Source organism: Pseudomonas sp. NPDC087346, assembly GCF_044744235.1.
Taxonomy (GTDB): domain Bacteria; phylum Pseudomonadota; class Gammaproteobacteria; order Pseudomonadales; family Pseudomonadaceae; genus Aquipseudomonas.
This window is the reverse complement of the sequence record NZ_JBIUXX010000042.1, coordinates 1-56,585: the sequence shown is the minus strand read 5'-3', so window position 1 is coordinate 56,585 and position 56,585 is coordinate 1. Positions and strand designations below refer to the sequence as shown.

48 protein-coding genes and 1 pseudogene are annotated in these 56,585 nt (G+C 59.0%); 25 read left to right on the top strand and 24 right to left on the bottom strand.

Going from position 1 to position 56,585, the window contains the following annotated elements:
* Positions 1 to 430: 430 nt before the first annotated feature.
* The 4 genes from ACIOZM_RS22245 to ACIOZM_RS22230 all read left to right on the top strand — a co-directional run bounded on the left by ACIOZM_RS22245 (position 431) and on the right by ACIOZM_RS22230 (position 9,871).
* On the top strand, positions 431 to 2,224 hold the full coding sequence (locus ACIOZM_RS22245; RefSeq protein WP_401217258.1) for a DUF1302 domain-containing protein: 1,794 nt from the start codon (positions 431 to 433) through the stop codon (positions 2,222 to 2,224).
* Positions 2,225 to 2,247: 23 nt separating this feature from the next.
* Entirely contained in the window at positions 2,248 to 3,615 is a 1,368-nt protein-coding gene (locus ACIOZM_RS22240) for a DUF1329 domain-containing protein (protein WP_401217255.1), read from the top strand.
* A 138-nt stretch (positions 3,616 to 3,753) separates the two neighbouring features.
* Positions 3,754 to 6,306: a LuxR C-terminal-related transcriptional regulator gene (locus tag ACIOZM_RS22235; protein WP_401217252.1), complete on the top strand. Its 2,553-nt coding sequence runs from the start codon at positions 3,754 to 3,756 to the stop codon at positions 6,304 to 6,306.
* Between the two features lie 139 nt (positions 6,307 to 6,445).
* Positions 6,446 to 9,871 (top strand): hypothetical protein, encoded by a 3,426-nt coding sequence (locus tag ACIOZM_RS22230; protein WP_401217249.1) that lies wholly within the window; start codon positions 6,446 to 6,448, stop codon positions 9,869 to 9,871.
* A gap of 6 nt (positions 9,872 to 9,877) precedes the next feature.
* Here ACIOZM_RS22230 and ACIOZM_RS22225 read toward each other — a convergent pair whose 3' ends face one another.
* The gene (locus ACIOZM_RS22225) at positions 9,878 to 10,663 is read right to left on the bottom strand and encodes an IclR family transcriptional regulator (RefSeq protein ID WP_401217246.1); all 786 of its coding nucleotides are present in this window, start codon (positions 10,661 to 10,663) and stop codon (positions 9,878 to 9,880) included.
* Positions 10,664 to 10,827: 164 nt separating this feature from the next.
* Between ACIOZM_RS22225 and hmgA the strand changes: the two genes are divergently transcribed.
* The 4 genes from hmgA to ACIOZM_RS22205 all read left to right on the top strand — a co-directional run bounded on the left by hmgA (position 10,828) and on the right by ACIOZM_RS22205 (position 15,618).
* Positions 10,828 to 12,132, top strand: a complete 1,305-nt coding sequence (gene hmgA / locus ACIOZM_RS22220) for a homogentisate 1,2-dioxygenase (protein WP_401217244.1) — start codon at positions 10,828 to 10,830, stop codon at positions 12,130 to 12,132.
* Positions 12,133 to 12,135: 3 nt separating this feature from the next.
* On the top strand, positions 12,136 to 13,440 hold the full coding sequence (gene fahA, locus ACIOZM_RS22215) for a fumarylacetoacetase (RefSeq protein ID WP_401217242.1): 1,305 nt from the start codon (positions 12,136 to 12,138) through the stop codon (positions 13,438 to 13,440).
* Between the two features lie 12 nt (positions 13,441 to 13,452).
* Positions 13,453 to 14,088: a maleylacetoacetate isomerase gene (maiA, locus tag ACIOZM_RS22210; protein ID WP_401217240.1), complete on the top strand. Its 636-nt coding sequence runs from the start codon at positions 13,453 to 13,455 to the stop codon at positions 14,086 to 14,088.
* Positions 14,089 to 14,247: 159 nt separating this feature from the next.
* On the top strand, positions 14,248 to 15,618 hold the full coding sequence (locus tag ACIOZM_RS22205) for an MFS transporter (RefSeq protein ID WP_401217237.1): 1,371 nt from the start codon (positions 14,248 to 14,250) through the stop codon (positions 15,616 to 15,618).
* Positions 15,619 to 15,670: 52 nt separating this feature from the next.
* Here the strand turns inward: ACIOZM_RS22205 and ACIOZM_RS22200 are convergent, their stop codons facing one another.
* Positions 15,671 to 16,474 carry a SirB1 family protein gene (locus ACIOZM_RS22200; RefSeq protein WP_401217235.1) on the bottom strand — a complete coding sequence of 268 codons (804 nt, stop codon included), beginning with the start codon at positions 16,472 to 16,474 and terminating at the stop codon, positions 15,671 to 15,673.
* Positions 16,475 to 16,658: 184 nt separating this feature from the next.
* Here ACIOZM_RS22200 and ACIOZM_RS22195 point away from each other — a divergent pair, with 184 nt between their 5' ends.
* On the top strand, positions 16,659 to 17,678 hold the full coding sequence (locus tag ACIOZM_RS22195; protein ID WP_401217232.1) for a Glu/Leu/Phe/Val dehydrogenase dimerization domain-containing protein: 1,020 nt from the start codon (positions 16,659 to 16,661) through the stop codon (positions 17,676 to 17,678).
* A gap of 203 nt (positions 17,679 to 17,881) precedes the next feature.
* Here the strand turns inward: ACIOZM_RS22195 and ACIOZM_RS22190 are convergent.
* The 5 genes and pseudogenes from ACIOZM_RS22190 to ACIOZM_RS22170 all read right to left on the bottom strand — a co-directional run.
* Positions 17,882 to 18,121: pseudogene (locus ACIOZM_RS22190) on the bottom strand (YebG family protein); the annotation flags it as partial.
* Between the two features lie 192 nt (positions 18,122 to 18,313).
* Complete coding sequence (locus ACIOZM_RS22185; RefSeq protein WP_401217229.1) at positions 18,314 to 19,084, bottom strand: SDR family NAD(P)-dependent oxidoreductase; 771 nt, start codon at positions 19,082 to 19,084, stop codon at positions 18,314 to 18,316.
* Between the two features lie 13 nt (positions 19,085 to 19,097).
* Positions 19,098 to 20,246 carry an NADH:flavin oxidoreductase gene (locus ACIOZM_RS22180; protein ID WP_401217226.1) on the bottom strand — a complete coding sequence of 383 codons (1,149 nt, stop codon included), beginning with the start codon at positions 20,244 to 20,246 and terminating at the stop codon, positions 19,098 to 19,100.
* On the bottom strand, positions 20,243 to 21,490 hold the full coding sequence (locus ACIOZM_RS22175; protein WP_401217223.1) for an AfsA-related hotdog domain-containing protein: 1,248 nt from the start codon (positions 21,488 to 21,490) through the stop codon (positions 20,243 to 20,245). The genes ACIOZM_RS22180 and ACIOZM_RS22175 overlap by 4 nt, the downstream gene beginning before the upstream one ends.
* Before the next feature lie 138 nt (positions 21,491 to 21,628).
* Positions 21,629 to 22,183, bottom strand: a complete 555-nt coding sequence (locus ACIOZM_RS22170) for an acyl-homoserine-lactone synthase (RefSeq protein WP_401217220.1) — start codon at positions 22,181 to 22,183, stop codon at positions 21,629 to 21,631.
* 153 nt (positions 22,184 to 22,336) lie between these two features.
* On the opposite strand from ACIOZM_RS22170, the gene ACIOZM_RS22165 reads away from it, so the two are divergent.
* Entirely contained in the window at positions 22,337 to 23,056 is a 720-nt protein-coding gene (locus ACIOZM_RS22165; protein ID WP_401217217.1) for an autoinducer binding domain-containing protein, read from the top strand.
* A 71-nt stretch (positions 23,057 to 23,127) separates the two neighbouring features.
* Here the strand turns inward: ACIOZM_RS22165 and ACIOZM_RS22160 are convergent, their stop codons facing one another.
* Positions 23,128 to 23,295: a hypothetical protein gene (locus ACIOZM_RS22160; RefSeq protein ID WP_401217214.1), complete on the bottom strand. Its 168-nt coding sequence runs from the start codon at positions 23,293 to 23,295 to the stop codon at positions 23,128 to 23,130.
* 39 nt (positions 23,296 to 23,334) lie between these two features.
* Here ACIOZM_RS22160 and ACIOZM_RS22155 point away from each other — a divergent pair, with 39 nt between their 5' ends.
* Positions 23,335 to 23,835 carry a phosphate-starvation-inducible protein PsiE gene (locus tag ACIOZM_RS22155; RefSeq protein WP_401217211.1) on the top strand — a complete coding sequence of 167 codons (501 nt, stop codon included), beginning with the start codon at positions 23,335 to 23,337 and terminating at the stop codon, positions 23,833 to 23,835.
* Here ACIOZM_RS22155 and ACIOZM_RS22150 read toward each other — a convergent pair.
* Positions 23,832 to 24,149, bottom strand: a complete 318-nt coding sequence (locus ACIOZM_RS22150) for a DUF3509 domain-containing protein (RefSeq protein WP_401217208.1) — start codon at positions 24,147 to 24,149, stop codon at positions 23,832 to 23,834. The genes ACIOZM_RS22155 and ACIOZM_RS22150 overlap by 4 nt on opposite strands.
* Before the next feature lie 248 nt (positions 24,150 to 24,397).
* Entirely contained in the window at positions 24,398 to 25,774 is a 1,377-nt protein-coding gene (locus ACIOZM_RS22145; protein ID WP_401217206.1) for an L-serine ammonia-lyase, read from the bottom strand.
* A gap of 135 nt (positions 25,775 to 25,909) precedes the next feature.
* On the opposite strand from ACIOZM_RS22145, the gene ACIOZM_RS22140 reads away from it, so the two are divergent.
* Together ACIOZM_RS22140 and ACIOZM_RS22135 are read left to right on the top strand one after the other, a co-directional pair.
* Positions 25,910 to 26,857, top strand: coding sequence for a LysR substrate-binding domain-containing protein (locus tag ACIOZM_RS22140; protein ID WP_401217203.1), 948 nt, complete (start codon positions 25,910 to 25,912; stop codon positions 26,855 to 26,857).
* Between the two features lie 201 nt (positions 26,858 to 27,058).
* Positions 27,059 to 27,466: an HPF/RaiA family ribosome-associated protein gene (locus ACIOZM_RS22135; RefSeq protein ID WP_401217200.1), complete on the top strand. Its 408-nt coding sequence runs from the start codon at positions 27,059 to 27,061 to the stop codon at positions 27,464 to 27,466.
* A gap of 258 nt (positions 27,467 to 27,724) precedes the next feature.
* On the opposite strand, the gene fecA is transcribed toward ACIOZM_RS22135, so the two are convergent.
* From fecA to ACIOZM_RS22120, 3 genes are all read right to left on the bottom strand, one after another.
* Complete coding sequence (gene fecA / locus ACIOZM_RS22130) at positions 27,725 to 30,058, bottom strand: TonB-dependent Fe(3+) dicitrate receptor FecA (protein WP_401217197.1); 2,334 nt, start codon at positions 30,056 to 30,058, stop codon at positions 27,725 to 27,727.
* Between the two features lie 119 nt (positions 30,059 to 30,177).
* Positions 30,178 to 31,116, bottom strand: a complete 939-nt coding sequence (locus ACIOZM_RS22125; RefSeq protein WP_401217194.1) for a FecR domain-containing protein — start codon at positions 31,114 to 31,116, stop codon at positions 30,178 to 30,180.
* Positions 31,113 to 31,601: a sigma-70 family RNA polymerase sigma factor gene (locus tag ACIOZM_RS22120; RefSeq protein ID WP_401217191.1), complete on the bottom strand. Its 489-nt coding sequence runs from the start codon at positions 31,599 to 31,601 to the stop codon at positions 31,113 to 31,115. Before ACIOZM_RS22120 ends, ACIOZM_RS22125 begins: the two co-directional genes overlap by 4 nt.
* 187 nt (positions 31,602 to 31,788) lie before the next feature.
* On the opposite strand from ACIOZM_RS22120, the gene ACIOZM_RS22115 reads away from it, so the two are divergent.
* The 6 genes from ACIOZM_RS22115 (at position 31,789) to ACIOZM_RS22090 (ending at position 38,148) form a co-directional block, all read left to right on the top strand.
* Positions 31,789 to 32,094 carry a DUF3649 domain-containing protein gene (locus ACIOZM_RS22115; RefSeq protein WP_401217189.1) on the top strand — a complete coding sequence of 102 codons (306 nt, stop codon included), beginning with the start codon at positions 31,789 to 31,791 and terminating at the stop codon, positions 32,092 to 32,094.
* Positions 32,091 to 33,677, top strand: coding sequence for a PepSY-associated TM helix domain-containing protein (locus tag ACIOZM_RS22110; protein WP_401217186.1), 1,587 nt, complete (start codon positions 32,091 to 32,093; stop codon positions 33,675 to 33,677). The genes ACIOZM_RS22115 and ACIOZM_RS22110 overlap by 4 nt, the downstream gene beginning before the upstream one ends.
* The gene (locus ACIOZM_RS22105) at positions 33,677 to 34,003 is read left to right on the top strand and encodes a DUF3325 domain-containing protein (protein WP_401217183.1); all 327 of its coding nucleotides are present in this window, start codon (positions 33,677 to 33,679) and stop codon (positions 34,001 to 34,003) included. The genes ACIOZM_RS22110 and ACIOZM_RS22105 overlap by 1 nt, the downstream gene beginning before the upstream one ends.
* A gap of 1 nt (position 34,004) precedes the next feature.
* The gene (locus ACIOZM_RS22100) at positions 34,005 to 34,571 is read left to right on the top strand and encodes an RNA polymerase sigma factor (RefSeq protein ID WP_401217181.1); all 567 of its coding nucleotides are present in this window, start codon (positions 34,005 to 34,007) and stop codon (positions 34,569 to 34,571) included.
* Positions 34,568 to 35,557 carry a FecR family protein gene (locus ACIOZM_RS22095; RefSeq protein ID WP_401217178.1) on the top strand — a complete coding sequence of 330 codons (990 nt, stop codon included), beginning with the start codon at positions 34,568 to 34,570 and terminating at the stop codon, positions 35,555 to 35,557. Before ACIOZM_RS22100 ends, ACIOZM_RS22095 begins: the two co-directional genes overlap by 4 nt.
* Before the next feature lie 161 nt (positions 35,558 to 35,718).
* A complete protein-coding gene (locus tag ACIOZM_RS22090) occupies positions 35,719 to 38,148 on the top strand; it encodes a TonB-dependent siderophore receptor (RefSeq protein WP_401217175.1) in 2,430 nt (809 codons plus the stop codon).
* A gap of 100 nt (positions 38,149 to 38,248) precedes the next feature.
* Here ACIOZM_RS22090 and ACIOZM_RS22085 read toward each other — a convergent pair whose 3' ends face one another.
* Positions 38,249 to 39,124 carry a helix-turn-helix domain-containing protein gene (locus ACIOZM_RS22085; RefSeq protein ID WP_401217172.1) on the bottom strand — a complete coding sequence of 292 codons (876 nt, stop codon included), beginning with the start codon at positions 39,122 to 39,124 and terminating at the stop codon, positions 38,249 to 38,251.
* Positions 39,125 to 39,263: 139 nt separating this feature from the next.
* Here ACIOZM_RS22085 and ACIOZM_RS22080 point away from each other — a divergent pair, with 139 nt between their 5' ends.
* Positions 39,264 to 40,166 (top strand): DMT family transporter, encoded by a 903-nt coding sequence (locus tag ACIOZM_RS22080; RefSeq protein WP_401217170.1) that lies wholly within the window; start codon positions 39,264 to 39,266, stop codon positions 40,164 to 40,166.
* A 19-nt stretch (positions 40,167 to 40,185) separates the two neighbouring features.
* Here ACIOZM_RS22080 and ACIOZM_RS22075 read toward each other — a convergent pair whose 3' ends face one another.
* From ACIOZM_RS22075 to ACIOZM_RS22060, 4 genes are all read right to left on the bottom strand, one after another.
* Positions 40,186 to 40,695: a DUF2165 family protein gene (locus tag ACIOZM_RS22075; protein ID WP_401217261.1), complete on the bottom strand. Its 510-nt coding sequence runs from the start codon at positions 40,693 to 40,695 to the stop codon at positions 40,186 to 40,188.
* 145 nt (positions 40,696 to 40,840) lie between these two features.
* A complete protein-coding gene (locus tag ACIOZM_RS22070) occupies positions 40,841 to 41,815 on the bottom strand; it encodes a 2-hydroxyacid dehydrogenase (protein ID WP_401217167.1) in 975 nt (324 codons plus the stop codon).
* A gap of 762 nt (positions 41,816 to 42,577) precedes the next feature.
* On the bottom strand, positions 42,578 to 42,943 hold the full coding sequence (locus ACIOZM_RS22065; protein ID WP_401217164.1) for a DUF6124 family protein: 366 nt from the start codon (positions 42,941 to 42,943) through the stop codon (positions 42,578 to 42,580).
* Between the two features lie 411 nt (positions 42,944 to 43,354).
* Positions 43,355 to 44,323, bottom strand: coding sequence for a LysR family transcriptional regulator (locus tag ACIOZM_RS22060; RefSeq protein ID WP_401217161.1), 969 nt, complete (start codon positions 44,321 to 44,323; stop codon positions 43,355 to 43,357).
* A gap of 182 nt (positions 44,324 to 44,505) precedes the next feature.
* Here ACIOZM_RS22060 and ACIOZM_RS22055 point away from each other — a divergent pair, with 182 nt between their 5' ends.
* The 4 genes from ACIOZM_RS22055 (at position 44,506) to ACIOZM_RS22040 (ending at position 49,505) form a co-directional block, all read left to right on the top strand.
* On the top strand, positions 44,506 to 46,005 hold the full coding sequence (locus tag ACIOZM_RS22055; RefSeq protein ID WP_401217158.1) for an efflux transporter outer membrane subunit: 1,500 nt from the start codon (positions 44,506 to 44,508) through the stop codon (positions 46,003 to 46,005).
* A 240-nt stretch (positions 46,006 to 46,245) separates the two neighbouring features.
* Positions 46,246 to 48,438, top strand: coding sequence for an FUSC family protein (locus tag ACIOZM_RS22050; protein ID WP_401217155.1), 2,193 nt, complete (start codon positions 46,246 to 46,248; stop codon positions 48,436 to 48,438).
* A complete protein-coding gene (locus ACIOZM_RS22045; RefSeq protein ID WP_015096751.1) occupies positions 48,428 to 48,628 on the top strand; it encodes a DUF1656 domain-containing protein in 201 nt (66 codons plus the stop codon). Before ACIOZM_RS22050 ends, ACIOZM_RS22045 begins: the two co-directional genes overlap by 11 nt.
* Positions 48,629 to 48,638: 10 nt before the next feature.
* Positions 48,639 to 49,505 (top strand): efflux RND transporter periplasmic adaptor subunit, encoded by an 867-nt coding sequence (locus ACIOZM_RS22040; RefSeq protein ID WP_401217152.1) that lies wholly within the window; start codon positions 48,639 to 48,641, stop codon positions 49,503 to 49,505.
* A gap of 143 nt (positions 49,506 to 49,648) precedes the next feature.
* Here the strand turns inward: ACIOZM_RS22040 and ACIOZM_RS22035 are convergent, their stop codons facing one another.
* Together ACIOZM_RS22035 and ACIOZM_RS22030 are read right to left on the bottom strand one after the other, a co-directional pair.
* The gene (locus ACIOZM_RS22035) at positions 49,649 to 50,047 is read right to left on the bottom strand and encodes a DUF4440 domain-containing protein (protein WP_401217149.1); all 399 of its coding nucleotides are present in this window, start codon (positions 50,045 to 50,047) and stop codon (positions 49,649 to 49,651) included.
* Positions 50,044 to 51,414 (bottom strand): MFS transporter, encoded by a 1,371-nt coding sequence (locus ACIOZM_RS22030; protein ID WP_401217146.1) that lies wholly within the window; start codon positions 51,412 to 51,414, stop codon positions 50,044 to 50,046. Before ACIOZM_RS22030 ends, ACIOZM_RS22035 begins: the two co-directional genes overlap by 4 nt.
* A gap of 109 nt (positions 51,415 to 51,523) precedes the next feature.
* On the opposite strand from ACIOZM_RS22030, the gene ACIOZM_RS22025 reads away from it, so the two are divergent.
* Positions 51,524 to 52,405, top strand: a complete 882-nt coding sequence (locus ACIOZM_RS22025) for a LysR substrate-binding domain-containing protein (RefSeq protein ID WP_401217143.1) — start codon at positions 51,524 to 51,526, stop codon at positions 52,403 to 52,405.
* Between the two features lie 132 nt (positions 52,406 to 52,537).
* Here ACIOZM_RS22025 and ACIOZM_RS22020 read toward each other — a convergent pair whose 3' ends face one another.
* The 4 genes from ACIOZM_RS22020 to ACIOZM_RS22005 all read right to left on the bottom strand — a co-directional run bounded on the left by ACIOZM_RS22020 (position 52,538) and on the right by ACIOZM_RS22005 (position 56,356).
* Positions 52,538 to 53,362 (bottom strand): SDR family oxidoreductase, encoded by an 825-nt coding sequence (locus ACIOZM_RS22020; protein ID WP_401217141.1) that lies wholly within the window; start codon positions 53,360 to 53,362, stop codon positions 52,538 to 52,540.
* A gap of 35 nt (positions 53,363 to 53,397) precedes the next feature.
* Entirely contained in the window at positions 53,398 to 53,862 is a 465-nt protein-coding gene (locus ACIOZM_RS22015; RefSeq protein WP_401217138.1) for a multidrug transporter, read from the bottom strand.
* A gap of 235 nt (positions 53,863 to 54,097) precedes the next feature.
* A complete protein-coding gene (locus ACIOZM_RS22010) occupies positions 54,098 to 55,549 on the bottom strand; it encodes a mannose-1-phosphate guanylyltransferase/mannose-6-phosphate isomerase (protein WP_401217135.1) in 1,452 nt (483 codons plus the stop codon).
* Between the two features lie 150 nt (positions 55,550 to 55,699).
* Complete coding sequence (locus ACIOZM_RS22005) at positions 55,700 to 56,356, bottom strand: alginate O-acetyltransferase AlgF (RefSeq protein WP_401217132.1); 657 nt, start codon at positions 56,354 to 56,356, stop codon at positions 55,700 to 55,702.
* Positions 56,357 to 56,585 lie beyond the last annotated feature (229 nt).

The window sequence follows — 56,585 nt, the reverse complement described above, 5'->3', positions numbered from 1 at the left end:
CGCAGCGGCCAAGGTAAGACGTTGGATCAAGGAGCTACAAATCAACGTCAGTGAACACCGGGGCGATAAAGCGAAACCTTCGATTCATCTGAAATAGGTCAGCAATGGCGCGAGTTGCTCAGCGGCCAGTGGCTGGGGAGCTTTACGGCGTATCCCGTGAAAGCCCGCTCAGAATACGGTTTCGAGCCTGTAGGAAAAATACCGATTCCAGACATGCACTGTTACGGGGCGCGTAACAGTCTGGCCCTCTGCCGGCTTCATGCGCTGCGCTGATAACCCTCCATCCAGCCGATCCATGACCGGCGCAAATCCCCGTCCCGAGCGGGCATTCATCCTTTCGAGCGACAGCGTGAATACCTCCTTGGTGCGCTTATCCTCCCGTTGCGGCGGCAGTAGGGTGGGGCCTTCTGTCACTCACCGGGGAAGACGCATGACAAAAACAACAATGCGCGCCATCTTCACACCGCAGGCGCTGGCCGCTGTGGTGGCTCTGGGTTGCTGCGCCCAGGCGCACGCGGTTTCGTTCAACATCGGGGAGATCGAGGGCTCGTTCGATTCGTCGCTGTCGGTGGGGGCGAGTTGGGGGCTGCGAGATGCCGACAAGTCGCTGGTCGGCACGGTCAATGGCGGCACCGGGCAATCTTCGACTGGTGATGACGGACGCTTGAACTTCAAGAAGGGCGAGACCTTTTCGAAGATCTTCAAAGGCATCCATGACCTCGAACTGAAGTACGGCGACACCGGTGTGTTCGTGCGGGGCAAGTATTGGTACGACTTCGAACTCAAGGACGAAGACCGCGAGTTCAAACCGATCAGCGACAAGGGCCGCAAGGAAGGCGCGAAGTCCTCCGGCGGGCAGATTCTCGATGCGTTCGTTTACCACAATTACTCCATCGCAGACCTGCCGGGCACCATTCGCGCCGGCAAGCAGGTGGTGAGCTGGGGCGAAAGTACCTTCATCGGCAACTCGATCAACAGCATCAACCCGATCGACGTGTCGGCGTTCCGCCGTCCGGGCGCGGAGATCAAGGAAGGCCTGATTCCGGTGAACATGCTGTTCGGTTCGCAAAGCCTGACCGACAAACTCTCGGTCGAAGGCTTCTATCAACTGGAGTGGGATCAGACTGTTCTCGATAACTGCGGCACCTTCTTCGGTGTCGACGTAGCGGCGGACGGTTGCAACAACAATTACACGGTCGGCAGCCCGGCGATTGCGCCTTTTGTGCCGCTGACCCAAGCCTTTGGACAGGGCATTGAAGTGACCCGCGAAGGCGTGGTTGTTCCTCGCGGCGCCGACCGTGATGCGCGGGATTCCGGGCAGTGGGGCACGGCGCTGCGCTGGCTCGGCGATGACACCGAGTACGGCCTGTACTTCATGAACTACCACAGCCGTACACCGACGGTGGGCACCACTACGGCCGGTTTGTCGACGCTGGCGGCACTGCCGGGCATGGTCGGCATCGCCAATGGTCTGGCCCCCGGCAGCGGTTCGGGTCTGGCGCAGAGTGTGATGCTCGGGCGCGGCCAGTATTACCTCGAATACCCGGAAGACATCCGTCTCTATGGCGCAAGTTTCTCCACCACCCTGCCCACCGGCACCGCGTGGACCGGTGAAATCAGCTATCGACCAAATGCCCCGGTGCAACTCAGCACCAACGACCTGACCCTGTCGCTGCTCAACCCGATTGCCGGCGGCGCGGCATCACCGATTGCGACCACTCCGGGTGCTGACAACAAGGGCTATCGGCGCAAGGAAGTGACGCAACTTCAGAGCACCCTGACGCACTTCTTCGATCAGGTACTGGGCGCCGAGCGCTTGACCGTGGTTGGTGAGGCCGCGGTGGTGCGAGTCGGTGGACTGGAGTCGCGGGACATGCTGCGTTACGGCCGTGACTCGGTGTATGGCCAGTATGGTTTCGACGGCGATACCGGCGGTTTTGTGACCTCGACATCGTGGGGCTATCGGGCCCGGGCGATCCTCGATTACGCCAACGTGATTGGCGGGATCAACCTCAAACCCAACCTGTCGTGGTCGCACGACGTTTCCGGGTATGGCCCCAACGGCCTGTTCAACGAAGGCGCCAAAGCGATCAGCCTCGGGGTCGATGCCGACTACCGCAACACCTATACCGCGAGCCTCAGTTACACCAACTTTTTCGGCGGCGATTACAACGTCCTCGAAGACCGTGACTTCGTAGCCCTGAGCTTCGGCGTGAACTTCTGATCTGCCCGAGAAGGATGAAATCAATGCGCAAGATGATTCTGCAATGCGGTGTTCTCGCCCTCAGTCTGCTGGTGGCGAATGTGATGGCCGCGGTGTCGCCGGACGAAGCCAACAAGCTCGGCACCAGTCTTACCCCGCTCGGTGCCGAGAAGGCCGGCAACGCTGACGGCTCGATCCCGGCCTGGACCGGTGGAATCCCGAAAAATGCTGGCGCGGTCGACAGCAAGGGCTTTCTCGCCGATCCGTTTGCCAGTGAAAAACCGTTGTTCACCATCACCGCGTCCAACGTCGACAAGTACAAGGACAAGCTTTCCGAAGGTCAGGTAGCGATGTTCAAACGCTACCCGGAAACCTACAGGATTCCGGTCTACCCGACCCATCGCACCGTGGCCGTGCCGCCGGAAATCTACGAGTCGGCCAAGCGCAGCGCGCTCAACGTAACGACGATCAACGACGGTAACGGACTGGCCAATTTCACCGGCAATCGCTATTACGCGTTCCCGATTCCGAAGAACGGCGTCGAGGTGTTGTGGAACCACATCACTCGTTACCACGGCGGCAACGTCAAACGGATCATCACCCAGGTGACGCCGCAGACCAACGGCAGCTACACGCCGATCCGCTTCGAAGAAGTGATCGCTGTGCCGCAACTTATGAAGGACCTTGATCCGGAACAAGCGGCCAACGTGCTGACCTTCTTCAAGCAATCGGTGACCGCGCCGGCGCGACTGGCCGGTAACGTGCTGCTGGTGCACGAGACCCTCGACCAAGTGAAGGAACCGCGCCTGGCGTGGATCTACAACGCCGGTCAGCGTCGCGTCCGCCGTGCGCCGCAAGTGGCTTATGACGGGCCGGGCACTGCCGCCGATGGTCTGCGTACTTCGGACAACTTCGATATGTTCTCCGGCGCCCCGGATCGCTATGACTGGAAACTGGTCGGCAAAAAGGAGATGTACATTCCCTACAACAGCTACAAACTCGATTCGCCAAAGTTGAAGTACGACGACATCGTCAAGGCCGGGCACATCAATCAGGACCTGACTCGCTATGAGTTGCACCGGGTCTGGGAAGTGATCGGTACGGTCAAACCGAGCGAGCGGCACATCTACGCCAAACGGCACATGTACATCGACGAGGACAGCTGGCAAGTGGCGCTGGCTGACCACTATGACGGTCGCGGGCAACTGTGGCGTGTGGCCGAAGGGCATGCTCAGTATTACTACGATCACCAGGCTCAGGCCTACACCCTTGAAGCGCTCTACGACATCATCGCCGGCCGTTACATCGCGCTGGGGATGAAGAACGAGGAGAAACACAGCTTTGAATTCGGCTTCGAGGCCAAGGCTGCCGACTTCACCCCTTCGGCATTGCGCGCCGAGGGCGTTCGATAAGTCGGTTGAAATAGATGCAGGACACAAGGCGACCGGACGGTCGCCTTTTTTATGGGCGCCAATCAGCGCCCTGAATACTCGTGAACAAGTAATTGAGGCGGGCTAGGGTGAGCGCATAACGATAAAAAGGCTGACTCGATGACTGCCATGACTTTGTGCCTGGATCGCCCGGGATTTCTGCCTAGGTTGTCCTCCAATCACCAGTCGCGTGGGCGCTTGAGCGCGCCGCTGCTCGAATCGGCGGCTCGCGTCAGATTGATCTGCGCTCCGGCCGGCAGTGGCAAAACCGCGCTGATGACCGAATGCCTGTTGCAGGCCCCCGCAGACTGCGCTGTGCACTGGTTGCCGCTGGCTGGCGCGGCGCTGACGGGCGAAGATTTTTGCCAGCGGCTGGCGCAGCTATTGGGCTTGGTCGAAAGCCATGAACCTGCATTACTCGCTGCGCTGGCTCGCTGGCATGCGCCGACCTGGTTGTTTATCGACGATTTTTGTCGCCTGCCCGATCCGGTGCTGGACGCCATGCTCGACCGCTTGTTGGCGATCAGCAGCCCGACGCTGACCTGGTGGATTGGCTCGCGCAGGCGTCCGCAGTGCAACTGGCCGCGACTGTTGCTTGATGACGCATTGTACGAATGCGAGCCGACCACACTGGCCCTCACTCAGGACGAAATCGCCCGGGCGCTTGTGCATTTGCCGACGGAGCAGGCGACGAGTGTTGCCAGCCGTATCGTGCAACGTACCGCTGGCTGGTGCGCTGGAGTGCGCATGGCGTTGATGCAAAAGTGCGACTGGTCGCAAAAGCGTCAGCCTCAGGAGCGGCTAGATACTCTGCTCGATTATTTGCAACACGAACTGTTCAGCAGCCTCACGCCGGAGCAGACCGAAGTCTGGCGCGTGCTCGCGCATTTGCCGCGCTTCAACGACGGACTGTGCGAACACCTGTTCGGCGCCGGGGAGGGCGCGGAGCATTTGCACGCGTTGCAAGCACTCGGCTGCTTCATCGAACCGTGGCAGGAGACGTCCGACTGGTTGCAGATTTTTCCGCCGCTGTCGCGGGTGATGCGCGATGGCCACTGGCTTGGCGGGCGTTCATGGCATCGGCGGGCGTGCCAGTGGTTTGCTGCCGCAGGGGACTGGAAGTCAGCTTTCGAACAGGCGCTGCTCGCCGAAGAATATGAGGTGGCGGTCAGCCTGTTGCAGCATTTCAGTTTCGAGCAGTTGTTCGAGGATCAGACCGTCGTGCTGCTTTTGCACCTGCACGAACAGCAAGGCGAGGCGCTGATGCTTGGCTCGCCGCAACTGATCGGCTTGATGACGGCGGCCTTATTGTTTGCCGGACGCTTCGAGCAGGCGGCGAGCTGGATCGGCCATATGGGGCGTTTCCTTCCTCAGCCTTCGGCAGTCCTTGAGCAGCAATTGATTGCCCGCTGGCAGGCGCAGATGGGTTGGCTGTTGCATTTGCAAGGCTTGATGGAACCCACGCACGAGCACTTTCAGCAGGCACTGACAGGGTTGGGGGCGGACGCGTGGCCTGCGCGTTTGTTGTGCCTGTCCGGGCAGACCCAGCAGGCGCTGTTGTGCGGCGAACTGGAACAGGCACATGCGCTCAATCGTGAGGCACTTTGTCTCGCCCGTGCCCAAGGCTCATTGCTGTTCGAAGCGTTGCTGGAACTGGATCACGCGCAATTGCTGGAACAGCGTGGGTCCCCGGTGCGGGCAGAAAGTCTGCTGGCCGGAATCCAGGAGTTGTTGCTCGCACAAGGGCAGCGACCGACGCCGCTACTCGGACGCATTGCGTTGCGCCGTGGACGGTTGGCGTTGTGCATGGGGCAGGATGCAATTGCTGCCGAATTCTTTCAGCGCGGACTCGAAGATTGCCTGCGCAGCCACGACAAACGCGTGCTCTACGGCTTTCTGGGGCAGGCGCAATTGGCGGCCAATCAGGGCGACTACGCACAGGCTTTCGTACGCTTGAACGATGCCGAGCGGCTGATGCAGCAGCGGCAGATTCCGGCCACGGTTTATCGCGGTGTACTGCTGCAGGTCAGCAGTCATTTCTGGTTGCAACAGGGACGTCCAGGATTGGCTCGGGAGGCCCTGACTCGCGTATTGCGCCACTATTGCGCAGAGAATGCCCGGCAAGCCCCACCGGCGACACTGGAACTCATTGCACGAATCGAATACTTGCTGGCATTGGCCAACACCCATTTGCAGGTAGCGGTCGATCCCTTGGCGCAGCTTCAACTGTCGTTGCTCGCCGCACGTGAGCGCGGCATGTTGAATCTGGAAACCGAATTGCAACTGGTGATCGCTCAAGTGGCATGGCTAACCGGCAACCACGCGCTGGCACAGAATGCCCTGCAACGGGGAGTGGAGATGGCAGGGCGTAGTCAAACGCAACTGGCATTACGTGAACTGAGTTTACGTCAGCCAGACTTTTACTGTTTCACCGGGGTGAATGATCGTGTTGTGGAGGCGACGGAAGCAGACCCCGTACAAGGACCTTTGAGTCGACGGGAACTTGAAGTGTTGGATTTGATTGCGCAGGGTAATTCCAATCAACAGATTGCCGAGAAACTCTATATTTCTGTACATACTGTTAAGACTCATGCACGCCGTATCCATGGAAAGTTGGGTGTGGAGCGCAGAACTCAAGCTGTTGCAAAAGCCAAGGGTTTAAATTTGTGCTAGATAATGGAATTATTCTGGAATGCTAAATTTTGTGAAATAAACCTCGGGTTTTTTGTCGTTGGCGGTTCTTCTATAGTCGTGCTCAACGCTTAGGGTGAATAAGTTGTTTGCCTGGCGACTTGATAGAGGGATCTTAAATATGAATAACCTGTATACAAGCTTGATGCTCGATACCCTGTACAAACGAGTTGAAAGTTCAGATGAGTTGAAGAAAGCCAGAGCGGTGGGTCAGCAACTGTTGTCCGTGCTTGACAGTGTCCCCGCATTCAAGGCGATGGCGCGCGAGCGTTTGATAAAAGCACTTGCTGAATATAATGCCGGGGGATTGCTGGATAAGGCGTTTATTAATAGGGGTGACGTCGATATTGAATTTGGGAGTCGGCCCCAAGGTTCATTGCTTGATGTCTATGTTGAGTGCTTGTCGCGTAATATTTCTCCAACTTATATCATCAATGTCGATGGCGTCTATGATCGTCCAGATACGCGGGATACCCGATACAAATTGTCGGGGCTGGATCTCAATCAAGTCGAGCGGATTATCGAAAACGCTCGCCAGTCTCTGGATCGCGAGCACCGCAATAGCCTCGACAGGTATTGGCAGGCAAAGTCCCAGGGCACGCCGTCATTCACTAATAGGGACGTGCTACAGCAAGCCTTCTCCAGGGCGCTGATGGCTCAACTATCGCTGACTGTGATGGGCAAACGTCTGGAGTTGCATCAGGGTGAATGGATCGCAAAAACTCTGACATCGGGGGCTGGTCGATCGCTGTACCAGGTGATGGTCAAGGATGTAGCTGAATCGACCGTCAGACTCCCGTCGGCTTTTATCGTTGATATGGCAAATCTGGGTGCTCCGCAGCTTGATCTGAACAACGATCACCACACCTGTGTTCTTTATACCCCGTCTCGAGGATTCGAGTTTTTCCTGAGCAGCAATGATATGAATGCAGCGTTGTGTGTTCGGCTGGCGATTCCAGGAAACGCGTTGGGCTATCCGCAGTTGCAGGCAAGTGTTTTTGATTACTGTGCTGACTCGCATATCAAACACCAGAAAGACGAACTGCAGCGGCTGTTGAGTTCTCGTGAGCATTACGAGGCCGGTAAACTCTTCGCACTGGAGAATATTCAGCGGTTGACTGCACTTAAACAGCACTGGCTGACAAATATGGAGGTGTTGCTAGGCGCGGTGAAACGCGGTGAGTGGCCAGAGTGGCTGCGATCCGCAGCTGAATCCGTGCAGGATCGCTATTTACAACTTGAGACCTCGATGTATAAGTATCACGAGGATTTTCAGCGCACCCATGTACCCTGCTTTTCACTACAGGCTTACGCTCGAAATGTCGTATCTGCCTGGTCGGAAAGTGCTTTGGGTCGCGTCGTAGATGGTGACACCGTGCAAGTGCGCACAAGTTACGAAATGAAACTTGGCGGTAAGACGATCCGTCAGGAAGATACGCGGAGTTTGACTGAGCTTGTTGCCTTCGGTGCCCACGATCCAGGCTATACCCCAAAAATGTCTTTGGTGGGCAATCAAAACAGTGGGTTGACGGCCGATAAAATTGATAAATGGTTGCAGACGATAGATGTGCGCAAGGATTTTGTTGAAACGCGTTCGGCGGTGCTGCCGGCGGACTATCGTGACGCCTTGAGTAATAAACTGATCAGTAAACTTGAGTTTGATCTTTGGGTCGCCTATCACAGCCGAAAACTTGATAGCTCTGAGTTTGACAGGGTCAGTCGGGCCATCGCTGGCGATACTTCGATATTGATCGCGACTGTACGTTTCGTTGACGCTGAGCACACGTTGAGGGATATTTTGATTTTCCAGGACGGACGTCGTGGTCAGGGGCCACAACTGGTTTATATGCGGAGTGTAAAAGGGCCTAATGAATTCCTGCGGTTCAATAATTTCGATGAGTTTTCCAACAAACTAAAAATCTGGATGAGTGATGATCCAGCGTATGCCGCCTCACTGCTGCATTTCAAAGATCAGTCAAATGTCGGTAAGGCGCTGGAGCATGCCAGAGGCCTGGACTTTGATTTGCGTCAGATCCGTGCGACTTCGGTTGAATTACAGCGTGAAGCAAATAACCCGTTGCTTGGCGCAGTTTTGGCGGATTACAACTGGGCCTATGCGACGGCTACAAGTATTGCGCCATTGAATTTTCGTACTGCCTATCGTGTGCAGCGTCAGCAGCATGCGCGCCTCAATACCGAGCTCAAGGCTCTGTATACCGTCGAGGTGCGTGAAGCCGGATTGCCTTCCTACGAAGTCTTCGCTCGTGATCTGATCAAGGCAAGGATCGAAGAGGTACTGCGTTCACGAGGTAGCTATGTCGACGTTGATCCTGATCTTGTGTACGTACAGATTTCGCCGACCGAAGAATGGGTCTTGTCGGAATTGATTGTCAAAGAGCGCGCTTTCGAGCCGCCGAGCAGCCCTAATTGGGACCCGCAACGTGATTACCCGAGGTTTCACTGGAGTGGCAGGCAGGCGTCTCTGGATGCTCTGAGTATCAAGGATATCGCCAGTTGGTCAAAAACCCTGCGCCCCGGCGAAAAGTACATTCAGCTGTTGAAGTCGAAGTTTCAATCCGGTGACCCACTGTATTCATTCAAGCGCGAGGTCCATGCCCGCCGACAACAGTGCGAGATGTCTTTGGCTCTGATGTCCCAATTTGCTGAAGGGCAGCTGAACGCTGAACAGTTCAATAGTCTGACTCGTATCGTCAATGAGTTGAAAACGCCGCAACCTGTAAAAATCGCCGATCCGGTGGTCAGAAGTGAGAGCGTGTATGAGTTCAAGATTAAAAATACGCGAAGAGTGCACGGCGTGTACTTGTTTCGAGCCGTGACCAGCAAAGGCGTTGAAGACTTCATTTATACCCCGCTAGCCCCTGACCAAATTGCTTTTCGCAAGGCAGCAGATTTTGTCCGGTCTATTCGTTTTCGCAGTCGTTCGCTAAGGCATTACTACATTGATCGCGTGGCGATTGTCGATCAAAAAGTAATCAACGATTACTTTGATGAACTTCAGGCAACGGTCAAAGATGTACCTGCCCCCGAGCCTTTTACGAATAACCGCATCAGGGATCTGCGCGCGACCTTCAACATCTATATTGACCGCTTGATTGGCGATGTTGATGAGCGTACTACCAGCCTGGCTGAAATTATCGGCAAGCTGATTTACGAAAACGTGAAACTGGCCGCATCCGTAATCGCTCTGGTCATTCCTCCAGTCGGTCTGGCGCTGACCGCTTTAGAAGTTGCCAAGAGCATCTATGACGGTGTGGATGCCCATTACTATGGCGAGAATGACGAAGCGCTTTCCCACTTTGCGGATGCATTGCTCGGCTTGTTGACCTTGGGGCAGGCTGGCAAGGGGGCCGAGAGCGTAACCAGATTGCAAAAATCCCTTATTGATCTGGTAGGTGATGCCGACACCGTGATTGGACTGCTCGCCACTGCGTTGGGGCAGACGCTCGGCCATGAGCGCTTGAAGGAAGTCCTTCTGCAAGTGCTGGATGCCGAGGCTGTCGACAGCAGTAAAACCACTGTGTATTGATCACGCTTAAACCGTTTCTGTAAAACCCATCCGCCAACTCACGGCCCGTGTCGCCGCCAGCAATCGCTGCGCCGCCGGGCCGTTTTCGTCGGCGTGAAACAGCGACGTCGGACCGACGATGGTCAGCACGGCCGCGACCTGTCCGACCGCGTTGAACACCGGCGCCGACAACGCATCGACACCCGGCATCAGCAAACCATGCACATGATGCAGACCGCGTTCGCGGATCTGTTCACACAGCGTTACATAGGTTTTTTCATCGGTCAGCGGATGGTCGGCGACGGCGATTTCCCGTTCGCGCAATTCGTCGGTTTCCCGGTGCGGCAGGTAAGCACTGAACACCAGCCCGGTGGATGAACTGAGCAGCGGCAACACCGAACCCAGTTGCGTCACCACCGTCACCGCACGCACCGCCGGTTCGATGTGCACCACCGTCGCACCCTGATTACCCCACACCGCGAGGAAGCAGGTTTCGTTCAGTTCGTCGCGCAACTCGGCCAGGGGCAGGGCGGCGACTTTCAGCACGTCCATACTGTTGAGTGCGGCCAGACCCACGCGCAGCGCTTCACGACCGAGGCCGTAGTGGTTGGTGGCGGGGTTCTGTTCGGCGAAGCCACTGGCGATCAAGGCTTGCAGGTAGCGATGCACCTTGCTTGCCGGCATCTGCACGTGTTCGGCCAGGCGCGACAACGAGGTGGCCGGTGACAACTCGGCCAAAGCCTTGAGGATGTCGGTACCGACCTCGGCGGAGCGGACTTTCTGTTTGCCGTTGCTGTCGCTGGTTTTTTCCATGGTACTGCCGGGTTCCGGATCGAATGGGCGTCTTTATAGCTTGACGCTGGATAGCGAGCAAATTACGTTATGCGTAATTGAATTACGATAAAAATAACCCCGGCGTGCCAAGACCTCTGATCCAGAGCGTTCGGCCATGCCGACTCCCCTGTTCAGGAGGCTCCATGAACTCCGATTCAACCGCGTCGTCGCTGGCTTACCAGTCCGGTTTCGGCAACGAATTCAGCACTGAAGCGTTGCCCGGCGCACTGCCCGTCGGCCAGAACTCCCCGCAAAAAGCGCCTTACGGTCTCTATACCGAATTGTTCTCCGGCACCGCGTTCACCATGACCCGCAGTGAAGCGCGGCGCACCTGGATGTATCGCATTCAGCCGTCGGCCAATCACCCGGCGTTCGTCAAGCTTGAACGGCAACTGGCCGGCGGCCCATTGGGCGAAGTTACGCCCAATCGCCTGCGCTGGAACCCGCTGGAGATCCCGAGCGAACCGACTGATTTCATCGACGGGCTGGTCAACATGGCCGCCAACTCGGGCGCGGAAAAGCCGTCCGGGATCAGCATCTACAGCTACGGCGCCAACCGCTCGATGGAGCGCGTGTTCTTCAACGCTGACGGCGAAATGCTGCTGGTGCCGCAACTTGGACGTCTGCGCATTACCACTGAGCTGGGTGTGCTGGACGTCGCGCCGCTGGAAATCGTTGTGCTGCCACGCGGTTTGAAATTCCGCGTTGAACTGCTTGATCCGCAGGCTCGCGGTTATGTCGCCGAGAACCATGGCGCGCCGCTGCGTCTGCCGGATCTGGGACCGATTGGCAGCAATGGCCTAGCGAATCCACGCGACTTCCTGACCCCGGTCGCTGCCTACGAAAACCTGCAACAGCCGACGACGCTGGTGCAGAAATTCCTCGGCCAGTTGTGGGGCACCGAACTCAATCATTCGCCGCTGAACGTGGTCGCCTGGCACGGTAATAACGTGCCGTACAAATACGATCTGCGCCGCTTCAACACTATCGGCACTGTGAGCTTCGATCATCCTGATCCGTCGATCTTCACCGTACTGACCTCGCCGACCAGTGTGCATGGCCTGGCCAACCTCGACTTCGTGATCTTCCCTCCACGCTGGATGGTCGCTGAAAACACCTTCCGTCCGCCGTGGTTCCACCGCAACCTGATGAACGAATTCATGGGCCTGATCCAGGGCGAATACGACGCCAAGGCTGAAGGTTTCGTGCCGGGCGGTGCTTCGCTGCACAGCTGCATGAGCGCTCACGGCCCGGACGGCGAGTCTTGCACCAAGGCGATCAACGCCGATCTGAAACCGGTGAAAATCGACAACACCATGGCGTTCATGTTCGAGACCAGCCAAGTGCTGCGTCCGAGCCGGTTTGCCCTCGACTGTCCGCAACTGCAATCCAATTACGACGCCTGCTGGGCCACTTTGCCCGCCACGTTCGACCCGACCCGGAGATAACCCATGACTCAGACTTCCATTTCCCGCAGCTGGGTTGCTTCGGCCAACGGCCACAGCGATTTCCCGTTGCAGAACCTGCCGCTGGGCGTGTTCAGCATCAACGGCTCGGCCCCACGCGCCGGCGTGGCGATTGGCGAGCACATTTTCGATCTGCAAGTGGCGCTTGAGGCAGGGCTGTTCGACGGCGCAGCACGTAGCGCGGTTGAAGCCATGCATGGCGGCTTGTTGAACGCGTTCTTTGAACTCGGTCGCGACGCCCGTGTGGCCCTGCGTGAACGCTTGCTGGAACTGTTCGTTGAAGGCAGCACCTTGCGCGGCAACATCGAAGCCCAAGGCGCAAAACTGCTGCCACTCGCCGCCGATTGCCAACTGCATCTGCCGGCACGCATCAGCGACTACACCGACTTCTACGTCGGCATCGAGCACGCACAGAACGTCGGCAAACTGTTCCGCCCGGACAACCCGTTGCTGCCGAACTACAAGCACGTGCCAATCGGTTACCACGGTCGCGCCTCCACCGTGCGCGCCTCCGGCACCGACGTACGTCGTCCGAAAGGCCAGACCCTGCCGGCCGGTCAGACCGAACCGACCTTCGGCCCGTGCGCGCGTCTGGACTACGAACTGGAATTGGGAATCTGGATCGGTCAGGGCAACGAGATGGGCGATTCGATTGCCATCGGTGACGCCGCCGAACACATCGCCGGTTTCTGCCTGCTCAACGACTGGTCGGCGCGCGACATTCAGGCTTGGGAATACCAGCCGCTGGGCCCGTTCCTTTCCAAAAGCTTCATCACCAGCGTCTCGCCGTGGGTGGTGACTGCCGAAGCGCTGGCGCCGTTCCGCGCCGCGCAACCGGCGCGTCCAGAAGGCGATCCGCAGCCGCTGCCATACCTGTTCGACAAACGTGATCAGGATGGCGGTGCATTCGACATCGAACTGGAAGTGCTGCTGCTCACCGAAACCATGCGCGAGCAGAACCTGCCGGCCCATCGCCTGACCCTGAGCAACACTCGCTACATGTACTGGACCGTCGCGCAAATGGTTGCGCATCACAGCGTCAACGGTTGCCAGTTGCAGGCCGGCGATCTGTTCGGTTCCGGCACCTTGTCCGGCCCTGAAAACGGTCAGTTCGGCAGCCTGCTGGAAATCACCGAGGGCGGCAAAAAACCGATCGAGCTGGCCTCCGGCGAAGTGCGCAAATTCCTTGAAGACGGCGACGAAATCATTCTGCGTGCGCGCTGCGCCCGTGACGGTTTTGCTTCCATCGGCTTTGGCGAATGCCGCGGCAAAGTGCTGGCGGCGCGCTGACAGGAGCGGTTCATGGATATCTATACCTATTACCGCTCGACCTCGTCGTACCGGGTGCGGATCGCGCTGGCGCTGAAGGGCCTCGACTATCAGGCGCTGCCGGTCAACCTGATCGCGCCGACGGGTGGCGAGCACCGGCAGGCGGCGTATCTGGCGATCAATCCACAGGGTCGGGTGCCGGCCTTGCGCACTGACGAAGGCGAACTGCTAATCCAGTCGCCGGCGATCATCGAGTACCTGGAGGAACGTTATCCACAGGTACCGTTGTTGCCGCAGGACTTCGCGGCCCGCGCCCATGTGCGCGGCGTGGCGGCAGTGATCGGCTGCGATGTGCATCCGTTGCACAACGTCAGTGTGCTCAATCGCCTGAGGCAGTTGGGGCACGAGGAGCCGCAAGTGGTCGAGTGGATCAGCCACTGGATCGGGCAGGGCCTGGCGACGGTTGAGCATTTGATCGGTGACAGCGGCTTCTGCTTTGGCGAGTGGCCGTGCGTGGCTGATGTGTATCTGATTCCGCAGTTGTATGCGGCAGAGCGTTTCAACGTGAGTCTTGAGGCTTATCCGCGAATCCTTCGAGTCGCGGCACTCGCCGCTGAACACCCTGCGTTCATCAAGGCCCATCCCGCGAACCAGCCTGATACACCGTAAAGCCTCACCTTGCCCATTGTAGGAGTGAGCCTGCTCGCGATAAGGGAGTGTCAGTCAGCAGTTATTTTGCTGACACACCGCCATCGCGAGCAGGCTCACTCCTACAGGGGAAACCCGGCGACGCCCTAATAATCATAAAAACAAAACAGGTACCTTGCGATGCATAACCAGATTGCCAGCTTCCGGACGGCACTCGACGCCCGTCCTGTGTCCCGATATCAGTGGTTGCTCTTGATCCTGCTCGCCTTGCTGCTGGTCACCGACGGCTATGACGCGCAGGTACTCGGTTATGTGGTGCCTGCTCTGGCCCAGGATTGGGGGCTGGAAAAATCCGCATTCGGTCCGGTGTTCAGCGCCAACCTGCTCGGGCTGACAATCGGTTCACTTGTTGTAACCCCCTTGGCCGACCGCTTCGGCGTGCGACGGATTCTGCTCGCCTGCGTGCTGATCTACGCCAGTCTGACGGTGCTGATGGTGTTCGCCGATTCGCTGAATACCCTGATGATCGCGCGCTTCATTTGCGGGATCGGCATGGGCGGCGCGATGCCCAGCGCCATGGCGCTGATGTCGGAATACTCACCACCACGTCTGCGCACGCTGATGGTGACGCTGGCTGCGTGTGGCTTCTCGTTCGGTGGTGCGGCGGGTGGTTTCGTCGCGGCGGGTTTCATCGACCGGTTCGGCTGGCAAGCGGTGTTCCTTGCGGGCGGCGTCACGCCGTTGCTGCTGTTCCCGTTCCTGTGGTGGATGCTGCCGGAATCACTGCCACGCTTGCTGCGTGATGCTCCGCCCTACACGCGACTGCGCAAGGTCACCGCGCAGATGTTGCCGGACTGGCAACCGCCCGCAGCATCGGTCGAACAGAATGAACAGGAGCAGGGCAGCAAACTGACCGTGGTCGAGTTGTTCCGCAACGGTTATGCGCGTCCGACGTTGCTGATCTGGGCGACGTTTTTTGTCAGCCTGATCCTGCTGTATTTTATGATCAGCTGGCTGCCGACGCTGTTGCTGGAAAGTGGCTTGACACTCAACGAAGCCAACCTGGTGACGTCGATGTTTCTGTTTGCCGGGACGATCGGCGCGATCTGCATGGCGTGGTTCGCCGACCGCTTGAAGCGCAAGGTGCGTTTGCTCTCCGGCGTGTTGGCGGGGGCGGCGTTGTGCACGATTTTGCTCGGTCTGAATCATGACAATCCGCGTTATCTGGTGGCCTGCGTGTTCGCTGCCGGGTTCTGCATCATCGGTGGGCAACTGACGCTCAATGCCTTCGCCAGTAATTTCTACCCGGCGCACGTCCGCGCCACCGGCACCGGTTGGGCGCTGGGAGTGGGGCGTTTCGGTTCGATTCTCGGGCCGCTGTTCGGCAGTCTGCTGCTGGCGATGCACATTCCGGTGGAGCAGATTTTCTTCTTCTGCGCGATTCCGGCGGTGATTGCGGCGTTGCTGATTATTCAGGTGCGCTCGCCATCAGACGCGAAGCTTTCCCCTGTGGGAGCGAGCCTGCTGGCGAAGAACGATAACGCGGTCTGACTGATAAACCGAGTCGCCTGCTTCGCGAGCAAGCTCGCTCCCACAAGGGGGGTCAGTGGACGACTGAGTTCGGGGGCAGGTGGCCGAGGCGTTCGGTCAGGCGCAGGCGCTGGATCGGATCTTCGCTGAGCATCAGCGCGTGTTCCAGATCGAAGCGCTCGGCGTTCGGGCAGTCGAGCCGCTGGTACAGGCTGGCGCGGGCCAGATAATCGGCGGCGCTGGCGGTACCCATTTCCAGTACGCGTTCGGCGTCGATCAGCGCGCCGATGAAGTCGTCGTGAGTCAGGTGCAACTGGCGCAAATTACGCGACAGGCGCTGGAGCATTTGTGCGGGGGAGGCTGCCGCCAGATGCTCGGCGTTGAGCTTCATGTGCGCGCCGTACTGGCGCTGCAACAACTCGCGGCAATCATTCGGGTACAGGCGTCGGCCGCCGCACGGGTCGAGCAAGTGGTCGGCGCCTGGTACGCGCAGCAGAAAGTGACCGGGGAAATTCACCCCGACCAGCGGAATCTCCAGACCGCGTGCCAGCTCCAGCGCAATCAACGCCAGCGTAAGTGGCTGACCGCGTCGGGTCTGCAACACCTTATGCAGCAGCGCAGCCTGCGGGCGCAGCGGCAGAAAGTCGTCCTGAGCGAACCCCAGATCATTCATCCGTCGCAACAACGGTTGCGCCAGTTCACTCACCGGCAGCATCGGCAGGCCATGACTGACGCGCTGCTGCAGCTCCTTGAAATCCTGCAACAGGGCTTCAGGATCAAGCGACTTTTCGTGTTCGGCAGCCATCCACAGCGCAGCTTCGAACAGCGCGGGCGGCGAACGGTGCAGACACTCGAAAAAACGTTGGCGCGGACTCATTTGAATCTCCGGGGAATGCCTCGTTTTAGCCCCGTGCGAGGCATTCGTCCAGTGCCGCACGGCTCTGCTGTGAGGTTATGCCGCAAAGTCGTCGTCGGCATCGGCGCTTATTCCGGTGCGCTCCAGCAATTTTCAGGCGCAAGCCTATACTGGCGTCTACCAGAAGTGATTCGGGAGCCTAACAATGTTTGCTCTCATGCAAAGCAGTCGCCTGGAATCGCTGCATCTCAGCGTCGACCCGGTGTCCGGGTTGAAGGCGGTCATTGCCATTCATAACAGTCGCCTGGGGCCAGCCCTCGGCGGATGCCGTTATCTTGCTTACCCAAACGACGAATCCGCAGTCGAGGACGCCATTCGCCTCGCGCAAGGCATGAGCTACAAAGCCGCGCTGGCCGGGCTTGAACAGGGCGGGGGCGTGGCGGTGATCGTGCGCCCGGTGCATGTGGAAAACCGTGGTGCGTTGTTTGAGGCTTTCGGGCGTTGCATCGATCAACTCGACGGCCGCTACATTACCGCTATCGACAGCGGCACTTCGGTGGCCGACATGGATTGCATCGCCCAACAGACCCAGCATGTCACCAGCACCACCTCGGCCGGCGACCCGGCGCCGCACGCAGCAATGGGCGTGTTCACCGGTATTCGCGCCACGGCGATGGCGCGTCTGGGCAGCGACAACCTTGAAGGTTTACGCGTGGCGATTCAGGGCCTGGGCAATGTCGGCTACGCGCTGGCGGAACAGTTGCATGCAGCCGGGGCCGAGCTGCTGGTCAGCGACATTGATCACGGCAAGGTGCAACTGGCGATGGAACAGCTCAACGCCCATCCGATTGCCAACGACGCCTTGCTCAGCACGCCGTGCGACATCCTCGCGCCGTGTGGCCTTGGCGGGGTGCTCAACAGCCATACCGTCAGCCAGTTGCGCTGCTCGGCGGTGGCCGGTTCAGCGAATAATCAACTGACGCATCTCGACGTCGCGGATCAACTGGAGCGGCGCGGCATTCTTTATGCGCCGGACTATGTGATCAATGCCGGTGGGCTGATCTATGTTTCGTTGAAACATCGTGGCGAAGAGTTGCCGACCATCACTGCACATCTGTCGAAGATCTGCTCGCGGCTGACCGAGGTCTTTGCACACGCGCAGGCGGAAAAGCGTTCGCCGGCGCGGGTGGCGAATGAGTTGGCGGAGAAGGTGTTGTATCGGTGATTTGAGGATCAAAAAGCAAAAGATCGCAGCCTTCGGCAGCTCCAACAGGAAAATCCATTCCCGTGCTGGAGCTGCCGCAGGCTGCGATCTTTTCGATTCGAACCGTATTACTTCGCGACTTTTGCCGTTTTGGCTGGTTTGGCCGGTGCTTCTTCCGGTTCCGCCACTTCTGTCACTGGCGCGGTCTCGACTGGAGCGTTGATCAGCTCCAATAGTGCGTCCGGCTGGCTCTTGAACGCCCGGGCGAACACATCGCGGTTTTTCGCCATGTAGATCCCGGCTTCTTCCATTTGCTGTTCGGTCAGGGACGGAACGGCTTTTTGCAGCACATCGGCCAGATATTCGGCCAGCTCAAGCATTTTGTCATGACGGTCAGCTTCGGCTTTATCCATGAACAAGCGCTCCAGATCTCGGCTGCTGCGGTATACCACTTCGACGGCCATTCACCACCTCACATGCCTTCACATTTAGTTGTCTTTGCGACTACTGTATCTATATACAGCGAAAAGGATAAGCGAATCCCTGCGCTTTGGGTAGCGGCTTTTTAATGTAGACCGGAATCGGCGCTTTCGAATGTTCGGCGCAAACAAAACGACCCGCAATTTGCGGGTCGTTTTGTGTCAGCTGAATACGCGTCAGAATTTGCCGCTGGCGTAACCGCCATCCACGGGCATGATCACCCCCGTGACATAGGCCGCCTGATCGCTGAGCAACCAGAGCACGGCGTTGGCCACTTCATCCGCCGTGCCGAAGCGTTTCATCGAGGTGACGTTGATTTTGCGCTGGGTGTTTTCCGGCGCCGCTTGCAGGCGTGCTTCGCTGTTCATGCCGCCGAGAATCGGCCCCGGAGCAATTGCGTTGACGCGAATACAACCGCCGTCTTCAAGTCTGGCGTTCTCGATAGAGGCCACCTGAGTCATGCCGTTGATTGCCTGTTTGCTCGCGACGTACGCCACCTGGCCGCCAATCGGCACCACCCCGGCACAGGACGAAGTGTTGACGATGGTGCCAGCGCTGCGTCCGAGCATGATTTGCAGTTCATGCCGCATGCAGTGATAAGTGCCGTTGACGTTGATATTCATCACCTTCAGCCAGTCTTCCGGACATGAGTCGGCGACGGCACCGTAACGGGCGGTGACGCCGGCATTGTTGAAAGCGCAATCGAGCCGGCCGTAGACCGAGCGAATGGTCGCGAAGGCTTGCTCGACTTGTTGCGGGTCGCCGACATCGCAGGCAATGAACCGGCAGTGTTCGCCGAGGCGATCTGCCAGTTGCGCACCTTTTTCCTCGTCTCTGCCGAACACAATCAGTTCGGCTCCTGCCTCGATCAAACGCTCGCTGACCCGCGCACCAATGCCACTCGTCCCGCCGGTGACCAGGCACACTTTTCCGATGAAGTCGTACATGTATCGCATCTCCTTATGCCAACGATGGGCGCAGATATTTCGGGTTCACACAGCAATACACCCGGTCCAGCCGCGGATTGCTTTTGTCGCTGAAGCACTGGCTGTCCCACAGGCATTTGTGGATTTCGTCGGAGCGACCCTGCAGCGTTTTGTTGACCAGATCGTTGTCGGCGAACAGCGCCCGGGACATCCCGACCCAGTCGCAAATGCCGTCGGCGATCAAGTGTTCGGCCTTGTCCAGACCATCGATGAAACCGGCGTAACCCACCGGCACCGTCGACACCGCTTTGATTGCCCGCACACCCGCTTGCAGGTATTCGTCCATGGTCTCGGAATGCACGATCAACTGGCCAAACGTCGCGCCCATACACATCGAACATTCCAGTGCGGCAACGCCGGCCTGACACAGGGCCTGGACGGTTTCCTTGATGTCCGGAAATTGCAGACCCTCATCCCCCAGCCGATCATCGATCCCCAGCCGGATGGTCACGGCCAGCGCGCCTTGAGTTCGTTCGCGAATGGCGCGCACCACTTCGAGTAGCAGACGCGCGCGGTTCTCTTCGCTGCCGCCATAACGGTCGGTGCGCTTGTTGGTGTGTGGCGAGAGAAAACTGCTCAGCAGATAACCGTTGGATGCCTGCAACTGCACCAGTTGCGCGCCGTTGATCCATGCCAGCCAGGCGGAGTGGGCGAACTGCTCGATCACCAAGGCAATGTCGGTTTCGTCCATGACCCGAACCCGATAGTCGGGATCGAGTTTCGACACCCGTGGGCACGGCACGCCACTGGGGGTCAGCACGGCAACCCCGGTGTGCGTGGTGGTGCCCTGACCGCCGTAATGTTGCAGCTGCACGCCGATGGGTGTGTTGACCCGCTTGGCCATCTCGAACATGGCTTTGAGTGATTCGCCGTGTTGCTGCTCGTACAACGCCAGCCCGGTGCTCTGCAATCTGGACTGCGGCGACACCGTGGCATTGCACAGAAACGCCATCGAGCAGCCGCCCTCCATGATGCCCTGATAGAACTCGATCATCGCGGGCGTCACGCAGCCGCTGTGATCGGCCAGATCCACGCCCATCGAGGCGAAGAACAGCCGATTGCGCAGCACCAGTCCGTCGGCCAGTTCAAGCGGCGCAAGCACGTGAGGATAACGCTCGATCATGCCTCGATCCTCTGCTCGGGCATCGCCGCTGTCGGGTCAACCGTCATCCACAGTGGCTGTTCGGCAGCAGGGGCGGGCAGTGCTTGCTGGTGCGAGAAGTAGGTGAATTGCTTGAGCACTTCGCGCCATTTGAAGCGCATGGCCGAATCCAGATCCGCCAGTTGCAACGTGAGCAGGCTGCCCTTTGGCGCATGGCTTTCGACTATCGACTGCACCGGCAGGCTAATCATGCCCTCGCTTTCCAGATACAGATAAGCGTGGCCACGGGCCGGCATGTCGAGCGAGTCGCCCAGGCTGTCACCCTGAATTTGCAGGCCGCCCATCGAAAGCAGTTCCAGACGGCCAGCCAGATGACGGCCGGACTCAAGGTGCACCAGCACTTCATGGCGGATGCCTTTGAGCGGGTGGAACCAGTGGGTCGGATCGATAGTGATGTTTCGCATACGCTTGAAGACCGGCATCTTGATCACTTCTCCGTGCAGGCGAATGTCGGCCACCAGTTCGCCCCTCTGGAAGAACCGTGCACGCTTGTCGACTTTGCGTCCGCGCGGCGGCGCCATGCCTTCGTAGTCGCCGACCACGACGTCAACCTGAAACGACGATTCGGTGTAACGCGGAAAACTCGACAGCAGATCGACGATCGAAATCGACACTTCACCGCGTGCATAACCGCTGTGTTCATAGAACTGCGCGTACATCGCCTGGCGGGCGGCTTCGATCAGCATCAGGCCGGGAACGTGTTCGTGATGCTTGCGATAGAAGAAGTAATTCGAGGTGTCGTTGAACAGGGTGAAATACAGCAGGCCTTGCTGTGGGCAACCGTCGATTTTCTTCAGCACTTCATGCACCCGACGGCGCTGGCCGATATCGAGCAGGCCATCGTGGTCGAGCAGTTGCGCGAGTTTGGCCTCGGTACTTTCCAGTACCCAGACGTTGCTGAGGATCAGGTGATCGGTGGCTTTTTCGTAGTAGTTCAACAGCTCTGGCAGACAGTCGGTCATGCCGGCCTGTTCCAGTTCGTCGAGGCCGATGATCGTTGGCAGCGAGCGCAGTACCTGTCGGCCGCTGTCCAGGCGATAAGCCTGGTTGATGAGGTCGAGATCCGCTGCTTCGAGGTTTGCCTGTTCAACGATTTCCGCACTGAGCCAAGCGGGCAGCAGGTGGCGCACGTCGTAAATCAATACATCGTCATCGTGGCCCTTGTGCACGATGTCTTTTGCGACTTTCCTTTCCATGTCGATCATGATCTTCCCTCAGAGTTGAACGTAGGTTTCAGCAGTGGCTATCCATGTCTTGAGATCGACCCACACCCCGTTGCGCTGCTCGACGGGTGTCAGCAGCTGCGCTTGTTGTTTTTATCTTTGGGGATGTCGGGAAGGGGGTTATTGCACCGTGATGTAGCAAGCGCCAAGGGTGCGGTTGTCCAGCACTTGCGGGGGTGCCAGCCATTTGAAATCGATACCGCCGCGCTTCAACAGGCGACCGATGGCTACCGGTGACACCGACACCAGATGCGACACGCCGCAGGTCTTGGCGTAATCCAGCGTGGCCATGAACAGGCCGACAGTGTTTTCGTCGGACATCACTTGTTCGTCTTTACCGGTCTGGGCATCCAGGTCCAGAGAGGTGAAGCGCGACAGTTCCCAGATGTCATCGCCGCAAGGTGCAGGCACGTCGCCGAGCAACGAGGTGAACACCTCGCTCAGCAGGTACGGCTGAGTGGTGGGCAACAGGCGCGCGCAGCCTTTGATATTTCCGTCATCTTGCTCTGCGACGATGTAATGTGTGCCGCTGTGGTCAAACTGGTCGAACTCGTAATCGTCAGGGGTCGACAATTGCCAGCCGAGGCGTTCGACGAACACCTGATAGCGGTATTGAGCCAAGCGCTGACGCTTTACTGACGTGAGTTCGTCATAACGTCCGGACAAGTAATCCATCACAGCTTCCTTTTAGTGATTTGTGGCGCCGATTAGAGTGCAAGGCGGGTTTGCGTACTACCTGTCACCCTTGACAGCTAGCGGAAACATTTGGAAATATGCTAGGCATGTTGGCAAGACGCCAACTGCAATAAAACGAGAAAGGAATTCTCTATGTCGTACTGGCAGGCTGAACTGTTGGAAAAGGCTATGTCCGCAACGGACGTCGAATTATTGTTCGACAATATCAGGGACGTTGCCCGCCAGTTGGAGTTTGATTATGTAGCCTATGGCTCCAGAAGACTTTTCCCTATTACCAAACCTTGTCTGTTTCTCGCCAATAACTATTCCCCAGCCTGGCAAGCGGCCTATTCCGATAATCGTTACCTGGAAATCGATCCCTACGTCATCCGCGCAATGCGTAGCGTAAAACCTGTGTTGTGGGACGCCGAACTCAAAAGTCGTGCGCCTGATTTCTGGCATGAGGCGCAGTCCCACGGGCTTGCGCAAGGCTGGGGGCAATCGCTGCTGAATAGCGAAGCGCAAGGGCTGGTGACGTTTGCCCGGGGCGGCGACGCGATCTCGGCGCTGGAACTTCAGACCAAACAGGCCGAGTTGTCCTGGCTCGCGCAGATCACCCATTTGGGTATGACGCGGTTGCAACTGTGTGGAGCGGGATCGGTTTTACCGGTGCCGATCGAGTTGTCACAGCGGGAAAAGGAGATCCTGCAATGGACCGCCGACGGCAAATCGTCCGACGATGTTTCGATCATTCTGGGTATTACCAAAAGAACGGTAAATTTCCATATAGGCCATTGCCTGAAGAAACTCGGTTGTCAGAACAAAATCGCTGCGGCGGTAAAAGCTTCGCTGATGGGGCTGCTCTGGACGTAATGGTTACTTATTAACTAACGGGTTTCAGGTGGGCATAATCAGAAATTCATCTTGGGAAATCTTCAGCTTATTTACTTATTAAATCCCTGCGGATGCTCAAAAATCCTTATTTCCATGAATCCTTTGCTTTGATGTGCTGCGACCAAACGCCACGGCGCGGCTTTTAGCGCGGCTCGCCATGATGCATGGCCTTGTTTCTGCATGATCTGCGGCGCATGCAGAAAAAACGTCACGTCCAACCGGCATCATCCGCTCGCATCGGGCTAAGGAAACTCATCGTGAAAATCAACTGGGCCGAGAAACTGCGGCAAAACGTGCATCAACTGGCCGAGTCCCTGGGCAACCTGTTCGTCGAGACTTTCCACTATCTGGCACTGTTTGCCATTGGTGCGGTGACCGCGTGGGCGGCGGTGATGGAATTTCTCGGGATGCTCGAAGAGGGCCACATCAAGATCGATGACATCCTGCTGCTGTTCATCTATCTGGAACTCGGGGCGATGGTCGGGATTTATTTCAAGACCAATCACATGCCGGTGCGCTTCCTGATCTACGTGGCGATCACCGCGCTGACGCGTCTGCTGATCTCCAACGTCTCGCACCACAATCCGCCGGACATGGGCATCATCTACCTGTGCGGCGGGATTCTGCTGTTGGCGTTCTCGATTCTGGTGGTGCGCTACGCATCATCGCAATTTCCGTCGGTGAAGATCGAGAAACCGCAACGCAAGACCGGTGCGAGTTCCGGTGAACATCCCGAGATCGAGAAGGGCGAACTTTAAAGACCGATGGACTGCCGTGGCGGGCCATTGACCAAGGGCGGTGGCGGAGTTCTTCCGTCACTGCTGGTCATCGCTTCAAGAATCGCCATGGCGCTGTGGCCCTGCTCGATGGCGATACCAAACTGAATGCTTTGCACCAGACGCTTCAGGCGTTTGGGGTCATTGCGCTGTTCGGCGCTGATCATCCGTTTGGCGACGATTCGCCCGGCGTTGGACAGGGTCAGCATGATGCTGCCGTCCAGCCCCTGAATGCTCAGGTTGATCTGATAGTCCGGCGCGAAAGCATCGGTAATCAATTGAAAAGGGTTGTCCATGATGCGTCACCGCCTGATTGAACGTGCAGTTGTTGACTGGCTTTGATCAGGATTAGTTCGCAATACCAGACCATCGGCCATTCCTTAGCCTTATCTCCATCAGGGACGTAGCAAGGGCTGTGCCGGGAAAGTTTTCGAGCAATGGATGCGGTAATAAAAAAGGCGAGCCACGCTGGCTCGCCTTTTCTTTTGTGGCCCGTTTCAGGGCAGGAATGACTTGATGGTCGTCGACGGTGCAATCCGTTCGATCAGCATTCCACCCAGTTTACCGCCAGGCCGCCGCGTGAAGTCTCTTTGTATTTGTCGTGCATGTCGGCGCCGGTATCGCGCATGGTGCGAATAACACGGTCGAGGGAAATGAAGTGGTTGCCGTCACCGCGCAGAGCCATTTGCGTGGCGTTGATCGCCTTGACCGCGGCGATGGCGTTGCGCTCGATGCAGGGCACTTGCACCAGACCGCCAACCGGGTCACAGGTCAGACCGAGGTTATGTTCGAGGCCGATTTCGGCAGCGTTTTCCAGTTGCTCCGGCGTGGCGCCAAGCACTTCGGCGAGGCCGGCAGCGGCCATTGCGCAGGCAGAACCGACTTCGCCCTGACAACCGACTTCGGCACCGGAGATCGAAGCGTTTTTCTTGCACAGAATGCCGACCGCGGCTGCGCCCAGAAAGAACGAAACGACATCGTCGTCGGACGCATCCGGATTGAATTTCATGTAGTAGTGCAGCACGGCGGGGATGATCCCGGCGGCACCGTTGGTCGGTGCAGTGACCATGCGCCCGCCGGCGGCGTTTTCTTCGTTGACCGCGAGGGCGAATAGGTTGACCCACTCCATCGCCGACAGCGTTGAGGTGATGACATTCGGCTTGCCGATTTCCAACAGGCTGCGGTGCAGTTTCGCGGCGCGGCGCGGGACATTCAGACCGCCCGGCAAGATGCCTTCGTGGCGCATGCCTTGCTCGACGCATTCACGCATCACCGACCAGATGTGCAGCAAACCCTGACGGATTTGCTCGTCGCTGCGCCAGGCCCGTTCGTTGGCCATCATCAACTCACCGACCCGCAGATTGTGTTTCTTGCACAGCGCCAGCAATTCAGCCGCGCTGGAAAAATCATAAGGCAACACCACGTCGCTGGCCGGGGCTACGCCGGACTCGGCTTCCGCCGCTTCGATGATGAAACCACCGCCAACCGAGTAATACGTTTGCTCGAACAATTCGCCGGTTTCGCCGAAGGCTGTCAGCGACATCGCATTGGGGTGGTAGGGCAGGCTTTCGTCCAGCAGCAGAAGGTCACGCTGCCAGTGGAAGACGATAGTCTTCTGCCCGGCGAGGTTCAGTTGACGGGTTTCGCGCAGTTCTTCGATGCGCGGTTCGATGGTCGCCGGATCAATGCTGTCCGGCCATTCGCCCATCAGCCCCAAGACGCAGGCGCGGTCTGTAGCGTGACCGACGCCAGTGGCGGACAGCGAGCCATACAGGCGGATTTCCACACGCTGCACGGCGGCTAACAACTGCTGATCGATCAGGGTTTGGGCGAAGGTCGCGGCGGCACGCATCGGACCGACGGTATGAGAACTGGACGGACCGATGCCGACTTTGAATAGATCAAAAACACTGATAGCCATGCTAAACCCTTACAAGCAATGGAGGAGGAATCGCTGCCATTTTTTGTCGGACAAGCGCAATGTCGGCGATACTGCCTGCGTCGCTTCGACGTGACCAACGAAACTTCCTAAGACAGCCTTTAGCAGGACTAAACAATGAGTCGTCAATTGCATGCCCAGACCTACGTCTGGCTGCAGGTGTTTTCCTGTGCCGCGCGGCACCTGTCGTTCACCCGTTGTGCCGAGGAATTGCACATCACCCCGGGGGCGGTCAGCCAACAGATCCGCCAACTGGAAGAGCGCCTCGGTTTTCGACTGTTCCATCGGCGGGCGCGGGGCGTGGAGTTGAGTGCGGAAGGGCAGCGGCTGGCGATCACGGTCAACGAGGCCTACGGCAGCATTGATGCGGAACTGCGTCGACTGGATGCCGGAATGATCAGCGGTACCTTGCGGCTGCGCTCGATTCCCTCGTTCCTCAGCAAGTGGCTGACCCCGCGATTGCCGCGCCTGCAACAGCGTTATCCGGATATCCAGTTGCGTCTGGTGGCCGAGGACAGCAGCGTGCCGTTGCACGAGGGCGATTTCGATCTGGCCATCGATTTGAACGACGGCAGCTATCCGGGATTGTTATCCACAGCCTTGCTCGATGAGCAGATTTTCCCGGTGTGTGCGCCGAGTTTGTTACGCGGACGTCCGCCGCTGCACGGGCCGGCGGATCTGGTGCATTTCCCGCTGCTGCACGACATCACCGCCTGGCGTGGCAGCTATGAATATGCGGAATGGGAGTTCTATCTCAACGCCATCGGTTTCGAGGGCGCCGATGTGCGGCGCGGGCACACCTTCAATCGCAATCACCTGACCATCGAAGCGGCGATTGCCGGGATGGGCGTGGCGATTGCCCGGCGCACGCTGCTCAATGACGAACTGGAGCGAGGCGCGTTGATCGTGCCGTTCGGGCTGTCGGTGCCCAACCACAAACGCTACGTGTTGCTCTATGCGCCGGGTGCGCTGAGCCATCCGGGCGTGCGTGCGGTGCATGACTGGGTAGTAGAAGAAGCGGGGATTTTTCGCAGTTTGCACCCGTTGAATGACGGGCAATTGTGAGCAGATTTTGCAGAGGAGAGGGGCGACCCAACTCCCGACCTTACCAGCGCTTTACTCCCTTGTCCGGCTTTTTTTGCTAATGAATATTTATCTTTTTTCAGGGGTTGAAATCTTCGGCAAGCGGGCCGATTGTTGTAATCAAGAGGTCACGAGAATCATATCCAGGCCTCTAGCGAGCTAGCTGAAATAAGGGATGGAACTATGCAAATCCAAGTCAACAGCGATAACCATATTCAAAGTAGTCAACGACTGGAGGAGTGGGTACGTACAACCATTGAGAGCACGCTCGAACGTTATGAAGAAGACCTGACCCGCGTCGAAGTCCATCTGGCCGACGAGAACGGTGACAAGCCAGGTCCCCATGACATGCGCTGCCAACTGGAAGCGCGGCCAAAAGGCCACCAACCGATTTCCGTGACCCACAAAGCCGATTCGCTGGAACAGGCGATTGACGGCGCTGCCGAGAAACTTGAACACAAGCTGGAGCATCTGTTCGGCAAACTGCGTGGCAAACCACGTGCCGCAGTGGTGCCCTTCAGGGGCAAAGCCAACGATTCGCTACTGGAAGAAGAGTTTCTGGAGAACGAACAGGCAGCGATCAACAGTTGATCGACTGATTATTTAATTCACCCCAATGAGAACGGGCCTGCGAATGCAGGCCCGTTTTTGTTTGCGTCTCTTATACAAATCTACGACTACATACATGCCTGTGGCGAGGGGGCTTGCCCCCGTTCGGCTGCGAAGCAGTCGCAGATCGGCTGACATAATCAGCCGGATGAAACCGGGTTGCAGGTATTGCGATTGCTGCGCAATCCAACGGGGGCAAGCCCCCTCGCCACAAGGATTGCAGGTATTTCAGGTCTGGGCTCAGAACGCCACGGAAGTCTGCACATAAACCGTCCGTGGCTCACCCACGTACTTGCCCTTGTTGTTGTCATCGAACGAGCGCGTGAAGTACTGGGTGTTGAAGATGTTCTTCACCCCGACCGCGACGTTCAAATCCGACAATTGCGGGCCAAAGTCATAACCCGCACGGCTGCTGAACAGCATGTAGCCGGGGATCTTGCCGGTGCTGCCGTCGGCGCTTTCTTTCGAGGTGTTGGCGTTGTCGGCGAACTGGTCGCTCTGGAAACTGCTGTCCAGGTTGAGCTTCCAAGGTCCTTCGGTATACCCCACGCCAATCGTGCCTTTGTGTTTCGAGGAGAACGGCACACGATTGCCCTTGTTCGGCCCGTCTTCGCGGATGGTCGCGTCAACAAAGGCGTAAGTGGCGTAGACATCAAAACCGGCAAGCGCCGGGATCAAGTCATCCAGCGCATAGTTAACGCTGGTTTCGATGCCCTGATGGCGGGTTTCGCCACGGGCGATCACCGAATCGTTGGTCTGGTTACTTTCATACTGGTTGTCGAAGTTGATCAGGAATGCACCGATCTCCGCTCGCAGTGCGCCGTTGTCGTAACGGGTGCCGAGTTCCCAGGTACGGGCCTTCTCCGGTTTCACTTCACCGCTGCTCACGCGGTTAGGCATCTGGCTGTACTGCACGCTGCCGAACGAACCTTCGGTGTTGGCGTACAGATTCCAGGTGTCGGTCAGGTGATACAACACGTTCAGCGCCGGCAGCGCGGTGTTGTAGTCGCCCTTGTATTTGACGTTGGTCAGGTTGTTGGTCTGCTGCGATTCGATCATCTCGTAGCGCACCCCCGGGGTGATCGTCCACTTGCCGATATCGATCCGGTCGTCGACGAAGAACGCATTGGCCTCGGTGCCGCCACGGGTGTCGCGGTCGTTGCGGCTGTTGGTGGTCGGGTATTCGTTGCTGGCAATCGGCGTGCGATAGCGCAGTTCGTGGCCGGCCTCGTTGATGTAGCGGTAGCCGACGCCGACTTCATGGCTGGTCGGGCCCAGGTCGAAACCTTGGGCGAAACGGGTTTCGAAACCGCGAACCCAGTACTCGCGTGGCGACAGCGACAGGAACGATCCCTGATCCAGATAACCACTGCGCAGGGTCTTGGTGAAGAAGGTATTGGCGGTGAACTCGCGGCGATCCTCCTGATAGCGATAGCCGAAATTGAACATGGTGCGGCGCCCCCAGAACTGGTCTTTCGGCCGCGTGGACTGGTATGGATCGGCATCGTAGTCGGCGACGTTCAGACCGCCGGGCATATCGGCCTTGCCTTCGTAATACTGCGCCATCGCATTGAAGCTGTTGGCCTCGTCGAGCTGGTATTTACCCTTGAGGATCAGGTCGTCGATTTCTGTGTCGCTGTGTTCACGCCAGTCGCCACCGCGCGTGCCGGAGTACAACAGCGCACCGCCGAGGCCATTGGCGTTGGTGCCACCGGCGAGCAGATTGGCGCTGGTCTTGAAGCCGTCATGGCTCGACGATGGACTGGTCTCGGTCTGGAAGCCGCCCTTGACCGTCGGCTCGTCGGGAATCGCCCGGGTCACGAAGTTGACCACACCGCCGACGTTCTGCGGGCCGTAACGCACCGCGCCGCCGCCGCGCACCACGTCCACCGCATCCATGTTGCCCATGCTGATCGGCGCGAACGACAACTGTGGTTGGCCGTAAGGGGCGAACGGCACCGGGATGCCGTCCATCAGCACTGTCGAGCGCGCAGCCAGACGCGGGTTGAGACCACGGATGCCGAAGTTCAGCGCCATGTCATGGCTACCGGTGCCGTTGTTTTCCGGGGCGTTGACGCCGGGAATGCGGTTGAGCACATCACGCGCCTGCGTGGCGCCCTGGCGTTCGAACTCTTCACGACGGATCACATCACGCGCACCCGGATGCTCGAAAACGTTGACCTGCGCCGCGTCGCCGAGCCAGTCGCCGACGACTTTCGAGGTGTCCAGTTCCAGCGCCGTGTCATTCAGTGGTTGCAGGCTGAACGCGTTGTTGCCCTCGGCGCGGGCTTGCAGGCCGGTACCTTCGAGCAAGGCGTTGAGACCTTGTTCCGGCGTGAAATTGCCTTCCAGACCACGGCTTGTCACGCCGCTGGTGACTTGCGAACCAAAGGAAATCAGCACCCCGGCTTCACGGCCAAACTGATTGAGGGCGTTTTCCAGCGATGCCGGGGCGATGTGGTAAGCCTTGGTGTCGGCGGCCAGCGCGGCGGGCAGGGCACTGAGAGTCAGGCTGGCACCCAGAACGAGATTGCGCAGGGAGCGGGCCAGTGGCGTGAGGCGGGTGGGGTGCATGTTCGATGATCCTGAGAAGGTTGAATCAAGGGGGCTTTCCTTCTCTGTCACGCCAGATCTGAAAAACGGCTCACTAATTGAAAATATTTTTTTGGAGTAGTGTCTTGTGGAAAGGATTTTCAGGCCTTGGCTTCGACTGTCACCCAGTAACGGGTGAAGCGCTTCACCTTCACCGGCAAACTGATTTCCAGCAGATCAAGAATCCGCTCGCTGTCATCCAGTGGATAAGTCCCGGAAATCAGCAGATCAGCGACCTTCGTATCGCAATGCAGTTGCCCGCGCCGATAGCGCCCGAGTTCGTCGAGGAAATCCCCCAGCCGCATGTGCGCCGCCACCAGCATGCCGTCGGCCCAGGCGCCGCTGTTGGCGTCGAGCGCTTGCGCCGGGCTGATCGACGTTGCGCTGAAACTCAGCTGACGCGCCGCCGGCAATGCGATGGGCGCACGTCCATTGGCCGTCAGTTCGACCTGTCCTTCGAACAACGCAATCTGCGTACGATCAGCAAACTGGCGCACATTGATACGTGCGCCTTGGGCTTGCAAAACTCCCTGCGCGGTACGCACTTCGAATGCTTGCGAGGTGCTCAGGAGGATTTCGCCTTCGAGCAAACGGATCAGCCGTTGTGAGCCATCCACCCGCACATCCGCCGCACTCGCGGTGTTGAGCTGTAATTGACCGCCACCGTCCAGCGGCACTTTGCGGCGCTGACCGATCGGGCTGCGGTAGTCGGCGAGCAACGAGGGCAATGGATTGTGCTCGCGCATCCCCCAAGTCACTGCCGAGCCGGCACCAAGAATAAGCAGCAATTTGAGTGCCTGACGACGGCTGCCGGACTTCGGCGCATTCAACGCCGCATGCGCGAGCGGTGAGGACAACCCGCGCAACCGCGAGTTGACCCGCTGAATGTGTTCCCAGGCGCGGCGATGCTCGCTGTGCGCGTCAACCCATTGTTGCCAGGCGTGCTGCTGGCGCGGGTTCAACGGTCCTTGCTGCATTTCCAGCAGCCAGTGCACCGCCTGCTCGGCAACTTGCGAGGAGAAATCTGTCGACGGGTTCATAGCGCGAAATAGCAGCGCATGGCTGCCTTGTTCAGATGTCGTTTGACCGTGGCCACGGAAATCCCCAGTTCGGCGGCGATCTGCGGATAGGTCAGGCCATCGATCTGCGCCAGCAAAAACGCGCGTTTGACCGGTCGCGGCAGGCCATCGAGCAACTGATCCAGTTCCAGCAGGGTTTGCAGGATGATCGCTTTGTCTTCTTCCGACGGCGCGACCATTTCCGGCATCTGCGCGAGGGTCTCGAGGTAGGCGCGTTCCAGATCCTGACGGCGGTAATGATTGAACAGCACGCGCTTGGCGAGGGTGGTGAGAAATGCGCGGGGTTCGATGATCGCCAGCGGCTCACGGGCAGTCAGCACCCGAATGAAGGTGTCCTGCGCCAAGTCCGCCGCACTGTCCGGGCAGCCGAGCCTGCGGCGCAACCAGCCAGTGAGCCAGCCGTTGTGGGCCTGATAAAGCATTTCGACAGGATGGGCGGACGGCAACGAATGACCCCGGGCGCTTTCTTTATGGATAAAAACGCATGTGTTAGCGAACAAGAATGGTTCGCATTGTAGGGGCGCTTGCTACTGTCCGGCAATCAGATGCTTTTGCGTATGAGAATATTTATCATTAATATTGCAACCCATCAGCTCGGCTTGTCGCCGAACGTTTCCGTTTCAGGGTCGAAACATGAAAGGCAAACTCGCCACACTTCCCATGTCCTATCGTCTGGCCGTCACCTCACGAGTGCTGGCGGCGATATTCGGCGGCTATCTGGTCGCCGCGCTGGCCAGTGTCACCCTGACTATGTGGTTGCCGTTGAGCCGTGCCGAAGCAGTCGTGACCGGCATGACCGTGTCGTTTCTGGTGTATCTGGTCGCGGTGCTCTGGTGCTTCGCTTGCCGAACGGCGTGGTCGGCGTGGGTCGGATTGCTGGTGCCTAGCGTAATTCTCGCGACGATTTCCGGCGCGGCACGTGGATTGGGTTTCGCATGAAAGAGGGTTTCCGCCAGGCGATGGCCTGGCTGCATACCTGGACCGGACTGGTGTTCGGCTGGTTGCTGTTCGCGATTTTTCTGACCGGAACCCTGGCGTATTTCAAGGACGAAATCAGTCACTGGATGCAGCCGGAAATTCCCGCGCGCACTCTGAATGCCGAGGCGAGCCTGACGCTGGCGCAGGATTATCTGCAACAACACGCGGGTGGCGCTTCGCGCTGGCTGATCGATTTACCCGATGCGCGCGATCCCGGCCTGACAGTGCGTTGGCAACAGGCTCCGGCTAAACCGGGCGAGCGTGGACGGTTCGAGTCCAGAACGCTGGACGCGCAAACCGGTGCCCAAGTGCAGGGCCGCGAAAGCATGGGCGGCGAATTCTTCTACCGCTTTCATTTCCAGTTGCAGATGCCTTATCCGTGGGGGCGCTGGCTGTCGACGATCGCCGCGATGGTGATGTTCGTCGCGTTGATTACCGGGATCATTACCCACAAGAAAATCTTCAAGGATTTTTTCACTTTTCGCCCGCGTAAAGGTCAGCGTTCCTGGCTCGACGGACACAACGCCGTGGGCGTGCTGGTGCTGCCGTTTCACCTGATGATCACCTACAGCAGTCTGGTGATTTTCATGTCGATGGTCATGCCGGCGAGCATTCTTGCCTCGTACGGTAACGACGTCGAAAAGTTTTACGCTGAAGTTTTCCCGGCCTCCCAGAACCCGGAACGGCTCAACATACCCGTGTCGCTGGCGCCGATGGCCCCGCTATTGGCCAAGGCCAGTGAGCAGTGGTCTGGTGGCCAGACTGCGCGGGTCACGGTGAACAACCCGGGGGATAGCAATGCATCGGTGGTGTTGTCACGCGCAGGCGATCGCGTGGTTCACGACTTTGGCAGTGCAGTGACCTTCAACGGTGTCAGCGGACAACTGCTTGGCAGTACGCCGGTTCAACCGGTGGCGATGGCGGTCGGCGGCACGTTTTATGGGTTACACATGGGCCATTTCGCCGGCCCGGTATTGCGCTGGCTGTACTTCATTTGTGGTCTGGCCGGCACGGCAATGATCGGCACCGGGCTGGTGATCTGGCTTGGCAAGCGCCAGCTCAAACATGCCAAAAGCGGCGTGATGCCGTTCGAGTTGCGGCTGGTTGAAGTGCTGAACATCGCCAGCATGGCCGGACTGGTCAGCGCGGTGGCAGTGTTCTTCTGGGCCAATCGTCTGCTGCCGGTGAGTCTGGCAGGACGCGCGGATTGGGAAGTGAACGCGTTCTTCATCGCCTGGGGCTTGAGTATGATCCACGCGCTGCTGCGCCCCGGACGCAAAGCCTGGGTCGAGCAACTGGCGCTGGCGGCGATGCTGTTTAGCTCGCTGCCATTGCTCAACGCCCTGACCACTTCGCATCACCTTGGCGTGACGCTGGCGCAAGGCGATTGGGTGCTGGCCGGGTTCGACTTGACCTGTCTCGGCTGCGGTCTCTTCCTGGCTTGGGCTGCGTGGAAAATGCAGCGCGCCGGCAACACCGTTCGGGTGAAAAAACCGGCTCGCGAAACGCCTCGTCCGGTCACGATTGAACAGGGGAGCCATTGATGCTGCTGGCGCTGTTGTTGTGTTACGCCGGGTTTACCGCGCTGTGTCTGTCGATGCCCCGGCATCACGATGATCTGCTCGGGCACAAACCATCAGAGCGTCGCCGTCAGGCCCTGAAGCTGGCCGGATGGCTATTGCTCGGTTTATCGCTGTGGGCCGCTGTCGATGCGAAAGGCTGGAGTTTCGGTCTGGTCGACTGGTTTGCGGTGCTGATGTTCAGCGCATTGGCCCTGGTGCTGCTGTTGCCCTATCGGCCGAAACTGGCGTTGGCCCTGGCCGGGGTGAGTTTGCTGGCGACACCGGTCGCCGCATGGGCGCAGTGCTGAAGTGCTGATCGGTCATCCGCCGGAATCACGCGACGACGAGCCGCGCGGGGCGCGTGCGCATTTTTTGCAGGTATTTCTGTCCCAGCGTTCGCAGATGGAAGCGTTGGTTAACCGACGCGTTGGCTGTCGGGCGACGGCGGCGGATCTTGTGCAGGATCTGTTTTTGCGTTTCTGGCGACGGCCGCTGGTGCAGGTTGAAGAACTCAGCACTTACCTTTTGCGCTGTGCCGGCAACATCGCCATCGACCATTTGCGCAGCGAGGGCGCGCGGGTGCGGGTCAACGAAGGCTGGCAACCGGACGAGCCGGACAGCCATGGCAGCGAGCCGCAGGCAGCGCTCGAAGCCGGTAATGATTTGCGCCATGTCGAGGCCGCACTGCGTGCGTTGCCCGAGCGCACGCGACAGATTTTTTTGCTCAATCGTATTCACGGGCGCAAGTACGCCGACATCGCCAAGGCCATGGGTTTGTCCCAAAGCGCCGTGGAAAAACATATGATGCGCGCCCTCGAGGCCTGCAAGGCCAGCCTGCGCGAACCCGCGCCACGCCTGCCAGGGAAAGCACCGTGAATCACATCGACCGCGTCGCCCCGACGCCCGCTCAGGAACAGGCTGCACTTGCCTGGCTGAGCCTGTTGCACGACCGGCCGAGCGCAGGCGACCAACTCACATTCAGCCAATGGCTGCGCGCCGATCCGGCCCACGCCGAGGCTTACGCACAGGCGCAAGTGATCTGGGAATTGAGCGAAGGCCCGGCGCGCACGCTGGCTGATGAAGAGGCGTTTGCCTTGCAGGGTTATCTCAATGCGATGGATCGGCCACGTCGTGCACCGCTGCTGCGCTGGTCGGGCGCGCTGGCGATGGCGGCGTGTCTGTCATTGATGATCAGCCTCGGCACGGGTTGGCAACCGCAGCGCTGGATCGATGATCTCGGCGCCGATTACGTCTCGGCGCCCGGCGAAATTCGTACGGTGATTCTGGCCGATCAATCGCAAGTGACACTCGACGCCGACAGCGCCATCGCCGTGGATTTCAGCCATGGCGAACGGCATGTGCAGCTGCGGCGCGGCGCTGGTTTTTTCAGCGTCACGCATACCGGTGAGCCTTTTGTGGTCGAGGCTGAAAAGGGTCAGGCGCGAGTACTTGGCACCCAGTTCGAAGTGCGCCTGAAACCGCAGGGCGCGCAGGTTACGGTGTTGTCAGGACGGGTCGGCGTGACGGCGCAAGCCGATGGCGAACAGCAGATTCTCACCGCCGGTCAGCAAGTGGTTTACGGCGCAGGTACCGCAGAAAAACTTCACGCCACCGACAGCGAAGCGCAACTGGCCTGGCGTCAGGGATGGCTGACTTATTACAAGTCGACGCTGGCCGATGTGGTGCAGGATCTGCAGCGCTATTACCCGGGACGGATTGTGTTGCTCAACGATGAACTGGCGGCACGTAAGGTCAGCGGCAGTTTTCCGAGTAGGGACCCGCACGCGGTGTTGAGTTCGTTGCAGGGCGTGATGGGGTTTGAGCAGCATCAAGTGCTGGGGCATCTGATTATTTTGCGTTGAGGCTACTGGCGCCATCGCTGGCAAGCCAGCTCCCACAGGTTTGTATGTGATCTAAAAAAATATTTTCAAATTTGTAGTGAGGTAAACCCGGACGCCATTCGTGTAGTGACTGAAACTGCGAGTCATTCGCATCCGTTGCGGTTCTACACAGGTCATGAGCAATGAAGTCCAGGGCAAAATCGGGTTCGGTCAAACAGTGGTTGGGTGCTTCGGTATTGAGTTTTTCGGCGCTGGCGTTGCTGCCGATCAGCGTGGCGCTTGCCGCTGAAACCCTCAGCAGTCAGCCACAAAAGCAATTCAGTTTTGCCCTGGCCGCCAAACCGTTGCCCCAGGCGCTGAGCGACTTCAGCCGCGTGACCGGGCAAAGCGTGGTTTACACCGATGAAGCGCCGTACGGCCTCACCGCTCCAGCGGTCAACGGGCAGATGAGCGCCGAGCAAGCGCTGCAACGTCTGCTCGCAGGCTCCGGCCTGACCTTCCGCCGCACCGACAGTCACACCCTGGCGCTGGAACCGCAACCGACCGCAGGCGCATTGAATCTGGGCGCCACCACCATCACCTCCATGCGCGATGAATCGCAGAGCTACCAGCCACCGGAAACCAGCTCGGTGATGCGCTCCTCGGCTTCGCTGCAAGAAATCCCGCAAACCGTCAATGTCATCCCGGCACAGGTGATTCGTGATCAGACGCCGCGCAATCTCGATGATGCACTGGCCAATGTCAGCGGCATCACCCAGGGCAACACTTTGGGCAGCACCCAGGATTCGGTGATGACGCGCGGATTCGGCGATAACCGCAACGGCTCGATCATGCGCGACGGCATGCCGATCGTGCAGGGTCGCGGCATGAACGCCACGGTCGATCGCGTTGAAGTGCTCAAGGGCCCGGCATCGTTGCTGTACGGAATTCAGGACCCGGGCGGGGTGGTCAACATGGTCAGCAAGAAGCCTGAACTGACCCAGTACAACGCCCTGACCTTGAGCGGCTCGACTTACGGCGATGGCAAAAATGGCAGCGGCGGCACCTTCGACAGCACTGGCGCACTGGGTGATTCCGGGCTGGCTTACCGCATGGTGCTGGATCACGAAGATGAAGATTACTGGCGCAACTTCGGCACCCATCGCGAGTCGCTGATTGCGCCGTCGCTGGCCTGGTACGGCGAACGCACCAAGCTGCTGTTCGCCTACGAGCATCGCGAATTTCTCACCCCGTTCGACCGTGGCACGCTGATCGATCCGCGCACCAATCATCCGCTGGATATCTCGCGCAACGAGCGTCTGGACGAGCCGTTCAACAACATGGAAGGGCGTTCGGACCTGTATCACTTCGAGGCCGATCACGAACTCAACGACGACTGGAAAGCGCACTTCGGCTACAGCTGGAACCGCGAAACCTACGACGCCAGCCAAGTCCGCGTGACCGCCATCGACACCAAAAAAGGCACGCTGACCCGCAGCATGGACGGCACTCAAGGCGCGATCAGCACCGACCGTTTCACCACCGCCAGTCTTGAAGGCAAGGTCAACGTGCTGGGCATGCAGCATGACCTGGTGTTCGGCGTCGATGACGAGTACCGCAAGATCTACCGCGCCGACCTGATCCGCCAGAAAAGCCTGAGCACCTTCAGCTACGTCAATCCGGTGTATGGCCGTGAAGTCGAGGGCACCACGGTCAGTGCAGCGGACAGCGCGCAAACCGATCTGCTGCGCAGCGATTCGGTGTTTTTGCAGGACTCGATCCACCTCAACGATCAGTGGATTCTGGTCGCCGGCGGACGCTTCCAGGAGTACGACCAGTACGCCGGCAAAGGCGTGCCATTCAAGGCCAACACCGACAACAACGGGCAGAAGTGGGTGCCGCGTGCGGGCCTGGTTTATCGCTATACCGATGAGCTGTCGTTCTACGGCAGCTATACCGAATCGTTCAAACCCAACTCGACAATCGCCCCGCTGAGCGGCAGCAGCACCGTGCTCGACGGCAGCATCGCGCCGGAAGAAGCCAAGTCGTGGGAACTGGGGGCGCGGCTGGATATTCCGGGGCGCATCACCGGCAACATCGCCCTGTTCGACATCAAGAAACGCAACGTGCTGGTGTCCAACGCCGAAGGCCCGACCACGATTTACAGCGCTGCCGGCGAAGTGCGTTCTCGCGGCCTGGAGCTGGACTTGAGCGGTCAGCTCAGCGAGCGCTGGAGCATGATTGGCAGCTATGCCTACACCGATGCCGAAGTCACAGAAGACCCGGACTACAAAGGCAATCGCCTGCAAAACGTGGCGAAGAACAGCGGTTCGCTATCGGCGGTGTATGACTTCGGCAGCGTGATCGGCGGCGATCAGTTGCGCGTTGGCGCGGGGGCGCGTTACGTCGGTGAGCGGGCGGGCAATGCGGTGAATGATTTCGAGCTGCCGAGCTACACCGTGGCCGATGCGTTCGCGACTTACGACACCAAGGTTGAAGGGCAGAAGGTCAAGTTTCAGCTCAACGTGAAGAACCTGTTTGATCGCACCTACTACACCTCGGCGGTGAGCCGGTTCTTTGTGTCGATGGGCGACTCGCGGCAGATTTCGTTGTCGAGCACGCTGGAGTTCTGACCGAATACCGCGTCATCGTTCTTCGCGAGCAGGCTCGCTCCCACAGGGAAATGCATTCCCCTGTAGGGGCTGCCGCAGGCTGCGATCTTTTGATCTTGCTCTAACGCAAAAACGCCTGTCGATACTCGCCAGGCGTCCCGCCCAATACCTGGCGAAACCGATTGGTAAAGTGACTGGCACTGGCAAACCCGCACGCCAGTGCAATCTCCCCCACCGGCAACGCCGTAGTTCGCAACAACTCCCGCGCCCGGTTCAAGCGACGCGCGAGCACATACTGATGCGGCGGCAAACCGAAGCTCACGCGGAACATTCGCGCAAAGTGATATTCCGACAGCGCACACAACCCGGCCAGTTGTCCGAGGCTGATCGGTTCGGCCAATTGACTGTCGATGAACTCGACCAATTGCCGGCGGTGATGCGGCGCCAATCCGCCTTTCAAACGCAAACCCTGACGCGCGCCGACTTGGCTGAGCAAGGTATGGCTGATCAATTCGTGGGCCAGACTGCTGGTCAGCAAACGCTCGGCGGGCTCGTCCCAGTTGAGCGTCAACAACTGACGAAAGCGCTGCGCCTGCTGAGGATCTTCCAGAAAAGTCTGTTCGCGCAACTGCATTTCACGGGGCTCGCGATCTAGCAACGTCACGCAGCCGAGGGCAAATTGCTCAGCGCTGAAATACAAGTGTGCGAGGCGAATATCGCCGTTGATTACCCAGCCTGATTCGTGATCGGCCGGCAGTATGCACAACTTGTCGGGGCCACCCTTGTTGCCCGGTTCGCCACGGCGAAAGGTCCCGGTGCCACCGGCGATGTAGCAGGAAAGAGTGTGATGGCTCGGCGCTTCGTATTCCTGGGCGTCGTGATGATTGGTCCACAGGGCTGCGGACAAGCCGTCACCGAGCTCGGCGCTGTGCACAAGGCGTGCATTAGGCGAGCGGTTAAGCGCTTGAAAGACTTGCAGGGTATCGATTGCGGCCATGTTCGGTTCTCTCCAACGCCTTGCATCCTACTCCGTAGACATCGCGCTGCCAGCCTGCCGGGCGACAAAAGCGCAAGTTTATGCAAGCGGTCGCACCGGGTCGAAGTCGACACTGAACCCCTATTGAGGAGTGTCTGTCATGAACCTGTCGCTGTATCTGTTGACTGTGCTGATCTGGGGCACCACCTGGATTGCTTTGAAATGGCAACTGGGGGTGGTGGAGATTCCGGTGTCGATTGTTTATCGCTTCGGCCTCGCGGCGCTGGTGCTGTTTGTGCTGTTGCTGCTTAGTCGTCGGTTGCAACCGATGAATCGGCGTGGGCATCTGATCTGCGTGGCTCAGGGTTTGTGTCTGTTCTGCGTCAACTTCATGTGCTTTCTGACGGCCAGCCAGTGGATACCGAGTGGTCTGGTGGCGGTGGTGTTTTCCACCGCCACGTTGTGGAACGCGCTCAATGCGCGGGTGTTCTTCGGTCAGCGGATTGCACGCAACGTGCTGATGGGCGGCGGGCTCGGTTTATGTGGCCTTGGTCTGCTGTTCTGGCCGGAACTGGCCGGCCATGCGGCGACCCCGCAAACCCTGCTGGGGCTCGGTCTGGCGCTGTGCGGCACCTTGTGTTTCTCGGCGGGCAACATGCTGTCGAGCCTGCAACAGAAGGCCGGGCTCAAACCATTGACTACCAATGCCTGGGGCATGGCTTACGGTGCGGCGATGTTGTCGGTGTGGTGTCTGGTGAAAGGTATTCCGTTCGACATGGACTGGTCGCCGCGCTACGTCGGTGCGCTGCTGTATCTGGTGATCCCGGGTTCGGTGATCGGCTTCACTGCGTATCTGACATTGGTCGGACGTATGGGCCCGGAGCGCGCGGCGTATTGCACTGTTCTGTTTCCAGTGGTGGCATTGAATGTCTCGGCGTTTGTCGAAGGTTATCAATGGACGGCGCCGGCACTGGCCGGACTGGTATTGGTCATGCTGGGTAATGTGCTGGTGTTCCGTAAGCCACGAGTTGCGGTTTTACCGAGCCAAGGCAAGTTGGCTTGATAACGGATGAGCGCTGTGTTCAGCGCTCGACTTTCATTGTGATGTAAATCATTAGCGGGAGAATGAAGTCAGTGATATGTCGCGCCCAGTCTTTGGCATTCCATCTTTGTGAAGTGTCCATGTCGAACCATTCAACGCCTACGGTTTGTAGACAGACGTAATAGATGAATATTGCGGCCAGTATGCCCATGATCGAATACTTCTTGGCTTCATGGAATACCGCCGCCGGGGCGTTTATGTGGCGGATTAGCTGATAGGTCCCGATCAGGCACAGCACCGTGTAAATCACCTCCATGGTTATCACGAACCAGTAGATTCTGTGGTGCAAAAAAGGTGAGTCGATCGCGCGATACATAATGTTCTCGGCGCCGACAGTGGTATCCATACTCAAAATGTGCGCGACGTATGTGTAGTTGGAATTATAGTCGGTGAAGTTTTGAATCATTATCAGCAGGCCAAAAAAACTGAAGTAAGCCATTAACATGGCTTTGCTGTAGCGAATGAGTTTGTCGGTGGTCAGGTTATTCAATTCGTCGCTCTCCATGGCGTCTTATCATTAATTTGATAAGTTTGGAGAGCTTATAGTGCTAGTGTTTAATTGTGTTTGTTGTTCAATTGCAAGTTATGTATGCCTGAAATAACGGGCAAGTGCCGGACGGCAGTTGCCCGTTTTATCAACCGCGCCAGACCTGCGGGTTCACCAGGTCCTGCGGGCGTTCACCGAGCAGTGCGCTGCGCAGGTTGGCGAGGGCACGATTGGCCATGGCTTCGCGGGTTTCATTCGTCGCCGAGCCGATGTGCGGCAGTGTCACGGCGTTTTTCAACTGGAACAGCGGCGATTCTGCCAGCGGTTCTTTCTCGTAGACGTCCAGACCGGCGCCACGAATGCGGTTGTTTTGCAGGGCTTCGATCAGCGCTGGCTCATCAACTACCGGGCCCCGGGAGATGTTGACCAGGATCGCGCCCGGTTTCATCAGCGCCAGTTCGCGATGGCTGATCAGGTGGCGGGTCTTGTCGCTGAGCGGCACGACCAGGCAGACGAAATCGGCTTCGGCGAGCAGTTGGTCGAGGCTGCGAAATTGGGCGCCGAATTGTTGTTCCAGTTCGGTTTTGCGGCTGTTACCGCTGTAGAGGATCGGCATGTTGAAGCCGAAATGGCCACGTCGGGCGATGGCTGCGCCGATGTTGCCCATGCCGACGATGCCGAGGGTTTTGCCGTGTACGTCGCAACCGAACAGTGGGGCGCCGACGCTGGCTTGCCATTGGCCGGCCTTGGTCCATGCATCGAGTTCGGCGACGCGGCGGGCGCTGCTCATGATCAGGGCGAAGGCGAGGTCGGCGGTGCTTTCGGTGAGCACGTCCGGGGTGTTGGTGAGCATGATCCCGCGTTCGTTGAAGTAGTCGAGGTCGTAGTTGTCGTAGCCGACGGAGACGCTGGAGACGACTTCGAGTTTGCTGGCGGTTTCGAGTTGGGCTTTGCCGAGTTTGCGGCCAACGCCGATGAGGCCGTGGGCGTGGGGCAGGGCTTCGTTGAATTGGGCGTTGATGTCGCCGGCTTTTGGGTTGGGGACGATGACGTCGAACTCTTGTTGGAGGTGTTCGATCATTGGGGGGGTGATGCGGCTGAAGGCCAGGACGGTTTTTTTCATTTGGCTTGGGCTCGGCTTCGGGGCTTTTATTGCCAAGCAAGCTAACATTTCTTTGTGGTGTTTGGCTTGTCTTGGCGGCCTCTGGGCCGACCATGTTCTTGGGGTTTTGGGGGGATATCCGTTGCTTCGGGTGTTGCCATTGGCGGTTTCGCTCTTACAGCGACTCCCTTTGGCAAACGCCCCAAAGGAAGCAAAGGTCTGGGCCCCGGCGTTCGGCCCGCTCGCTGGGGCTCGGGGTTCCTTCGCTCCGGGTTTCATCCGGGGGGATCGCCTACGGTTTGCTTCGCTGCACCTCCTCTCGATCTGTTTGGCTTCGCCAAACGGCGCTACGCGCCTACCCCCGGATGAATCCCTCCACTCAGCCTGCCGTGAAGGGGCCTTGTGGATCAAGAGCTGCAGTCGAGCTAACGCTCATTCTGTTGAGTGGTGAAGGGCGGCGTGGAGTGTCAGATTCACTCGGGTCAAACTGTGGGAGCTGGCCTGCCAGCGATGGCGGCCTGAAAGCCGACCAATCTCCGCCAGATACACTCAATCCCTGTGGGAGCTGGCCTGCCAGCGATGGCGGCCTGACAGCCGACCAATCTCCGCCAGATACACTCAATCCCTGTGGGAGCTGGCCTGCCAGCGATGGCGGCCTGAAAGCCGACCAATCTCCGCCAGATGTACACCAACCCGGTAGGAGCTGCGGCACGCTGCGATCTTTTGATCTTTGGTGTGGCTAATGAAGATCAAAAGATCGCAGCGTGCCGCAGCTCCTACGGTTCAGTTTTTGGCTGTTATTTCGACGTTATCCAGCACTCGATTCACCGCTAACTCAGCCAGCATGATGATTTGTTGAATGGCCAATATCGTATGTCGCTGCGGGGTATCCACATACGCAGCAATATCACTGGTCATGACGCTGGCCGAAGCCAACGATTCACAGGCGTGGGCCAACAGGGTTTCGTTGTCCATCTGCGGGGCGACGACAAACATGGTGCTCGGTTTGCGCAATGGCAGGTCTTTGTGGCCAGGGCAGAGGTAGTGGTCGAGGGCGCGTTCGGCGGCTTCGTGGAGTTTGTTGGAGTCGAGGGATTCGTAGGGGGAGGTGCTGTCCGCTTCGGGCGGGTTGGGTGTTGGTTTGATCATTGGAAACATACTCATGGCGGTTGGATTGAAGCTGCCACTTTTCGTTTTCCAGACGAAGGGTGGCAGCTGTGCGCGGACTGGAAAAACCGGTCAACCAACCAAACCCGGCAGGCCCAAGGGCCTCCCGCGCACAGCCGCCATTACATTGCGAAGCAGAAAAAGCGCCGCAGTATGCCATGGGCAGGGTTGGTAGAAATCGGGTTTTCCAGACCCGGTCACTGATTCGTCAGCGACCACAAAATCCTATCCACCCCACTTCCGACCGACAACCGCCACAACCTGTCGGAAATATCCGCGTCATCCGCGCTTCTGTAGGAGCTGCCGTAGGCTGCGATCTGTTGATTTTTAAACAGCAGATCAAAAGACCACAGCCCGCCGCGCCCCAAACGTGAACGGCGGTGTGTTTAAGATTCAGTTGGCGACGCGCGCTCCAGCCAGGCTTCCGCTCAATTCATATGCAGCCAATTCTGCTTGATGGGCCGAAAGAATCTCCGGCAACGAGCCGCGCAGGTACTCGACCCACGTCTTGATCTTCGCATCCAGGTACTGGCGTGAAGGGTAGATCGCGTACAGGTTCAGTTCCTGCGAGCGGTAGTTCGGCATCACCCGCACCAGCGTGCCGTTGCGCAGGCCTTCGATGGCGGCGTAGACCGGCAGCACGCCGACGCCCATGCCGCTGGTGATCGCGGTTTTCATCGCGTCGGCGGAGTTCACCAGGAATGGCGAGCTGTTGATCGTGACCATTTCCTGGCCTTCCGGGCCGTCGAAGGCCCATTTTTCCAGGGGAATCACCGGGCTCACCAGGCGCAGGCAGGCGTGGTTCAGCAGGTCGCTGGGTTTTTGCGCAGCGCCGTTGGCTTTTACGTAGGCCGGCGACGCGCAGACGATGCTGTAGGTGATGCCCAGGCGTTGCGAGACGAAACCTGAGTCCGGCAGTTCGCTGGCGAGCACGATGGACACGTCGTAACCCTCGTCGAGCAGGTCCGGCACGCGATTGGCTAAGGTCAGGTCGAAGGTCACGTCCGGGTGGGTCTTGCGATAGCGGGCGATGGCGTCGATCACGAAGTGCTGGCCGATGCCGGTCATGGTGTGCACTTTCAATTGTCCGGCCGGGCGCGCGTGGGCGTCGCTGGCTTCCGCTTCGGCTTCTTCGACGTAGGCGAGGATCTGCTCGCAGCGCAGCAGGTAGCGCTTGCCGGCCTCGGTCAGCGCGATGCGGCGGGTCGTGCGGTTGAGCAGGCGGGTTTGCAGATGGGCTTCCAGATTGGAGACCGCGCGCGAGACGTTGGCCGTGGTGGTGTCGAGTTGCACGGCGGCGGCGGTGAAGCTGCCGGCTTCGGCCACGCAACTGAAGGCGCGCATGTTTTGCAAAGTGTCCATGGGGTGCTCTCAAGGGAGATGGCAAATTGTGACACGAAGTTTCCGGGGCGAGACCCCCGACCTTGGGATTATCTCGTTAACCGTAACAAAGATTCACAGAAATCCCAGCTTATCGCCGTTCAGGCGCCCCAATAGAATTGCGCCCACCTTGCTTCCCCCCCCTTTCTCAGGAATTCGCAGCTGTGCCGCGTCGCATCAACAGAGCGCTTATGCCGCTCAGTGTTCTGGCTTTTACCCTGATCATCAGCGGCTGCATCAGTACCGGAGGGATTGCCCCGCAGGGCAAGGCATTGGAGGCCGATTCGCTGGCCACCGATGACGCCATCGCCCACGCCGCCCGTGACGCCAACTGGCCCACCGCCCAATGGTGGCAAGCCTATGGCGACCCGCAACTGAATCGCTGGATCGACCTCGCCGTCCAAGGCAGCCCGACCATGGCCATGGCCACCGCACGTTTGCGTCAGGCCAAAGCCATTGCCGGCGTGGCTGAAGCGGCGGAGTCGTTGCAGATCAATGGTGATTCGACCCTCAAGCGTCACAACTGGCCGACCGATCAGTTCTACGGCCCGGGCGATCTGGCCAACACCACCACTTGGGACAACAACGCCGCACTGGGTTTCAGCTATGCCCTCGACCTCTGGGGCAAGGAAAGCAATGCCAGTGAACGGGCGGTGGACCTTGCGCACATGAGCGCTGCTGAGGCGCGGCTGGCGCAGCTGGAATTGCAGAACAACATCGTCCGCGCCTACATCGAGCTGTCGTTGCACTACGCCCAGCGCGACATCGTTGACGCAACGCTCAAGCAGCAACAGCAGATTCTCGACCTCGCGCAGAAGCGTCTGGCCGGCGGCATCGGCACCCACTTCGAAGTCAGCGAAGCCGAAACGCCGCTGCCGGAAACCCATCGGCAACTGGATGCGCTGGACGAAGAAATCGCCCTCAGCCGTAACCAGATTGCTGCGTTGGCAGGCAAAGGTCCGGGGGCGGGAGCACAATTGCAGCGTCCGACGCTGGTGCTTGGCGCCGCGTTGAAACTGCCTTCGGCGCTGCCTGCCGAGTTGCTTGGTCAGCGTCCGGACGTGGTCGCCAGTCGCTGGCAAGTGGCGGCGCAGGCGCGTGGGATCGAGGTGGCGCATGCCGGGTTTTATCCCAATGTCGATCTGGTTGGCAGCCTCGGTTTTATGGCGACCGGTGGCGGGGCGCTGGAGTTTCTGACTGGCAAGAAGCTCAACTACAACGTCGGCCCGGCGATCTCGCTGCCGATTTTCGACGGCGGGCGACTGCGTGCCGAACTCGGTGAAGCTTCGGCCGGTTACGACATCGCCGTGGCGCATTACAACCAGACGCTGGTCAATGCGCTGAAGAACATCTCCGATCAGTTGATCCGTCGCGAGTCGATGGACAAGCAGCAGGCGTTCGCCGCCGAGTCGGTGGCTACCGCGCAGAAGACTTACGACATCGCGACTATCGCTTATCAACGCGGACTGACCGATTACCTGCATGTGCTCAACGCGCAGACGCTGTTGTTCAAGCAGCAGCAGGTGCAGCAGCAAGTGCAAGCGGCACGTTTGAGTGCTCATGCCGAATTGGTGACTGCACTCGGCGGCGGACTCGGCGCTGGCAACGACGTGCCGACCAACCAGCAAACCCAAGCCCCGAAAACCCCGGTCCTGCTGCGGTGAATACAAAAAACGCCGTGCGGGGATGCATCCCTTCTGAAGTGAACTGCAAACCTGTGGTGAGGGGATTTATCCCCGTTGGGCTGCGCAGCAGTCCTGAAATCAGCCATCAGGTTTCTTCAGGCATATCGCATTCGCCGGGTTTACGACGGCTGCGCCGCCGGACGGGGATAAATCCCCTCACCACAGTTTCAGCACTCGCCACAGACCATTCATCAGCACTCAAATTTTGAGCAGATTTCCATGACTCCCTTGCCCGCACCTCTACGCTGGCTCTACTCCCTCGAATGGCGCCGCGGTTTCTTTGACTGGGCGCGCAGCGATGGCGTGACCTGGGTCTACATCTTCAAGGTGTTGATCGCTGCGTTCCTGACCCTGTGGCTGGCGATGCGACTGGAATTGCCGCAGCCGCGCACCGCGATGATCACCGTGTTCATCGTCATGCAACCGCAGAGTGGTCATGTGTTCGCCAAGAGCTTCTATCGCTTCCTCGGCACTTTGGCCGGGTCGGCGATGATGGTCACACTGATCGCCCTGTTTGCGCAGAACACTGAACTGTTCCTCGGTTCGCTGGCGATCTGGGTCGGCATCTGCTCGGCCGGTGCTGCACGTTGCCGTAACTTCCGCGCTTACGGTTTTGTGCTGGCCGGCTACACCGCTGCAATGGTCGGCCTGCCGGCGCTGGCGCATCCCGACGGCGCATTTATGGCTGCGGTGTGGCGGGTGCTGGAAATCTCCCTGGGGATTCTCTGCTCGACCGTGGTCAGCGCCGCGATCCTGCCGCAAACCGCCAGTGCGGCGATGCGCAACGCCTTGTATCAGCGCTTCGGTGTATTTGCACTGTTCGTCACAGATGGCCTGCGCGGGCGCAGCAAACCGGAGACGTTCGAAGCCAGCAACGTGCGTTTTATCGCCGAAGCCGTGGGCCTGGAAGGGTTGCGTAGCGTCACCGTTTTCGAAGACCCGCACATGCGTCGGCGCAACGGTAGGCTCAGTCGTTTGAACAGCGAGTTCATGGGCATCACCACGCGTTTCAACGCCCTGCATCAGTTGCTCGAACGCCTGCGCGGCTATGACGAAGAACACGTGGTCGCGGCAATCAAACCGGGTTTACAGGATCTGGCCGAAGTGCTCGACGGTTTCAGCGGTCGCGCCCTGACCAGTCCCGATGCCGCACGGCTGGCGACAGCACTGGCGACCTACAAGGAAGGCCTGCCGGCGCGGGTGCGAAGCTTGCGGGCGATCTTCCAGGAGAGCGAACCGAGCGACGCCGAACAACTGGATTTCCATACCGCGTATGAATTGCTTTATCGCTTCGTCGATGATCTGCACGGTTATGCACAGACCCACGCCTCGCTGGCTGATCACAGTCACGAACGCGAGCGTTGGGACGAGCCGTTCACTCCGCAAACCAATTGGTGGGCAGCGGCTGCTTCGGGGATTCGCGCCTCGTTTATCCTGATCGTGCTCGGCAGTTACTGGGTCGCCACCGCGTGGCCGAGCGGCGCGACCATGACCCTGATTGCTGCCGCCACCGTGGGCTTGTCCGCCGCCACACCGAACCCGAAGCGCATGGCTTTTCAAATGGCCTGCGGTACGTTTCTCGGGGCGCTGATCGGCTTCGTCGAGATGTTTTTCATTTTCCCGTGGATCGACGGTTTTCCGCTGCTGTGCGTGATGCTCGCGCCAGTAATCGTGCTCGGTTCGTTCCTCACCTCGCGCCCGCAGTACGCCGGGGTCGGTCTCGGTTTGTTGATTTTCTTCAGTACCGGTTCGGTGCCGGACAACCTGACCATCTACAACCCGTACACCTTCATCAACGACTACATCGCCATGGTCATGGGCATGCTGGTGTGTGCGGCGGCGGGGGCAATTATTCTGCCGCCGAACAGTCGCTGGTTGTGGAAACGTCTGGAACAGGATCTGCGCGGCCAAGTGGTGTACGCGATCAGCGGCAAACTAAAGGGTCTGGCGTCGAGTTTCGAAAGCCGTACCCGCGACTTGCTGCATCAGGCTTATGGCCTCGCGGCAGGTCAGCCGAAGGTGCAAAAGCATTTGCTGCGCTGGATGTTCGTGGTGCTTGAAGTGGGTCATTCGATCATCGAATTGCGCAAGGAACAGGCGATTCTGCCGGTGCACCCGGCGTACGCCGAGTCGCAGCCGTGGCGTCAGGCGATCCGCGTGATGGGGCGCGCACTGGTGCGGCTGTTTCTGCAACCGAACGCGAGCAATCTGGAGCGCGCACTGATCGCGGTGGATCACGCGATCAGCCGCGTCGCTGCCACTGACGAGCCGTTCGCGCCGCACTTCGACACCTCTGCTTTACGCCGGGTGAAAAGCTATCTGCACTTCATCCGCACTTCGTTGCTCGACCCGCAATCACCGCTTGCCGAGTTCGCCTCGGCCAAGCCCGAAGGACTTGCCCATGCCTCGTGAAATCGCCTTCCACGGCGTGTACATGCCGACCATGACCCTGATGTTTTTCATCGCTGCGGCACTCGCCTGGGCGCTCGACCGGTTTTTGTCGGGGTTCGATCTGTACCGTTTTTTCTGGCATCCGGCACTGCTGCGCCTGAGTCTGTTTACCTGTCTGTTCGGCGCCATGGCGCTGACTGTCTACCGTTGAGAACGTTCTGATGAAAAAGTTTTTCAGCCTGCTCGCGACCCTGCTGGTGCTGGCCCTTGCGCTGTGGATCGGCCGGACCCTGTGGGTGCATTACATGGACACGCCGTGGACCCGCGACGGTCGGGTGCGTGCGGACATCATCAACGTCGCCGCCGACGTTACCGGCGAAGTGGTCGATGTGCCGGTGCGTGACAACCAACTGGTGAAGAAGGGCGATTTGCTGATGCAGATCGACCCTGAGCATTACCGCATCGCGGTGAAACAGGCGCAGTCGCTGGTCGCTTCGCGCAAGGCTACTTGGGAGATGCGCAAGGTCAACGCGCATCGCCGCGCCGACCTCGACAACCTGGTCATCTCCAAGGAAAACCGCGACGACGCCAGCAACATTGCCGACTCGGCGCAGGCTGATTATCAACATGCCCAGGCGCAACTCGAAGCCGCTGAACTCAACCTGAAACGCACCGAAGTGCGCGCGGCAGTCGACGGTTACGTGACCAACCTCAACGTGCATCGCGGCGACTACGCGCGGATCGGCGAGGCGAAAATGGCCGTGGTCGACATGAACTCGTTCTGGGTTTATGGCTTCTTCGAAGAAACCAAGCTGCCGCACGTCAAAGTCGGCGACAAGGCCGACATGCAATTGATGAGCGGCGAAGTGCTCAAGGGCCATGTGGAAAGCATTTCGCGCGGCATCTACGACCGCGACAACCCGCAAAGCCGCGAGCTGATCGCCGACGTCAACCCGACGTTCAACTGGGTACGTCTGGCGCAACGGGTGCCGGTGCGGATTCACATCGATGAAGTGCCGGCAGGCGTGTTGCTGGCGGCGGGGATTACTTGCACGGTGGTGGTGAAGCAGAACGCAGTGGATAACTGACAGACCGCGTTATCGTTCTTCGCGGGCAAGCCTCGCTCCCACAGGTTTGCGGCGTTCACATATTTTGAGTGCGCCGATAACCCTGTGGGAGCGTGGCTTGCCCGCGATGGGCTGACCTCGGAGCTTCAGGAAACGGCAACCATTCACTCAGCACAAAACGTCTCCTGCAAATGCCGCCAAATCACCTTGCCACCCGTCTGTTTTTCGAACACCACCGTCGAAAGCCGAAGCGTCTGGGTTCCCGTCGCATCGCTCTGCCGCTCGTGATAACTCACCGTCGCACCACGTTCATTCAGGGCAATCCCGCGCAGCTCACTGAGTTCGATCCTGAAGCCATTCTTTTTCCCGCCCGCCATGCGAAACAGCGCCTGCAAAGCATCGAAGTCCAGCACCCGGCCCAGCGGTGAAATCATCGAGAACCGTGGCGAAAAGCGCGTCAGCAGTTGATCCAGTGCCGCATCGTCCTGCGTCTCGGCAAACCATTTTTCGATGGCTTCGTGGGCCTGGATCACTTCGTCGAAGTAGTCGCTGTAGTCAGTCATGTGGATTTTTCCTTGAGGGGCGAAGAGGCCAGCAGGGCCAGAACTTTTGTCGAATCAAACCGCAGGACGGCGACCATCGGTAACAACGTGATCAGCGCGGCGGCCAGAAAACAGTATTTGAAACCACCGGCACCCAATGCGCCCAACAGCGAGCTGAGCAGCGCGGCGCCGAGGCAGAAACCGAGTTGGCGATTGATATTCCACAGGGCACTGGAATGCCCCATTTTTTCCGCTGCGATGCCGACGAACGCGAGGGTTTGCGCGGTGATGCTGCACAGGCTGCCACCCAGTCCCATCACTGCATAGGCGATGATCAGCGGCGTACTGGCGGGTTGGTCGATGCGCATCAGCAAGATAATGCCGAGGCATTGCAGGAGCATCCCGGCAGCCAATAACGGCTTGGGGCCGATGCGGTTGAAGCTGCGTTTTCCGAGAAAGATCGCCGCCCCCGAGCCCGCCGCCCAGGCCAGCATCAGCGCACCGGTTTGCGCTGCACCGAAACCCAGTTCGTGCAGGTAGAGCACGGCAATCAGATTGGTCCCGGTAAAAATCCCCGGGACACACAAGTAGATCAACATCGCCAGACGCAGCGACGGGTTCTTGATCAGTTGCAGGTCGAGAAGTGCACCGGGTTTACGCCAGCCGTCACGCAGGTACAGGCACAACGTCAGGGCGCTGAGCAGCAGCACGATGCCGCTGACGCTGCGGGTTGCGGGCTCGCTCGCCAGGCTTACGGCAATCAACAACAAACTCAGCGCCGACACCGCCAGCAACAGGCCTCGGGCATCCAGCGTCGGGCGTTCGCTGCTGGCTTGATCGGGTTTCAGCCAGAGCAGGCCAAGGCCAAAAGCCAATAATGCGACCGGCAAATTCAGGTAGAAAATCCAGCGCCAGGACAATGTCTGAACGATCAGCCCGCCCGCCGCTGGCGACAGCGCCGGCACCATCAGCGCCACCAGCAACACCACACCGGTAAAGTGCGCGCGCTGCTCCGGCGGAAACTGCCGATACGCCAGCGCCTGACCGACCGGCAGCAACAGCCCGCCACCGAGGCCTTGCAACAATCGCCAGCCGATCAGGCTTTCGATCGATCCCGCCTGCGCGACCAGTGCGGAGCCAACCCCGAACAACAGCAGCGAAGCAAGAATCAACCGCCGCTCGCCGATCCGTGCCGCCAGCCACACGCTCAGCGGAATGATCAGCGTCAGCCCGAGCATGTAGGCATTGGTGATCCACGCCAGTTCGGTCACCGAGGCATTCAGCTGCCGGGCGATGTCGGGGTAGGCAATGCTGGCAACGAACATGTTCAGCAGGTCGAGGGCAAACCCCAACAAATAAACCAGCGCGACTTTCGAGCGATAGGCCATGGCGACTTCCCTGTGATGAGACGTGCAGGGTAGGGTGCCGGACGTATTAGGAAAACGCTGGTTTGGCTGCTAGTTTGTCAAAATTATTTTGACAAGGAGTGACGCGGGTATGGTCAGCCTGGATCGTTTTGACACCTTCAAAGCCGTAGTCGAGGCCGGGTCATTGACTGCCGCCGCCGAAACACTGGGGCAAACCCGGGCGGTGGTGAGCTTCAATCTCAAACGGCTGGAAGAAGAACTGGGCGTGACCCTGCTCACGCGCAACACCCGGCAATTGGCGCTGACCGATGCCGGCGAGCGCTTTTATCGGCGTTGCCTGCGCACGCTGGATGAAGCGCGACTGGCCATCGAGGAGGCTCGGTCCGAGCATTCACAGCTCAAGGGCACCTTGCGCATCACCACCACCGTCGAGTTTGCGCTGGCGCAAGTGGTGCCGGCGCTGGAGGTGTTTCGCCAGCAACAGCCGCAGTTGAATATTCATCTATCGACGTCGTCAACCCATGCCGATCTGATATCCGAACGCTTCGACATGGCGATTCGGCTGGGCCGCATGCACGACTCCAATCTGCGTGCGGTGCAGTTGTCGACATTCGAGGTGTTTGCAGTGGCCGCGCCGCAACTGGTCGAACGTTTTGCGCCGGTTGCCACGCTGGCGACACTGGAGTCGATGCCGACGCTGGGCCATGGGCGCGTGCCGGAGATGACCGTGACTGATCCTGTCGGGACCGAGCATGTGTATCAGCCAAAACCGGGCACTACTGCAATCGTCGCGGATAATTCGGCGACGCTGCGGGCGTTTGCACTGACCGGGCAAGGTGTGGCGATTCTGCCGCAATGGCTGATTCAGGAAGATCTGGAGGCTGGGCGATTACAGCGCTTGTTGGCAGATTTTCGTTTTGCGCAGCAAGGCGTGTATGCGCTGTACCCGGATACCCGGCATTTGCCGCTGAAGGTTCGGGCGTTTATTGATTTCATGAAGAGTTGGGGCTGAAACTTTGCGGTGACAGTTCTGGCCTCATCGCGGGCAAGCCCGCTCCCACAGGTTTTGTGGGTATTCATAAGTTCCGAACCACCCACAAAACCTGTGGGAGCGTGGCTTGCCCGCGATAGGCTCACCTCGATCTCAAAGCTGCCCACGCAACCCGAACCGCCTCATCAACGTCGACTCCAGCAACCCCTTGGGCAACAACGCCGCCAACAACGGCAACGCCCGGCAGCCATTGCCAATCCGGATCAGCCGTGGCGGTTTGTCCTGCTGCACAGCCTTCAACAACACGCCGGCAAACTCACTGGCCGGCGTCGGTTTGTCCTGCGAAGCCTTGGCCCGCGCCCGAATCCCTTCACGCAATGGAAACCATGGTGACTGTTCGTTGATCAATTGCTCGGCCTCGTGTCCGGCGTTCTTGGCGAAACTCGATTGAATCGCCCCCGGCTGAACCTCCATCACCCGCACGCCAAATGGCGCCAGTTCCATGCGCAATGCGTCGCTCAGGGCATGGACGGCGGCTTTCGATGCGCAATAAGCGCCAGCAAATGGAGTAACCAAAACACCTGACACGCTGCCGATATTCACCACTAGACCTTTAGCCCGACGCAACACAGGGAACAGCGCACGAGTGACACCGACAATCGAAAACACGTTGGTTTCGAACTGACGCTGCATGGCGGGCACGCCACCATCGAGCAACGGCCCCATCGCGCCGTAACCGGCGTTGTTGATCAGCACATCGAGGCCGCCAGTCTGCTGGTTGATCCGCTCGCCCAGTTGCTCCAGCGCCACGCCGTCATTGACGTCGAGCTGAATAGCAGTGAACCCGGCCGCCGCGAGCATGGCCACATCTTCAGCCTTGCGCGCAGTCGCCCAGACTTCGAAACCTGCGCCTTTGAACGCATCGGCGAGGGCGCGGCCGATGCCGCTGGAACAACCGGTAATCAACGCAACGGGCATGGCGCATTCCTTGTGCAAAAAGTGGGGGGAGGGGATCAGTCGGAGAAACTGCCCTGCAAGCGCTCGGCGCGAAAATCCAGGGTTTGCGGACGATAACCGGGACGCAGTGGCGGCAATGGCAAGCAGTCTTCCCAATTGCCACCGGCCTGTAATTCGCCGGGACCGCGATAGCGTGGGGCTGTGTATTGATTGTCGGCCAGATTGACCGTGTCGCCCGGAGCATAAGCGGCGATGCGCCAGCGCAGTTCAGTCAATGGCACGTTGTTGCCGTTGTTCATTTTCAGTTGCAGCGGGCGATCCGCCGGGCAGTCTTGCGGCGCATAAGCGATGCGCAGTTCAAGACGCGCCAGTTGTTTGATCTCGCGATTGTCCAGCCACACCACCCACATCGCCACCAGCCCGAGGCCGACTGCGGCGGCAATCGACACCGGCAACGCCTTGGCCGGATAGCGCAACAACAGGATCAGCCAGGTGATGACCAGCAAAACGCCGATGAACATATCGCACAACCTCGCGGGAATAGAGGGGCATCCTACCTAAGCGTAGGTGAGGTTGGCGATGGGCAGGGCAAAGTCAAAAGATCGCAGCCTGCGGCAGCTCCTACAGTTGGAACGTGTTTTCCCTGTAGGAGCTGCCGCAGGCTGCGATCTTTTTGCTTCCAAAAAAAGCCCCCGCCCAACCCACTGCGGATAGGGGACGCAGCGGGCTGGACGGGGGCTTCTTATTGCTGATCGATCACTGCGCGATGGTTTTCACCGAGACGCCGCGTTCGATTGGGGTTGAGCGACCATAGATATCTTCGAATCGCTCGATATCGTCTTCGCCGAGGTAGCTGCCCGATTGCACTTCGATGATTTCCAGCGGGATCTTGCCCGGGTTGCGCAGGCGATGCACCGAGGCGATCGGGATGTAGGTCGACTGGTTTTCGCAGAGCAGGAACACGTTTTCATCGCAGGTCACTTCGGCGGTGCCGCTGACCACGATCCAGTGTTCGGCACGGTGGTGGTGCATCTGCAGTGACAGGCATGCGCCCGGTTTGACCGAGATGTGCTTGACCTGGAAACGCCCGCCCATGTCCACCGAGTCGTAGGAGCCCCACGGACGATAGACCTCGCAGTGGTTCTGGGTTTCGCTGCGGCCCTGCTCGTTGAGGGTGTTGACCATCTGCTTGACGCCTTGGACCTTGTCCTTGTGCGCAATCATCATGGCGTCCTTGGTTTCGACTACCACAATGTTTTCCAGGCCGATCACCGACACCAGTTTGCCGTTGCCGTGGATCATGCAGTTCTTGCTGTCCTGAATCACCACGTCGCCTTTTGTGACGTTGCCGTTGGCGTCCTTCTCGTTGACTTCCCACAGCGACGACCAGCAACCGACATCACTCCAGCCAGCAGTCAGCGGCACTACGCAGGCGCGCTGGGTTTTTTCCATCACTGAATAGTCGATGGAGTTGTCCGGGCAGCAAGCGAAAGTCGCTTCGTCGAAAGTGATGGTGTCCGGGTCCTGCTCGCTGCGCTCAAGGGTCAGCAGGCAGGTGTCGTAGATGTCCGGATCGTGTTTTTTCAGCTCTTCGAGGAAGCGGCTGGCGCGGAACAGGAACATGCCGCTGTTCCAGAAGTAGCCACCCGATTCGACGTACTCGGTGGCACGTTTGACGTCAGGTTTTTCGACGAAGTGCGAGACGCGGCTGACGCCTTCCGGCAGCAACGAATCGGCGGTGGACTTGATGTAGCCGTAACCGGTTTCCGGTTTGGTGGCCGGTACGCCGAACAGCACCATTTCGCCGTTTTCGGCAGCAACGGTGGCCAGGGCGAGGGCGCGTTGCAGGGCTTTCTGATCTTCCAGCACGTGGTCGGCCGGCAGCACCAGCATCAGTTCGTCACGACCTTCGTTGACCAGCATCATCGCGGTCAGCGCCACGGCCGGCGCGGTGTTACGGCCGAACGGTTCCATCAGGATGCGCTGCACTTCGAGATTGCGGTTGCTCAACTGCTCGTTGACGATGAAACGGTGGTCCTTGTTGCAGACCACGATCGGCGTGTCCATGCCTTCGAACACCAGACGTTCGAGGGTTTGCTGGAACAGCGTGTGTTCGCCGGTCAGAGCGAGGAATTGCTTAGGGAATTGCTTGCGCGAAAGCGGCCAAAGACGTGAGCCGCTACCACCTGACAAGATCACCGGAATCATATTGTTTACTCCATAAAATCAATTGGGTCAGGCCTTTGTGGGAGCTAGCCTGCTAGCGATTGCATCACCTCGGTACATCAGAAAAACCGAGTTGCCTGAATCGCCGGCAGGCCGGCTCCCACAGAGAGCCGGGGCAGTTTTGAGAAATGATTAGCGCGTCGAAACCGGGCGTTTTACCCAGACTGGCGACAGGCTGCTGCCGCTGCCGGTGACGTACAGCACCGCTGCTTCACCGCGTTCCAGGGCAACCGGTTTGACGTCGCCGACTTTGGTCGCGCCGTCGTACAGCGCGAGGCTGACTTTCACCGGGTTGATTTCACGCTCACCACGGCCCTTGGCGGCCACGTTCGGCACCACGTCGGTCTTGCCGTCGGCGGTTTTCAGGGTCAGCGGTTTGTCGCTGAGGTTCTGCACGCGCACCAGCGACTTCTGCTTGTTCTTGAATGGCGGCTCTTCGATCAGTTGCGGCGCGCCGGAAGCGTTGTTGACCAAGGTGTAGTAGTGATCACCGGCAAGTTTCACGGGCAGGGTCTGGCTGCCGACTTTGGCGCTGTAATCGCCGCCCGGCATGAAGCTGAAATCGCTGCTGGCCAGTGGCGCAACATCGCTCAGGCTGGTGCTGCCGACCGTCGCGCTGACTTCAGCGTTGCTAGCGTTGTAGATCCGCACGAAGGTCGAGCCTTTCGGTGCGGTCGGGCCGTAGAGCGCGGCGTCGCCACCGGCAAATGCAGGTACGGAAAGCACGCTGAGGCCAGCAACCAGAGCGAAGCTTTTAGCGAGACGACGAGGAGTAGTAGTGAAAGTCATGGTGTACCTCTCTTTCAGTTTTGCGCCCGATCGGGCGTCTCGGATTTAGTGTTGATTGCTACGTTTTGTTGGCGCGCGCCGGCTTGTTTAAGCTCTGCGACCCACTGCGGGTGGGGGGGGCCGGTAAAAGGCGGGGGACAACCAAAAAGGGGACCGCGCCCCCCCCGGGGGGGCGCAGCGTAAAAAAACCCGGGCGCGCCCCCAAAAAAAAAAAAAACAAAAAAAAAAA

Excerpts from the sequence above, each read along its gene's own strand:
- ACIOZM_RS22185 (WP_401217229.1), bottom strand. The coding sequence starts at position 19,084 with ATGTACGACTTCATCGGAAAAGTGTGCCTGGTCACCGGCGGGACGAGT.
- ACIOZM_RS22245 (WP_401217258.1), top strand. The coding sequence starts at position 431 with ATGACAAAAACAACAATGCGCGCCATCTTCACACCGCAGGCGCTGGCC.
- ACIOZM_RS22030 (WP_401217146.1), bottom strand. The coding sequence starts at position 51,414 with ATGGCCTATCGCTCGAAAGTCGCGCTGGTTTATTTGTTGGGGTTTGCC.
- ACIOZM_RS22225 (WP_401217246.1), bottom strand. The coding sequence starts at position 10,663 with ATGGAAAAAACCAGCGACAGCAACGGCAAACAGAAAGTCCGCTCCGCC.
- ACIOZM_RS22105 (WP_401217183.1), top strand. The coding sequence starts at position 33,677 with ATGCTGCTGGCGCTGTTGTTGTGTTACGCCGGGTTTACCGCGCTGTGT.
- ACIOZM_RS22175 (WP_401217223.1), bottom strand. The coding sequence starts at position 21,490 with ATGATCGACATGGAAAGGAAAGTCGCAAAAGACATCGTGCACAAGGGC.
- ACIOZM_RS22040 (WP_401217152.1), top strand. The coding sequence starts at position 48,639 with ATGAAAAAGTTTTTCAGCCTGCTCGCGACCCTGCTGGTGCTGGCCCTT.
- ACIOZM_RS22180 (WP_401217226.1), bottom strand. The coding sequence starts at position 20,246 with ATGATCGAGCGTTATCCTCACGTGCTTGCGCCGCTTGAACTGGCCGAC.
- ACIOZM_RS22145 (WP_401217206.1), bottom strand. The coding sequence starts at position 25,774 with ATGGCTATCAGTGTTTTTGATCTATTCAAAGTCGGCATCGGTCCGTCC.
- ACIOZM_RS22195 (WP_401217232.1), top strand. The coding sequence starts at position 16,659 with ATGTTTGCTCTCATGCAAAGCAGTCGCCTGGAATCGCTGCATCTCAGC.
- ACIOZM_RS22205 (WP_401217237.1), top strand. The coding sequence starts at position 14,248 with ATGCATAACCAGATTGCCAGCTTCCGGACGGCACTCGACGCCCGTCCT.
- ACIOZM_RS22065 (WP_401217164.1), bottom strand. The coding sequence starts at position 42,943 with ATGATCAAACCAACACCCAACCCGCCCGAAGCGGACAGCACCTCCCCC.
- ACIOZM_RS22135 (WP_401217200.1), top strand. The coding sequence starts at position 27,059 with ATGCAAATCCAAGTCAACAGCGATAACCATATTCAAAGTAGTCAACGA.
- ACIOZM_RS22085 (WP_401217172.1), bottom strand. The coding sequence starts at position 39,124 with ATGGCCGCAATCGATACCCTGCAAGTCTTTCAAGCGCTTAACCGCTCG.
- ACIOZM_RS22070 (WP_401217167.1), bottom strand. The coding sequence starts at position 41,815 with ATGAAAAAAACCGTCCTGGCCTTCAGCCGCATCACCCCCCCAATGATC.
- ACIOZM_RS22090 (WP_401217175.1), top strand. The coding sequence starts at position 35,719 with ATGAAGTCCAGGGCAAAATCGGGTTCGGTCAAACAGTGGTTGGGTGCT.
- ACIOZM_RS22115 (WP_401217189.1), top strand. The coding sequence starts at position 31,789 with ATGAAAGGCAAACTCGCCACACTTCCCATGTCCTATCGTCTGGCCGTC.
- ACIOZM_RS22015 (WP_401217138.1), bottom strand. The coding sequence starts at position 53,862 with ATGTTCATCGGCGTTTTGCTGGTCATCACCTGGCTGATCCTGTTGTTG.
- ACIOZM_RS22010 (WP_401217135.1), bottom strand. The coding sequence starts at position 55,549 with ATGATTCCGGTGATCTTGTCAGGTGGTAGCGGCTCACGTCTTTGGCCG.
- ACIOZM_RS22150 (WP_401217208.1), bottom strand. The coding sequence starts at position 24,149 with ATGGACAACCCTTTTCAATTGATTACCGATGCTTTCGCGCCGGACTAT.
- ACIOZM_RS22140 (WP_401217203.1), top strand. The coding sequence starts at position 25,910 with ATGAGTCGTCAATTGCATGCCCAGACCTACGTCTGGCTGCAGGTGTTT.
- ACIOZM_RS22235 (WP_401217252.1), top strand. The coding sequence starts at position 3,754 with ATGACTGCCATGACTTTGTGCCTGGATCGCCCGGGATTTCTGCCTAGG.
- ACIOZM_RS22060 (WP_401217161.1), bottom strand. The coding sequence starts at position 44,323 with ATGGACACTTTGCAAAACATGCGCGCCTTCAGTTGCGTGGCCGAAGCC.
- ACIOZM_RS22025 (WP_401217143.1), top strand. The coding sequence starts at position 51,524 with ATGGTCAGCCTGGATCGTTTTGACACCTTCAAAGCCGTAGTCGAGGCC.
- ACIOZM_RS22110 (WP_401217186.1), top strand. The coding sequence starts at position 32,091 with ATGAAAGAGGGTTTCCGCCAGGCGATGGCCTGGCTGCATACCTGGACC.
- ACIOZM_RS22165 (WP_401217217.1), top strand. The coding sequence starts at position 22,337 with ATGTCGTACTGGCAGGCTGAACTGTTGGAAAAGGCTATGTCCGCAACG.
- ACIOZM_RS22080 (WP_401217170.1), top strand. The coding sequence starts at position 39,264 with ATGAACCTGTCGCTGTATCTGTTGACTGTGCTGATCTGGGGCACCACC.
- hmgA (WP_401217244.1), top strand. The coding sequence starts at position 10,828 with ATGAACTCCGATTCAACCGCGTCGTCGCTGGCTTACCAGTCCGGTTTC.
- fecA (WP_401217197.1), bottom strand. The coding sequence starts at position 30,058 with ATGCACCCCACCCGCCTCACGCCACTGGCCCGCTCCCTGCGCAATCTC.
- ACIOZM_RS22170 (WP_401217220.1), bottom strand. The coding sequence starts at position 22,183 with ATGGATTACTTGTCCGGACGTTATGACGAACTCACGTCAGTAAAGCGT.
- ACIOZM_RS22230 (WP_401217249.1), top strand. The coding sequence starts at position 6,446 with ATGAATAACCTGTATACAAGCTTGATGCTCGATACCCTGTACAAACGA.
- ACIOZM_RS22020 (WP_401217141.1), bottom strand. The coding sequence starts at position 53,362 with ATGCCCGTTGCGTTGATTACCGGTTGTTCCAGCGGCATCGGCCGCGCC.
- ACIOZM_RS22125 (WP_401217194.1), bottom strand. The coding sequence starts at position 31,116 with ATGAACCCGTCGACAGATTTCTCCTCGCAAGTTGCCGAGCAGGCGGTG.
- ACIOZM_RS22045 (WP_015096751.1), top strand. The coding sequence starts at position 48,428 with ATGCCTCGTGAAATCGCCTTCCACGGCGTGTACATGCCGACCATGACC.
- ACIOZM_RS22200 (WP_401217235.1), bottom strand. The coding sequence starts at position 16,474 with ATGAGTCCGCGCCAACGTTTTTTCGAGTGTCTGCACCGTTCGCCGCCC.
- fahA (WP_401217242.1), top strand. The coding sequence starts at position 12,136 with ATGACTCAGACTTCCATTTCCCGCAGCTGGGTTGCTTCGGCCAACGGC.
- ACIOZM_RS22240 (WP_401217255.1), top strand. The coding sequence starts at position 2,248 with ATGCGCAAGATGATTCTGCAATGCGGTGTTCTCGCCCTCAGTCTGCTG.
- ACIOZM_RS22005 (WP_401217132.1), bottom strand. The coding sequence starts at position 56,356 with ATGACTTTCACTACTACTCCTCGTCGTCTCGCTAAAAGCTTCGCTCTG.
- maiA (WP_401217240.1), top strand. The coding sequence starts at position 13,453 with ATGGATATCTATACCTATTACCGCTCGACCTCGTCGTACCGGGTGCGG.
- ACIOZM_RS22050 (WP_401217155.1), top strand. The coding sequence starts at position 46,246 with ATGACTCCCTTGCCCGCACCTCTACGCTGGCTCTACTCCCTCGAATGG.
- ACIOZM_RS22035 (WP_401217149.1), bottom strand. The coding sequence starts at position 50,047 with ATGACTGACTACAGCGACTACTTCGACGAAGTGATCCAGGCCCACGAA.